Source organism: Sinorhizobium terangae (assembly GCF_009601505.1).
Lineage (GTDB): Bacteria > Pseudomonadota > Alphaproteobacteria > Rhizobiales > Rhizobiaceae > Sinorhizobium > Sinorhizobium terangae.
Genome location: NZ_WITC01000115.1, coordinates 57,672 through 114,537, shown reverse-complemented (window position 1 = coordinate 114,537; position 56,866 = coordinate 57,672). Strand labels below are relative to the sequence as shown.

Genomic DNA, 56,866 nt, shown 5'->3' with positions numbered 1-56,866 from the left:
GATTGCGCGGCGCCTTGCCAAAGCGGCGATTGAAGTCGGCCATGAACTCCGGCGCATAGGCATTGGCCGCCGCGATCGAGTCGATGCCGCGCAGCCGCAGTTCCTTGACCAGCCGATCCTGCAGCGTCTGGTTGGCGCGCTCGACGCGCCCCTTGGCCTGCGGGGTATTGGCGCAGATGATGTCGATGTTGAGCTCATAAAGGGCCCGGCCGAACTGCGTCAGGCCACTGGTTCTGTCCTTCTTGGAAGCATGGGTGGTGCGGAAGATGCCATGCTTGTCGCTGTAGAAGGCGATCGGCTTGCCCCATTGCTGCAGATAGGCCTTCGTCGCGTGCAGATAGTCGAAGGTGTTCTCCGATCCGGCGAAGCGCAGATGCAAGAGCTTGCCGGTGGCATCGTCGATATAGACGAGCAGGGCGCATTTGGGTCCGCGGTTCTCGAACCACCAATGAAGCGAGCCGTCGATCTGAACGAGTTCGCCGAAACAATCGCGCCGGCCGCGCGGCTGGAAAACCCGCTTCTTGCGCTCGCGTCGCGACACCCAGATGCCGGCTTCCATCATCCACTGACGCAGCGTCTCCTTGCTGACGGCAATCCGGTGGCGTTCGAGCAGCTTCTCGGCGGCCAACGTCGGTCCAAAATCCAGGTAATGCTCACGCACCAGGTCGAGCACCAGGTTGCGGAAGTCCTCGCTGTAACGCCGGTTGCTCGGACGGCCGCGCTTCTTCGAGACGAGACCGTCGGCGCCGGCCTGGTCATAGGCCTGCAACAGCCGGTGGACCTGACTGCGGCTAAGACGAAGCAACGCGGCCGCCTCGACGACGGTCAGGCTGCGCCCGCGAATCCGCTGGATCAGTTCAAGACGATGCAATTCCTTCTGCGACATGGTGATCAAACAAGACATGACGACTCCGAACGCTCATGGTCTCAACCACGCTTCACCTCGCCAGTCTTCCTTCCAAACGTTGACGTTTGACCAGCATCCCAAGAGGCGACGACTGTCGCATCTCTAACTGGCTCATATGTCGCATCTCTAAACTGCCGCTACATCAACTGTGGCGGCGAGGTTGAAATGTCCGCTGTTGCGCAAAGTAGAAATGTCACTTTGGGCGCGTCTTCAGCCAGTTAGAAATGCGACACTCGACATGTCCACCTGCACTGAGGCAAGCCCCCGACCGGACCGGCTGGGCCGGGTTGCAAGGGAAGGGAGGGGGCGGGTGAGACGCACCATCCGGCTTTAGCTTTGACAGTTGGAGCAGCCGATCATTCCGCCGCATCGAGGTCAGAGAGCGCTTGTCGCCGTCGGGCAATGACGGTGGGGTCGTTCATAAAATCCGCCTTCCGACCCGGCTTGCCGCCCCGCGGCGTGTAGCCGATCTTCTCGCTGTTGGTCTTGACCTTCGGCGTTAGTCGCTGATCCTGACGCTCCTTGATATAGGCCAGCACATCGGAAAGCCGCTTGTTCTCGGTGATCGCCGCATGCGTCACCCGCTGGTCCTTGTCGAACGTCCTGTAGGGCAGGGAATGCCCCTTCCAGCGCACGTCCAGCCGGCCATCGGCGAAGGCATAGGTCTCGACATAACGGCCCACCAACCCACGCGTCACCTCGTTCTCTTCCAGCATGATCCGCTGGCGCTCGAACGAAAACGTCAACTGGGCACCGACATAACGCTGCTCACGTTTGCACAGGACGTCGCGCAGCCGATCCGGGGCAAGGTTCAGCGGCCGATGCAGATCATCGGCCCGGGCAGGGGTAATGGCAAACTGCCGGTTATAGCGCTCCATGAACCTTGGCAGGAAAGCGTTGCCGTCGTCCATGCCGCAGATACCCTCCAGGCGCAGATCCTTGATCAACCGATCCTGGAGCGTCCGGTTCATCCGCTCGACTCGGCCCTTGGCTTGGCTCGAGTTTGCGCAAAGAATCTCGATGTTTAGCTCACAAAGCGCACGCCCGAACTGGGTCATGCCCTGGCCGCCCTTGGCGTCCTTCTTCGCCACCCGGAACACCGAATGCTTGTCGGAATAAAAGGCGACCGGCGCACCATGCGCCTTCAGATAGAGCTCCAGCGCCTCGAAATAGCTGAAGGCGCTTTCCGAGCGTACGAACCGCAACTGCATCAGCTTGCCGGTCGCATCGTCGATGAACACCAGCAATGAACATGGGTCACCGCGATCCTCGAACCAGCGATGCTCGGATCCATCGATCTGCACCAGCTCGCCATAGGCCTCGCGCCGCAATCGCGGCTGATGAAAAGTCCGCCGCTGCTCGCGCGACAGCCACAGGCCGGCCTCCGACATCCATTGGCGCAACGTCTCGCGCGAGACACGCAATCCATCGCGCTCGGCGAGCTTCTCGGCCGCCAGCGTCGGCCCGAAATCCGTATAGCGCTCGCGAACGAGTGCCACTGCATAATCCCGAACACCGTCGCTGATCCGGTTGTTCGATGGCCGGCCGATCGCCTTGTGCCGGATCGACGCCGCACCGCTCGTCTCAATCCGATCCATCAGACGACGTACCTGGCGGGTACTCAGATCAAGCACATGTGCCGCCGACACAAGCGTCATGCGCCCGGCGATCACCTTCGACAAAACTTCTATCCGCTGCAGATCGCGCTCGCTCATCGCAATCAATCCCATCCGCAATCTCCCAGGTCATCGAAAACCCGGGGAGAGTGACATTCTTACTTTGCAGGATCAGGACACTTTAACTTTGCGGCTACATTACATCGTGGCATAATATACATTATGGAACTGGACGGTCATTTGGGACGTGTTGCTTTTTCGTCGGTCAACCACTCTCGATTTTCCCGATGGATCAAACCGTTGTGATGGGTTGTGACCGTTCAGAAAGCAACAAACAGCCCGTTGTTGGAGGCGCAACGGGCTGCTTGGCGATGACATCAACCAAGCACCTGTTTTCTAGAGCCATTCTTTCACTCACTCACCCAGCTACAGTGCCGAAACTGCACTCTTTGGAACTGAGTGGTTAACGTGTCTGTCGGTTATTATTTGTCAGTTAGGAAATGCTAGCTTGATTGACAAAGAATACATGCAACTGAAACTTGACTAACCGAATATATTTCCAGATCAACTTTGTTGGTGGCTAATGTTGATTATTCCCGGGGGGTATAGCGCGGAAAAATACGCAGGCTGCGGGGGTGTAGACAACCAGACAAAACAGCGAGCCGCCTGCCGATACCCGAAACGAAAGGTTCCAGGGCATCGCGCCAGCAAGGTCGGCAATGGACCGGCTATAAGTTACTATCCTGCGACGCGGTCGGCGTTCCAGCGTCCGGCATTAGCGAGAACAAGGTCGGAATCGACGAAGCGTTCGCGCAGAAACTTCTCGTAAAGTGCGCCTTCCTGCACACGGTCGATTTGAACGGTCTTGCCGGTGAGCGTTTGCAAAGTCACTGTCCCCGATCCTTTATCGAACCGCGCCATTTTCCGCCAGACCAGGCTCTCAGGCAGCAGGTCCGCACAGGCTTTCCGGAGCAACCACTTCTCGGTGATCGCGCCGGTCGATTCATGATCTCGCACGATCAGAGGGAGCAGCAAGTGGCCCGAGAAAAGCGAGGATGAGCCCCCCAAAAGCCGGGCCTATGCTTCGAATGATGTTGTAACCGACTGACATCAACGTGACGGCCGCCGGAATGTCTCGTTTCTCCAAGATGTCACCGACCGACGCATGCCAGGCTGGATCGTTGAGGGCAAATCCGCAGCCCGCCAAAAATCCCAATCGGAAGTATGAGCCATTGGTTGAGAAAGCCCATGGCCACCGTAGTCGCCAGCGTCGCGGAAGCTAAAGCAATCAAGCAGTGGCCGGCGAGCATCACACCTCGTCGACTAAAGCTGTCGGCAATGGCTCCAGCGAGGATAGAGAGAAAAAATGCCGGTCGCGTGGAAGAAGATTGCACCAGTGCGACCATCAGATCGGAGGCTGAAATCGTCGCCATGAGCCAGCTGATGGCGGTCGTCTGCACCAGCCAGCCAAGGCTTGAAATTTGCGTAGCGACCAAATCGCGCGAAACGCCCGGTTCTGAAGAGGGGCCAGTGTCGTCGAGATGCCCGAATACGAATCATCACGCTGCATGATGTATGCCTATCACACCTAGGTCGTCATCTTGCTAAAGTCTATTACGATGAAGGAGTGGCGATCCACATCGACTCGGAAACGTACCGAGGATTGGGCGGCGGGGCAGGTTTCAGGTTTGCGACGAGCCGCCCCGCGCCGAAGCTTCGAGTTCCTCCTCGATAATATCGTCGAAAGAGGCATAGTTGAGGTTGTAGAGCTTGGAGTAAAGTCCCCCCGCGTCCATCAGCTGGCTATGGTTTCCAGTTTCGATCATCTGCCCCGACTGAAGCACGACGATGCGATCCGCTCCGCGGATCGTGGCCAGCCGATGGGCGATGACGAGGCCGGTGCGCCCTTCGAGCAGCCTGATCAGCGCCTTCTGGATCAGCATCTCGGTGTAGCTGTCGATGTTGGCGGTAGCCTCATCGAGGACGAGGATCTTGGCGTCGGCGACAAGGGCGCGAGCGAAGCTGATCAGCTGCCGCTGGCCGAGAGAAAGGTTGCTCCCGCGCTCGTCGAGTTGGGCTTCATAGCCGCCGGGCAGCCTCATGATGAAGTCATGGGCGCCGACAGCCTTGGCGGCTTCGGTCACTTCTTCGCGTGAGGCTTCGGTCTTGTGGTAGCGGATGTTCTCGAAGACTGTTCCGGTGAAGAGGAAAGGCTCCTGCAACACCATGGCGACCTGGCGGCCGAGCGATTCCTGGGTCAAGTCCCGCACGTCGTGGCCGCCGACCAGCACCTGGCCTTCCTGCACGTCATAAAAGCGGTGAACGAGCGCCATGGCGGACGACTTGCCCGAACCCGTCGGGCCGACGAGCGCAATTGTCTCGCCGGGATTGACCCGGAAAGTGACGTTCTTTAGCACCGGATGCTTTGGATTGTAGCCGAAGGTGACGTTCCTGAATTCGACCGAGCCGTCCATGTCGGGCGACAGCGCTATGGCATCCAGCTTGTCCTCGACATCGATCTTGACGTCAAGGACGTCGGTGAGCCGCTTGCCCGAAGCCATGGCGCGCTGCATGACCGAATACTGCAAGGTCAGCGAGCGGATCGGGTCGAAGAAGCGCTGGATATAGAACAGGAAGGCGACCATCACGCCGACGTCGATCCGCGCGTTCATGACCATTGAGCCGCCGACGACGATGACGACGGCCATGGCGACGCCCGTCAGGCTGTCGACGATCGGCACCATCACCTGAGCGTATTTGGCAGCTGTCAGATGCGTCTTCAGGTTCGCGTGCGCCTTGTCGTCGTAAAGCGCGAAGTTGACCCGCTGGCGGTCCATGGACTGGACCGCTCGCACGCCGTGGATGGCCTCGGCCAGCGCGCCATTGGCAACCGAATTGGTTTCGTGGGCGGCCATGAAGGCGTCGCGGGCGCGCGGCAGCCAAAAGATGCGCACTATGAAGAGCACCGGAAGCACCGCAAGCGTCAGGAGACCCAGACGGAAATCGAGCCAGAGCATGACGAAGACGATGCCGAGGAGCAGCGCGATGTCGCCGATCGAAAGCACGCAGGTCTCGAGGAATTCCTGCATGGAATTGACGTCGCCCTGGAGGCGCGACATCAGCCGGCCCACTTCGGTCTTGTCCATGAAGGACAGGGAAACCTTCTGCAGGTGGCCGAACATGGCGCGGCGTATGTCGGAGAGCACGTCCTCGGCTATCTGGCCGACCACGGTCTCCTGGGTATAGCTCGCCACATAGTTGACGAGGATCGCCGCCGCAAACGCCGCGGCCGCCCACGCTAACGCCGAGCTGTCCACGTGGCCCGGGCGCATGCCGTGGTCGATCGCGTAGCGGATAATCAGCGGGATCGCCAGCTGGGTGCCAGTGAAGATCAGCACCGCGGCGACCGAGGCCACCACCTTCTGACGGTAAGGCCGAATGAACGCCCAGATACGCTTGAGGATGTTCTTGTCGAAAGCGCGGCCGAACATCTCCTCTTCGATGCGGTGCGAGCCGACGACGGCGCGGGGCGGACGGCGCCCATCGTCGCGCACGTCGTTGCGTTCCGCCTCGATCTCGCCTGCCTGCCCCTGGACCATCAGCCCGCGTCCTTTAGCATCTTGTCGCCCGGGCGAACCTGAAGATCATAAAGCGCCTTGTAACGGCCGTCCCTGGCGAGCAGTTCGTCATGCGTGCCCCGTTCGACGATCTCGCCGTTCTCCACGAACAGAATCTGGTCCGCATGCATCAGCGAGCTCAGCCGATGGGCGATCACGATCGTGACGCGATCCTGTGCGAAGCGCCGTATGGCCGAGCGGATGCGCTGCTCGGTGGCGGCGTCGATCGCGGCGGTGGAATCGTCGAAGACGATCACCGAGGGCCCGAGCATTATGGTGCGCGCGATGGCAAGCCGCTGGCGCTGGCCGCCAGAAAGCGACACGCCGCGCTCGCCAACCACGGTCTTGTAGCCGGTGGGCAGGCCGAGCACGTAATTATGGAGCTGTGCCGACTCGCTTGCCCGCTCGATCCGCTGCTCCTTGGCCCAGGGGTCGCCATAGGCGATGTTGTTCTCGATCGTGGTGGTGAACAGGAAAGCATCCTGCTGCACCACCGCCACGTGACTGCGCAGGGACGTGAGCGTGGCCTTGCGGATGTCCTGGCCATCGAGGGTGATTCGCCCGCACGTGACATCGTAGAAGCGCGGGATGAGATGCGCGACGGTCGATTTGCCCGAGCCGGGTGGGCCGACGATGCCGATGGTTTCGCCCTTGCGTGCCTCGAAGCTCACATCGTTCAGGATCGGCCGGCTCCCGGCTGCCGGGTAGGCGAAAGAGACGTTCTCAAAGCGGAGCGTGCCATCCGTGATCGTCAGAGGCTGGGCGTCCGGCGCGTCCTTGATTGCGATGTCGAGATCGAGCAGGCCGAAGAGACGCGAGCCGCAGGTGGAGGCGCGCGCGAACGCGTTGACCATCAGGCCGATCTGGCGGACCGGCATCTGCAGGATGGTCATGAACGTCAAAAAGGTGGTCAGCTGGCCGACACTCATCTCGCCGGCGCCGACCTTGGCTCCGCCCACGAGCAGCACCAGCCCCATGGCGACGAAGAAGGAGAAGGTCATGGCCGAGGTGTTGCGCACCCGGATGCCCACGCGCTCGTGCGCGAGCTCCAGCGCGTTCTTGGAGGCGCGGTCGAACTTTAGCATCTCGTAAGCCTGGCTGGCAAAGGCGCGCACGACGCGGATGCCGCCGAGATTTTCCTCCATCACACGTGAGAGCACCGAAAGCCGCTCCTGCAGCTCCAGCCAAGTGGCGCGCAGCCGGAGCTGGGTGACTGACGAGCGCCAGCCGACGAAAGGCACGAAGCTCAGCGCCAGAAGGCCGAGCATGACATCAGTCGAAACCAGCATATAGGCGCCGATGCCGATCAGCATAGTGAGCAGCACGGCACGCACCAGCGCTGTCGAGAAGTACATCCGCACGCCCTCGAGGTCGAGCATGCCGATGGTGATCAGGTCGCCCGAATGCATCTGGTCGTGGAAGGAGAAGCTGAGGCGCTGGATTTTTTCGTAGCATGCGAGGCGCAGCTCGTATGCGACGTGATGTCCGACCGCCTCGGCGAAATAATTCTGCATCATCGTGAAGAGGCCGCGCAGCACGCTAACGGCAAGTAGAAGCAGAGCCGAGATCCAGAGGGCTTGTCCCGCGACAGCGCCTGCAGCACCGCCGCCCATGGCGGTTTGAGATTGATCTACCGCGCTGCCGAGCAGTCGAGGGATGACCAGCTGCAGCGTTGCTGCAACGATGGTTGAGCCGATGGCCAGGGAGACCTGCCATGGATGCCGCAAATTCATGCAGGTGACGCGCACCAGTATGTTGAGCCCTCGGCCCCAACCGGCTGCCGTTACATGCGCAAACGAATTCTCAAGCTTCGTTGCGCCCTTTATGGCATCGCTGCTCAAGGGTATGTTCCAGACTTGATTCTTTGAGCCTTCGGCGCGGGAGCCAGGCGACTCACGATCAAATGCGCCTGCCGAACTATTAGCGCCATGGTTACAATGGATTCAAGTGCTTTGAGAAGCATATTCCTTCAGGGCTGGCGATTTTCTCGATGCCCCTGCGAATGAAATTTTGTCGACTAAACTACGCGTATGTTCATCCTGCTCAATGGTTCGCTCGGGATCGGCAAGACCACGGTGGCAAGCCTTCTATTGAATGGGTGCCCGGCGCGCAGCATTGTGTTTCCCATTTCCGACCGTTCGGAAAAGATCGACACTTTTTTATTACGATGCCGCTGTGCTTACTCCCTCCCCTTGGTACCGACTGCCGATTCAACCAGGCAAACGTTATGATTTGAGTTGAGTAGGCTTTTTCGCCCATCCCACTCTTCGCGCTAGGGTTCGAACCCGGTGAGCAAGATAGACGGAGCCCAAGCCGATCAAAGCGCCATAGTCCAATGGTAGCTGGCCGAAGTGAAGGCGAAATGCAGTATATACGCCCCAAGTGAGCAGAATCGCGAAGGCTGCCCATGCGAGCGTCAATATCCAAAACTGGGTTTGAGCCAATTGAATGTCCCCCATCACATCATCTGCATGTGCGGACAGTCTTTGAAGACATGTCGCTGCCGTCAACGTTGGATGGCCGGATTGCTTTTCGAAGGCGGTGCTATCACCGGTCGGCGAGCGGGGTGCGGACATTTTCGGCATCAATGTGCGCGGCTCTGTCTCAATCCGCAGATCCCTCGCGAGCCGCCGCGAGTTGCGCGCCACCCGGACGTTGAACCTGACGCACATGAACCGGGGGCGGAACGCCCACCACGCGAGCCATTGCTACAGCGTGGCGGACTACATGCAGGCAGATTGAGAGCGCGCCATCCCGGCAGCCGTTTGCAACGGAGCCGGGATGCGTTCGTGATCTGCTACACGACCAGGAAATCGGAATTGGTCAGCGCAAGCCCTGCATCGAGCACAGCGAACCCGGTGAACCCGCCTGCAGCGTCGCCGTTTGCATCGTAGGTAAGACTGCCGGTGGTTGGATCATAGATGACGCGATCGTTGGTGTCGTGCGCTGCCGTCCCGATGTAGAAGGCGTCGTCGTCGAGCGCACCGGGCGTGGCGAGCTCGGTGAACACGGCGTTGTCCAGCCAGATCGTATCGTCGGAAACCAAGAAGTCGTTGATCTTGTCGACATTGCTGGCAGCGTTGAGGGCCGTGTTGAACAGGAAGCTGTCGTTGCCATCCCCTCCAACGAGCGTGTCATTGCCGAAGCCACCGGCAAGCGTGTCGTCGCCGGCGCGGCCATCGAGCCTGTTGGCCCCGGTGTTGCCGGTTACGACGTTAGCAAGATCATTGCCGCTGCCGTTCAGATTGCCGCTGCCGATCAACGTCAGGCTCTCGATGTCGCCCTTGAAGATCGTCTCATTCGACAGTGAAATGGAATAGCTCGACCTCACTGTGTCGATGCCGTCCGGAGCGGTCCCACCATAATCGGCTTCGTCAACCCGGTCGTCTGTGCTGTCGATGAAGTAGGTATCGTTGCCGGTGCCGCCCCACATCTTGTCGCCGCCCGCGCCGCCGTCGAGAAAATCGTCGCCATCGTGGCCCTCGAGCCTGTCGCGCCCGGTGCCGCCGTCGAGCGTGTCATTGCCGCCTTCACCACTGAGGAAATCGTTGCCGCCGCCGCCGCGCAGGACGTTGGCCTCTTCGCTTCCGATGAACGAGTCGTCAAAAGCTGACCCGTCGATGTTTTCGATGCCCGAATAGGTATCGAAAGTCCTGGGGGGGTAGTACGGCTCGTCGCCACCACCACGCCCCAGATTGAGATCGGCCCATGCGCGGCCCGGGGCGTCGGCATAACTTACCGTGTCGATACCGGCGCCGCCGTCCAGATGGTCGCCGCCGATACCCGCATGAAGCGTATCGTCCCCGGCTCCGCCATAAAGCTCATCTCGTCCGGCATCGCCCCACAGGCCGTCGTTTCCTTCGCCACCCTCGAGCCGATCATCGCCGGCGCCTCCCTGGATGACGTCGTCGCCGCCGAAGCCGAAGAGACGGTCGTTGCCGCCAAAGCCGAGGATCTGATCGCGGCCATCGGAGCCGTTCAGCGTGTCGTCGTTTTCAGTGCCGGGAATGTAAGCCATGGTGGTCTGTTCTCTCCTTGATAAGCCCCATAGCCCCGGGGAGTATGAAGGCGGCGCATGCTTTGCCACCGGACACGGAGTCAGCGATGAGTTGCCATCACATTAACCGCGAGCGCCTTCAGTGTCGCTGGTGATAGTGGCATACGGACTTGACCCTTTTATGAACCACCATCGGCTTGCCCGCCCCAACGCCTGTTTCTCCGATGGCCAAGGCCGAAGGGGAAAAATCCATGGGTATTTCAAAGCCGGCTATCCGTTTGTGTTATCCGATATAGCGGCGCTATTTCCTTTGCCAACGTCAGCTTTCCTGGAAAGAATCATGTTGGTCTGGTTCAGGCGGCTGTTGCCGCGCGGAGGCCCTTTCTGCGATCTTTTCGAACAGCATTCCCAAACCATCGTTGGCGGTACGGAAGCCTTCGGCAACGATGTCGAGCGCTGATGCAAGGAGATTGTCGACCTCGAGAACTAGGCGGACGCGATCACCACCGAAGTCCTGTTGGCGGTGCGCCGCTCCTTCTGGCAACATAACCATCGCGTTCGGCGACTATGGTGATGCGTGCACCGTCCTCTTCCGACAGGAACTTCGCGGCATGGTAGCCGACATTGCCGAAGCCCTGGACGATGACCGATGCGCTCTTGAGATCGCGCCGGCCATCCAAACCTTTCGTGCGGGTATCGCGGAGATAGCTCTGAATGGCGAACTGCACCCCCCTGCACGAAGCTTCCGTCCGCCCGGCGATCCCGCCCTTCGACAAGGGCTTGCCCGTCACGCAGGCCCGCGCATTGACGACGCCGGTCGGATTGGCGCGACGGAACTCGTCGACCATCCAGGCCATCTCGCGTTCGCCGGTGCCAATATCGGGAGCGGGAACGTTGACGCCCGGACCCTCAGGCCACGTTTGTTCAGTTCCTGGGTAAAGCGGCGGGTGATGCGCTCCAGTTCCTGCGGTGTCCACTCGCGCGGATCGATCTTCAGCGCGCCCTTCGAGCCACCGAACGGCACACCGGCGAGCGAGCACTTCAAGGTCATCAGCGCCGCCAGAGCCTCGACCTCCTCGGCGTAGGCATTCGAGGCATAGCGAATGCCGCCCTTCACTGGTTCGCAATGCTCGCTGTGGACTAAGCGCCAGCCGATGAACCTGTACATGCGGCCACGCAGGCGCACGCCGAAGCGAACCGCATAGGTCGAGTTGCACTGGATGATCCGCTCCCCAGCCCTTCCGGCAGATCGAGGAAGGACATGGCATGGCGGAAGTTATTATCGACGCTTTCAAGGAAGTTGGCGGAATTCATCGCACAATGCTCGTTCGGGTCTACTGTTGTTGTGAACGACTGCCGGGTTGCCGGCCCATGCGCGCAATGTCGGCGCGCCGTCCGGCCGGAGAAATCGTAATAGTTCACAGCTTCAGCATTGAGGCCCAGCTGCTCGGCCAGATACAAAATGCCTTCGGCCGGGATCGCTGCTGGATCTCGCACGAAGAAGCGGTGCGCTGCGAAGAACTTAAGTTGGACCGCAAACCCTAGCTGCGCCAATTCCGGTATGCTGTTCACAAAAGCAATGTCAGAAAAGCTCAGGCTCCAGCGCTCGACCAAATCCCCACTCGAAAAACCAATACTCATAGCGCCACTCCGTTTACCAGAGCAGACCGTCATTCCTTGTCAGCTTGGCCGTCAACCACCACCCCAATGTTCCCAGAACGTTCTTTACTTGGCCAAAATCTGAGCTTCGGGCCGATAGGGCCATGACTGCATCAAATTGCATATGAAAGCCGTTTACAGCTTGCGGTGAAATCAGCATATTGCCAACCGGCAACGACAATCGAGAGTTGGTCGTGGCAAGTCGTTAGCCCTTCTTGTCATGCACCACGGGGCCGTCCTGGTCTACGAGCCAGGGCGGCCCTTTTCGTATCTGAAATGGCGGCCGCCAGGCGGCCGGCTTTGCCTTCCTGAAGGAGGGAAAGAGGGCGCTGCCCTCTCTCCCTCACAAGGGAAAAAACGGTCTCCCCGTCCTTCCTCCCCTCGCCTCCGGCTCGCTCCGTGCAGGATCGACGAAACCGCATGCGCGGATTTTGCGTCGCCCCTTCGGCTTGGCCTCGGGCGGGGCGTAATCATTCCCGTCGTTCGGTCGAAGCTGCTGGATCGCACCATGCTCTACACCGCTATAACTCGCGGTATCGAGACCGTCAGTCTCGTCGGCGATATCGATCTCGCAAACGAGATGGTCATGGCGGCCCCAGCAAGCCTCGCGAGAAATACAGCTCTTCAGTTTGGATTGTGAAAGAGCAACAGGATCCTTTGTGAAGCCTGCAACACGACGCCTGCATGTTGCGATTCATCGTGTGACGAAAAGCAACAAACGCCCCTCAATGGCGTGTGCAACACCGGAGTTTGACGTGGCCAACCGGAAACGGCTGCAAGCGAAGGGACTCGACCCACTCACTCACCAAGCTTCAGTGCCGAAACTGCATTATTTGGAACTCCGCGCCTGCCGCGAAGATCCGGGAGTTAGCCTATCAAGCTTCTGATCGTCGCAGTCGGGAGAAACATGCGCAGCGGCATCGATGGCAAAGGCTGGAAGCCGTATCCGGCGTAACGCGCTGCCCGACGGTTGGTCTTTTCTTCGTCACCACAATCGAGAATATCCAGGAGCACGACAGCGATCCCGACCTGCTCGGCAATTCCGGCCAGCTTTTTCAGGCAATCGGCAAGCAGATCGCCGCCGTAACCGCCACCCCTGTAGCGCTGATCGCGGCCGATCATGGAAATGTAGGCGGCCGGGATCGCGCCGTATCCTGGGCGGTTGCGAGCAAAGCGCTCCGGCAAATCCGCGTAGCTGATTGAGTGGGTGTTGATGGCGTAGAAACCGATAACAGTTTTGCCATCACTCTCGGTCATGACGTAGACACGAAGATTATCTGCTTTCGATAGCTTGCTCGCTGTCTTCTTGAAGAAGTTGTCGACCTGGATGACACCACAAGAAAAAGCCGCCCGATCATGCCTGCTGGGGTCGAGCGGCCCGATTATAGGTTTTGAGACTGCGGCATCCGCCATTATTTCGAAACTATAGTCTCGCCATGGCGGTTGAACGCATCTTTCAACTGATCAGTTGGGGCAGGCGGATTATCCAAGGCGTCGAAAAACGCCTGATAGTCTGTTGTCTGCAACAGCGTCGCTTCATGCGCCGCGATCGTGGCAATGGCGGACTGGTAGGCAGCGTTGATCGTGAACGCAGAATCGTCGAGACCGGAAAGTGCCGCGGCACGTTGAATCGTCCTTTTCACACGCTCCTTCGTTCGGAAGTTCATTCGCGCGCTGTTCGGCTCGTCGATGTCAATCGTGACGTCCTTGATTGCTCGCATCATCGCCTCCTGCCACGTTCTTAAACCCGATTACATTGGACCCATGTACGTTATTCAAACGTACATTTCAAGAGCAAAGGAATTCGTTCGCGTACTTTCCACGGAGGACGGTCAATGGGCTGATTAAGTCCGGCGCTTTCGGGCTCCGTGACGCGGACGTTTCGCCGGCAGGGGCAAAGCGGATGATCTCGTTCTTGTCATTGAGCTGAGCGGCGGCTTAGCGAACGATGTCGTGATCAGGTCGGTATCCGCGTTCACTCGTGCCCTTGATGTGGTGGGCTCGAGGCGACCGGTCACTGTCGTCCTGACCTCAGGCCAAGCAGACAAGGAACTGGTCAACGCAATTAATAGGGTTTGCCCCGAGAGTTGAAAAACATTTGGACGAGCATGTTTTGCCTCGACCGGTGGCGTGTCCGAACGACACCCGCTTGGCGGAGCTTGTAAGTTGCTCGGAGAGCTTCCAGTCGATCCGCTTCGTCCTGGTACGCTGGACCCGGCGCGGTGGCGCAAGCGCCCGCGTGTTTTTGGATTTCGCTATGCAGCAGAAGCATCAGACGATTGGAGCAAATAACCCTACAGGCTATAGCCGACGACCCGCCGCATTGCTACTACATAGGCGCTTGCATGATTACCGTCCTATCGATTTGGCATTTATCAATCGGAGGAAGACATGTCTGACGCCGCAACAGACCTTCACCTCGCGTTTGCCTCAGAAATTATACGGGACGCCCTGGCGGACCCGCCCAAGCGACCTGTGGTGCAGTCGTTTTTTGACACTGCGACCTTCACCGTTAGTCACGTCGTGTGGGATCGCTTTTCATCCGCAGGCGCGATTATTGACAGTGTGCTTGACTTTGATCCAGCCTCCGGGCGCACGATGGGCGAATCCGCTCGATCGCTGATTGATTACGTAAAATACGAAAATATTGACGTTCAATGGCTGCTGGAAACGCATGCTCACGCGGATCATCTGTCGGCTGCTTCTCTTCTCCAGGCAGAACTTGGTGGGCAGCTCGCCATCGGCCAAGAAATTATCAGGGTCCAAGAGGTCTTCGGTAAGATCTTCAACGCTGAAACCGAATTCCAAAGGGATGGCAGCCAATTCGATCGCCTCTTCCAGGACGGTGACCGCTTCAAGATAGGCTCTCTCGATGCGACCGTCCTGCACGTACCTGGCCATACGCCGGCCTGCATTGCATACGTGGTCGGTGACGCCGTTTTCCTAGGCGACACACTTTTCATGCCCGACTATGGCACGGCACGCTGCGATTTCCCTGGCGGCGACGCTCGCTCTCTATACCGCTCGATCAAGCGTCTGACGAAACTTCCAGGCGAAGCCCGCATGTTCATGTGCCACGACTACAAGGCGCCTGGGCGGGATCAATTTGCCTGGGAAACAACAGTCGAGGCTCAACGAATGGGAAATATCCACGTTTGTAACGATGTTTCTGAGGACGACTTTGTAAGGATTCGGGATGAGCGTGACGCGACCCTTGCTGTGCCCAAGCTCATCCTCCCGTCGGTCCAAGTCAACATGCGAGCCGGCAAGTTGCCTCCAGCGGAGGACAATGGCGTCCAGTATCTTAAGATACCCGTCAATTTGCTCTGACTTACGGCGGATGCGATGCCTCTCGATCACGCACTCGCTCGAGATCACCGCAATGGTTGTTCCGGCGCTCGCGCCGGCTTCCTCAGGATGGCGGGTAAGCATCGTTCCGGCAGTAGGAGGAAAAACTGCGTGGATATCCGCGAGCTAAGGGGCACAAATTTACTAGGCACTTCGACGATACCGTTACGAGATGCTCTGGCGGCGCCAAGCTCTAACGGCGTTGGCTGTACCGGATGTCGGCTCGGTCTCCACCAGCGATCCCAGAACGCCACCGTGTGGCTGTCGGGCTTCTTGGACGGCTCGGAGATCCGGATGCGTGTAGGCAGCAGGCTGGCGTCGCCGACTACGAGCGACTCGCCCACGTCGAGGTCCGGCAGCAGGTCCCAAAGCTCCTAAGGGAAGTCGGGGAGCAATTGCTTGATCACGCTCTGGTCGTCACCGTTCGTAAGACGCATGGCGATGACGTTGTTGCATTGACTGAGCACCGTCCGGTTGACCTCTGAGGGTCTCTGGTTGATGACCACTAGCCCGATCCCGTACTTCCCTCCTTGGCTATGCGCTCGAAGATCTCCACCGCAACCGCATCTCCGCTGTCCGCCTGCGTCCGTTCGGGAATGTAGAGATGCGCCTCGTCGCAGAGGATGGCGATCGGATGACGCATCTCAGACTCCGTCCACAAGCTTGTTGCGAAGACGACCTGGGCCAGTAGGCTGACCATCAGTGGCAACACGTCAGACGGCACTTCGGAGAAGTCGATGATCTTGACGCCGCCTTTGGCTCGCTGTGCACCCCTGCCGGCGACCAGACGGTGCACCATCGTCGGCAGCCAGTCCATCTGCATGCATTCGGTCGGAGGCTGAAATAAGAACGCAAGGCGCCGGTCGCTACGCTTCGCCTTGAGGCGGGCGATCAGGCGGCTGAGCTTGCCGTGGAAGTCACCCTGTTTCAAAGGGATTTTCTCTGAAATTGGACGGTTCCAAATGACGGCCAATCAGTGGTTTTTGGAACGCCCTTTTTTGCTCCTCGCAGCGGAAGGCGTTCACCCAGCGCGCGATTCGTCAAGCTGTCGCGAAAATCCTAAAAGCTTGCTACGTCACAGGCATCCATTAAGCGCAAATGGATGTGTTGCAGCATGTCGGTCCGCATGTAGCTGTTCAAAAGCATGAGCGAGTGAGTCGGCGTATTCGAAACCGCGAGGCCCAACTTGTCTTCCGGTGGCAGGCCCGACAAACCATGTCGGCTGAAATCTTCCGGCATCGGCTTAGCCTTCAAAGAGTATGGCAGCATAGTCCATTGAACTATGCAGGACATGGACAATGACCACTTGTTCGGCTTCCGCACGGTAGAAAATCAGATAGTTCCCATGTATTCGGCGGCGAATGCCGTACCCTTCATATCGAGGTGCCAAAGGGAAAGCCTCCGGGGAAGTTACGAGGGACAAGCATTTTTGTTCCAGCTCCTCAATGAATGACAAAGCTCGGGATGGGTTTTCCCTCGCAATGTAGTCACCGATCTGCTGTAAATCCGCCTTTGCTTCAGTCGTGAAGCGGACCTTCATTCGGCCGAATCCGGCAGCATGGCTTGGTACCGCTTGCGCAGTTCGCTGAAAACCTCTTCGGAGGCATGTGTACGGCCAGCGTCAGCATCGGCAACCCCGCGCATGATGGAAGCATCGAGAGCAGCAAGGCGCGTCTCGCGGTCTTGAACCAGTCGCACACCCTCGCGCAATACCTCACTTTTCGAGCCGTACCTGCCCGAATCAACGAGATTCTGGATGTAGTTTTCAAGCTGCTTGCCAAGATCAGCACTGATCATGTGAATTTCTCCAACGGTCGTGGTACTTCCAAGATAATTCTTTTATCAACTATTATCAATGGAAGGCCCGCCACAGCTTCGGGCCGACGGGGCCAATTTCGCTCTGGAGATCACTAAAGTTCATCCCTGATCGGAAACATGTCCTCGCCGTAGTGGTGAAGCTTGGTGTGATGTCGGCGGCATAACCACCGCACTTTCAAAGGCTCGTCGTATTGATCGTGATGGGCATCGACCGCTTCGATCCCGCAGACCTCGCACGTTTGCTTTTCCAGCTCGCCTGCCTTCACTGCTCGCTGCACAGCGAGATGAGCATCATACTTATTTGGATTGGCACGGCGCCAATTCGCTTGGCGGGTATTGGTTTTCAGCATCGCTGCTCCTGCCTTTGTACTCTCGTTTCAGAGATCCCCCGTAAGTGGGCTACTCGTATGGTGTCGTTATCCTCCACAGAGGAGCCTCAAGACGCTGTTTGATCGTGCGTCGGTTTTTTTCTGCTTGGCCACAAGAGCTGGCTGATCGTACTCTGAGAGACACCGAATTCCTCGGCAAGGGCAGCGAGCGTCGCCCCATCCCGCTTTTTCCGTTCAATCGCAACGCTCCGGCTCGCTTTCGATGCTGTCATTCCCACATCACCCCATGAAACGAATTGTCGTGAACAGGCATACCACGATGTAAATCGTTCTTCATTTGTTTTCCCATGGATGTCTCCTGATTCCACAGGCACATCCTTCGGACCAGGCTCTATTCCGCCGCGGTGATTACGCCGGCTCCACGGAACCCAAGGGGTTCCGCACATTCGCGTGACGATCGTTTGTACGATCGACGATATCTCGCCGGAATAGTTGCGCCACCTGGCGCGGAATCCGTTTGCCATAGAGGCGGCCGAGGGCTTTGCCCTTCTCTCACCCAAACAGCCTTCCGCCCACCTTCCTCTACTGCGCTCTCGCTCCGTTCTGTGCAGGCGGTTCCCCGCGAAGGCTATTTTCCCCTTCCAGCCCACCGCTCACGCGGCCCCGGAAGCAGGACGCGGCCCTGCTTCGCGGTCCAAAGGGAAAGGAAGGAAACCATGTGCGAACCCACTTTTGAAGAATGGTTCGAGAGCTTCGCGGGCGGGCTGGCACGGCTCGACGGCCAGCCGCTCGATTTCAATCAAGCCTATGATCGCTACCTGCCCGCCTTCGAGAACGGCATTTGCGGCGGCTCATGCGCTCGCCATGCCGCCGGCGCCGGGGGTCGAGGAATGGGAGGACGCCGAATGATGCGTTTCGCTCCCCTCACCCGCGATTTCTACATTCCGAAAGGCTTCGTGAAGGTCACCGACAAGGCGAGCGACGCCATTGTCTGCGTCTGCACGAGCGCCAAGGATCGGCCCGCCGCGATGGCGTTTCATGGCAAGGCGCAGAAACCGGACTGGCACCACACCTTTGCCGGCGAAGCCGCCCGCGACTTGAAAATCCACGAACATTTCGAAGGTCGCCGCCGTTGGGCCGAATGGAAAGCAGGAACGCCGCGACGAGCGCAAGAAACCCCACGGTTTCGAAGTCGGGCATATTCTCTATGCCTCATGGGGCTACGAGCAGACCAATATCGACTTCTATCAGGTGACGAAAGTCATCGCCCGCCACATGGTCGAGGTCCGCGAGGTCAGCCAGATTGCCGCCGATACCAGCAATGAGCCGTGGATGACGGGAAAGGTTGTCCCGAAACTCGACGCCTTCGCCGGAGAGCCGATGCGCCGCCGCGTCAATGGCCGCTCCATCGGTCCGCATCGACACGGTGCGAACCGCATTTCTCTGGGACGGACGCCCGGTCAACTGGACCGGCTACGCCTGACCCTCCCCGCCGCTGACGTTTCCGATCAACGCTAGCATGAGGACCGGGCAAGGCTTGGCTCGCTGCTCCGCTATGCTCCCCCAATAAATGACGAGAGCGGCGAGGATTCCACTCCAGTGGCGATGGCCGCAGAAACTCCTTTGAGGAATCAGCACCCGGCGCGGGAAGGCGCCGGGTTTTGCATGCCGGCGTAAGAGTGTCATTTCGCCCTTTTCTGTAATGGCGGATAGCTGCTTCCGGCCCGGGGTCGGCCCGCCCGCAAATCAGACGAGAGGCGCCCTCGCCCCGCCTCTCGTGCTCTCCCGCCGCCCTTCGATGACATTTTTCCGCTGTGCGATGGCCCTGAATGCTGCTAGAAGCCATGCGACTCAGTCGTTTTTCTCTAAAATGTGCCGTCTGGGTAGGCGATGCAGGTACCCCACGGTGGGGGATGATTTCCACCCAGGTGGGGGCCGAAACGTCACCACTAAGTAGCCTAATCGTCCAGCCCTATACGCCAGTAAGGCGAAACACGGATAGGCAGGTACGGTAGAATTCTAGCCGACCAGCTTAGCGGGGGCCTATTGAAGCTGCGGGCATTCTCGCTCACATTCTCGCTAACTTCAATTTAGCGAGACCCAAATGACCACAGCAGAAAACACCGTCGTCGCCTTTCCGACGAAGCCTGAAGACCCGGCTCCCAACAGTTTCGAAAAGATCCGGAGCAAGAAGGTGAGAAGCCATGGCTACGCGGCCATCCCGACGATCCTCATCCGTTCCCAGCATAGGCTCGGCATCAACAGCACGCAGTTCTGTCTTCTGATGCACCTGCTTGATCTGTTCTGGTCGCCAGATCGCCCGCCCTTCCCTACCAAGCAGCAGCTCGCCGATCGCATCGGCATCAAGCCCTCCAGCATCAAGCCCAACATGAAGGCCCTGGAGCAGGCAGGTCTCATTCAGCGGGTGCAGCACAAGACCGCGGCGGGTGACTGGGGAGCCAACACCTACCACCTCGACGGGCTCATCCAGAGGATCAAGGACCTCGAGCCGGACTTTGCGCTGGAAAAGAAGAAGCGGCAGGCAGAGAGGAAGCGTGTAGAGACACCCAAGGGGAAGAGGCCCAAGGAATGACAAGGGTACTCCAGAAATGAATTACCCCGGCCGCATGCCTAGGGCAGAGACGGTACCGGGGTTTACAGACACAGATATATACAGGGGTGGGGGAGAAATCAACCCCATAGGTACCATGGCGATAGACGACGATAGACCCTTCCCGGGCATAGAGGACACGCTGTCAGCCGACAGGTTTGGTACCTATCTGGGATGGGAAGGGGGTGACCGCAACAAGGCTATCGTCCTCTATACCCTCAATACCCTGCTGAGTGAGAGCCTGTACACGCCCCTCCATATGCTGGAGGTGGCGCTACGTAACCGCATCCATCAGGTGATGACCAAGGCCCATGGCGACACCTGGTTCGACATGCCGGAACATCAGGCCAACCCCATACAGGCCGACATGATCGCCAAGGCTCGCAAGGAACTCGCCGAACAGGGCAAGGACGACACGCCAGCGCGTATCGTGGCGGCCCTCACGTTCGGTTTCTGGACTGCGATGCTCGGCAAGGAATACGAGAACCTGTGGCAGACGACCCTGAAAGACATTGCGAAGCGCGAGGATGGCAAGGGCCTGCGGCGCAAGGATTTCACGAAATCTCTTGGAGCGATCCGCACCCTTCGCAACCGCCTGGCCCATCATGAAACGGTGCTGCATTGGGATTTGCGAAAACACTACGCAAATATCCTGCAGTTAACCGGCTGGCTCTCACCCGTTGCCGCCGAGTGGTGCAAGGCATGTAGCCGTTTCGAAAGCCTCTATCCAGAGGAAGGGCTGGTGCTGATATTCAATGTTGTGCAACAGGAGCAGGCGGATTGATGTGGACCGCTACTGTCGTGTCATGACGACCAACCGAATAGCGGCACAGAGCGCTCCTAGTCACCGCCCGTCGTGCAGTTTTCCATGTCTATCGACTGCTGGCGGGCGCCCGTCACCCGCAAGTCCAAGGTTCCGGCCCTCGCTATGCCGCCCGCCGGTCCCAGGTCGCGAATGGATCGGGAAGGTTGCGCCAGAGCTCGGGCGCAAAGACCCGGCTGTCGATGAGGCAGGCATCGAGTTCCGCGCGGATCTTCCCCTCGTCCATCGGATCGGCGCCGATGAAGACGATCTTCTGCCGCCGGTCGCCCCAGATCGGATTGAGATAGGGCTTCAGCATCTGCACGACGCCGGGCCATGGCTTGTCGATGAAGGCGTCATTAATCGAGGAGCGAAGCAAGCCGTGGAACCCGAACATGGTTTGCGACCCCGTGCAGGAAAAACCCCTGGAGATCATCGAGGACAAGCGGAAGCCGCCAAGAAGGTCCCGAAGGTCAAGGGTACTGGCGAAGAGCCGACCTACACCGGCAACGTGATCGACCTCATGTCGGCGCTGAAGCAGAGCCTCGAGAAGGACAAGCCGGGCCGGAAGAAGAAGTCTTAAACTAAAGATGGAGCCGTTATCCCTGCCGGCGCACTTCGATGAGCATCCCGCAACAGGCTCGCGTGGGGGGAAAACGCGAGTGCAACGGGCCTTGTCATCAACCGTTCCTGCCCTGGCGCTTTTTGAGTTTCTTTGATCAGTTTGGACGAAGGCGGACGAGAATGCCTTTCTGTGCTTTGCCGGATCGGTCCAGCTCGAACTTTGCCGTCGCTTCGACGAGATCGCTCAGCCGAGCAAACCCATAGTTCCGGGAGTCGAAATCTGGCGATTGTTTTGCCACGTGACTGCCGACGGCACCGAGATTGGCCCAGCCGGTCTCATCGGACACGGCAACTACGGCGTTTCGGAGCATGGAGAGCAGCGAATTATCCCTGGCGTTTTTCGTAGCCTTTGCCTTCGCCTCGTCCTGCGCGGCAGCGGTTGCCAGGACTTCTTCTCCCGGCGCTTTCAGCACGTCGAAGTAGACGAACTTGTCGCAGGCCGTGATGAACGGGCGAGGCGTCTTCCGCTCGCCAAACCCGTATACCGTAACGCCCTGTTCGCGGATCCTTGCTGCGAGCCTTGCGAAATCGCTGTCGCTTGAGACAACGCAAAAACCGGAGAAGCGGCCCGTATAGAGCAGGTCCATCGCATCGATGATCATTGCACCATCGGTAGCATTCTTGCCGGATGTATAGGAGAACTGCTGGACCGGCTGGAGAGAATGCTCAATCAGGCATTCCTTCCACCCATTGAGATTGGGTTTGGTCCAATCGCCATAGACACGCTTGACGCTGGCAGTGCCGTAGTTGGCGATTTCAGCGAGCAGGCCGGCAATGATCTTCGGCGAGGCGTTGTCACCGTCGATCAGGAGCGCGAGCGTCGAAGGGATGTCGTTTGCCATGGCTGTTTTTCGCTTTCGTTCGCGAAAGTTGCACGTCTAGTATACTGATCAAGCGTCATCTATTCGGCCGCGACGATCTCGAGCCTGGTCGCTCCGACCTTATCAAGATCGTGGAGCCGGACTCCGGGGCAGACCTTCCGCGCGATGTCTGTGAGGTGCCGGTGATGCGTCAGGTAAATGACCTGGCCATGCTGCGCCATCTCCGCAAATAGCTTGAAGGCTTCCTCCGCGCGAAAGTCGTCGAACGTTTCCATGATATCGTCGGCGATAAACGGCACCGACACCCGGTTGCCGACGAATTCGTGATATCCGGCCACCCGGAGGGCCAAGTACAACTGAAAGCGAGCGCCCTTGGAAAGCTCGTCTGCAGCCTTCGAACCGCCAGCCGCCGTTACCGCGATCAGAACGTCTCCATCCTTGCCTGGCTGGGCGGCGACGCCTTGATAGGCTCCGCGGCTTATCGTCCTGAAGGCCGCCGACGCCCGAGCCATCATGCCGCTGCGATGACGATCCCTGTACAGCCTGAGACCGTGCTCCGCGGCTGCAATCCCCGCGCGCAGTTCCATGTATCGGCGAGCGCCGTCCTCTATTTCCAGAAGCGTCGTTCGCCGCCGTTCCTCGATCTCCGCGACCATCGAATCGCCCCCGATGGCATCAATGGCGTCCTGCGCCTTAGAACGGTCTCTGAACACTTCGCTGCACCTGAGGTCCTGATCCTCCAGGACTGGCGTAAGGCGGGCAAGCTCTTCATCAAGGTCCACCTTGTCTGCGACTCCGACCAGTGTCTCGACGCCTGCGATGTCGCTCGCACCGCTGCTTTCGACAAGTTCCTGCTCCAGCTCAAAGATCGATCGCGACAGTTCCCGACGCCTGCCTGCCAGGTCGCAATAAGCCTCGACCTCGTCCAGCGTATCTACTCCGAAGAACTCGATCATCTTGCGCGCCCGTGCTTCCAAAAGCTGCTGCTCCAGCCTCAGGCCGTGCTCCTCCTTCCGGACTGCATCGAGATCGCGCACCAGTTTTTCTAGGCGCTCCTGGTTAAGGCCCGCCCCTCGGACCTTCTCGACCACCGCTTGGGCGAGCTCGCTCGGTGATCCGTCCGACGGGATCGAGAGCATGCTGCAGAGCTCAAGCACCCTCGCCTGAAACTGGGCCTTGTCCTTCTCCATCTTTTGAATGCGGTCGATCAATGTGTCCTTGGTCTCTATGGCTGATGCAAGCTTTTCGAGCGTCGATAGGATCTCCGTGACCGCATCGACGCTGGGAAGGCCATTCAGCTCGCCAAGCCAGCATACTTCGCAGGTCGCTTTCCAGACCAGAGTCCATTCTTCCGTCGCGCGCTCCGCTAAGTGGAGCGTGTTTCGGCGCTCCACGACGTCCTTCCTGAGACGCTGCATCTGCCTCGCACGAGAAAGCGCTTCGTTATACGCTTCCAGCGCTTCGTCCGCAGCGGATGCCAGTCCTGCTAGATCGGCGTCCGGATGGAAGCCCACTTCGGCAGCATTCAACGCCTGCGTTAGCAAACGTCTCGCTTGAGCTAGGCGATCCCGGACGTCGGCCATATCCTGCTCGACGGCGGCAAGATCATCCCGCGCCTTGAGAGCTGCATCTCGATTACAAAGCCATTCTTCCAGTTCCTGCGGATCGGCCGCGAGTCGAAGGTCGGGAGAGATCGTGCTCATCTTCTCAGCGACCTCTGATCTGAGTTTCTCGAGCTCGCCCTCGGCCCGCCTATGGGACTCAAGAACCGTTTGGATGTCCGATCGCACTGTTGCGCGGCGCTGCAGAAGCTGGTTGAGCTTACCTACCTCCGCATAATGCAGCAGGCGTTGTGAGAGAACACGATCGTCGGCCCTCATCGCTGCCTCGAACAAGTCCGCCGACGCGGCGTCCATCGTCTGACGATGTTCCGCCCACGCCCTGTCACGGGACATGCGACTTGCCGTGGCGGTAGCCTCATCGATATCGCCGGCCTGACTACGCAACGCTTCTATCTCGGCCTCTAGCCGCCGAGCCTCGGGCTCGAGCCGCTCCAGCTCCGAGCGCGCGGACCTTAAGGCTTCTTCGTTGCTCTTGAACAGCTTCTTCCAGCTTTCAAGTGTCGCGGCCGAAGGGCACACCATCGTACCGAGTTCGCCAACGGCGCCGCGCCAAGGTAGAAGGCGGCTGATAGCTTCTGATAGCGCGCCGGACGCGGCGTCGCGCCGACGTGAAAGCGACCGAAGCACGAGCTCATCTTCGGACCGGGGCTGCGCCTTCAAAGTCGCGGCAAGCAGTTCGAAGGCCTTCGTCCTTTCCGCCGAATGGAGCGCATCGGCCTCCCGAAACCCGATGCCTTCCTCCGCCAGGGCGTGCTCCGCCTTCGCGAGTTCGTCCGCGGCGCCGGCTTTGCGAGCATCTACGCCGGACTTCGAGGCGATCAGCGCTCTCAGTGTTCCCACCGTCGCAGCGTCGAGAACAAGCCGACTCGGCGACGGTTCACCCGGTCGCCCTAGAAGAAGGAGGATGCTTTCGATCGAAAGCTCGGCCGCACGCGCTGAAAGCTTTGGTATGTCCTTCTCTGCCGTGAGATATCTGGCCTTGAGCTCAGAAAATTCCTCCATACTAGCGGCAAGCTTGAGCGCGACGGGATCGGCTTGGAGGCCCGCAACCTCCTCGTCCAGAGAGGCCGACGAACGGGAAAGGTCCTCCAGCTTGACGCGGTGCTCGATCTCCTTGCTCTTTAGCTGAGGCAATTCCTGCCGCCACGATTCCGGCGGCTCCGGAACCACCTCCAGGTCGGCAAGCTTCTGCCGAAGTCCCGATAGCCGCCCCATGTGAGGCGTTGTCTGCAGGATGCGCCGAATTTCGTCGATCCGTTTCTGCGTTTGCGTCCTTTCCGCGATGGCACTGTCGTAAAGCCGGCTCAATCGATCCCTCTCGGCGACAAGCCGCTGGAAGTCGCTCGCTTGCAGATCGATTGCCTCGCGTTGCTGCTTTAGATCCTGTAGCCTCGCCTTCAGGTCGCCCAGGCCGCCGCTGCGCGCACGGTACCTGTAGAAGGCGTCGGTCTCGCCGCGGATCTCGATGAGTTGGCGGCTAAGGTCAGACAGCCCTGCGCTTGCGGAGAAAAGCAGCTCCCCGAGGTCGCCTTTGCTTGCAAGAATGTTTTGTCCGCCTCTCTCAAGCGTCTCGTCGTCAAGAGAGAACATCGTCGTGAAGGCGTTCCGGTCGATGCCACCAAGATCGGCCCTTATCATAGGGTCGGACAGAATCCGCTCCTCGCCGTCAAGGAGGCTGTTCTGCGGACGCTTGATTCGGACGAATTCTCGATCTTGTCCGGCGACGCGGATGTTCGCGCCTATCCGCATCGACGCATATGGATGCAGGAAGCCGTATTTGCTCGTGGTGCCGATGCCGAAGATCAGGTCTAGGATGGCGTCGGACGTAGTCGACTTTCCGGCTTCGTTCGGCCCATAGATAATATGAAGATCGGGCGAGCCAACGGGACAAGGACCGAAATCGATGACGCCATCGGTGAATTTGCCGTAACGCGTCAGGTCAAGTCGGTTGATACGCATCAGTCGACCTTCTCACGACGAAGACGCGCCAAGACTTCGGCGGATCCGTCCCTGGCAATGTTGGCGAGAGTCTCCTCGAACGATACCTCGTCGGAACCGAACATCTCGCGAAGCTCGGCGGGAAGCTGCGCACGCAGTTCCTCGGCGATGGCTCTGAGCTCCTGCTGATAGCCTTCCGACCGAGTCACTTCGTCTTCCATGATGGTAGCCAGCTCGCCTGCCGCTCCCAACCGACTGTTGACGCTGCCAGGAGGCAGGCAGACGGTTTGCACCTTGTCGATCCAGAGGCTTCCGATGTGCGCCCCGCGGGTCTCCAGCTCGGTGCGGACGAGGTCGAGATCGCGTCGCAAGCGCCAAGCCAGGTCGCTGCATCCGGTTATCTGGACGCGTGCCACAAGGTGTTGCGCGGTGACGGACGCACGGAGCTTGTGGAGGCCAGACGAGACTTCGCCGATCATGCCCTTCCAGTCGGTCGCCCCCGACGCGTCGACGGCGAGGCGCTCAAATTGCACTACCGCCGTCGACCGCTCCTCGACCACGATCGACCGGTCGTCCCTGATCGTGACCAGCGACACCGACTTGGGCCCGTCTTCATTGATGTCCCTCCCCTGAGGCATGCCAGGCATTACGATGACCGAGGCGGGGTCTTCGATCACCGACCGCTTGTGGATGTGACCCAGAGCCCAGTAGCGGAAGCCGCTCTGCTGTAGGTCCGCGACACTGCACGGAGCATAGAGGTCATGCTTCTCCGATCCGCCGAGACTGGTATGCATAATCCCGATGTTGACCGCGTCCGGGACAGGAAGCGCGTAGTGTCGAAGCAGGCTTTGCGGGGCGTGCGGCTTCGCGAAGCTGAGGCCATGAATCGCAATGGGAGAATGGCCGGCGCCGTCTATCACCACCGCTTCGGCGCTCGCCCCGAATACCTTCACCGTCTCCGGCATCACAAGCTCCGTCGTAATTTTAGACAGGGCGTCGTGATTGCCTCGGATGATGAACGTTCGAACGCCCGCCTCATGAAGACGCCGAAGCTGCTCGGCGATAAAGCGGGCCGTTTTCATCGAGGTCTGATCGCCATCGTAGAGATCGCCGGCAAGAACAAGCGCGTCCACCTGCTCTTCCAGGCAAAGATCGACCACGCGAATGAAGGCCCGCCTCGTTGCCAGACCGAGCAGTTCGGAGAGTTCCGGATTGCGCAGAGCGAGCGTCTTCAGAGGCGAGTCGAGATGAACGTCGGCGGTATGCAGGAAGCGATAGGCCAATTGGATCCCTCAAGCATTGACCTGCATTCATATGGCATCGATTGAGTCGATGCGACAACGAATTCGCGTTCTGTTCTGATCTCCACACGTTTGTCCGATTTCGATAAGAATGCTCCGCCTACCCCTCGGCACGCCTGCCCGTCTGAGCAGCAAACAGCTGCTCGAACTTGTCCGCGGGCCTGGGTTCGTCGCCGCAGTCGAAGATCAGCTTCCGCGCGGTGAAGGCGGCTCAGCGGTACTCGTCCTCGAAGCTGAACTCCTTGCCCTGCGGGGACCGGCCTGCGACTGCGTGAAGCCTCTGGTGAAGCCAAGCTTCAGGTTCTTTGTCTCGAAGGCGCCATTGTCACATGGACATCGAGGCTCAGAGTGCGATCGAACTCCTTCAGCCGATGATCGTCGCCGAAGTAGCGCGGTGGGGTCGTGGAGGTATACATGAGCCATATTCCGGGTCGAGCCCCTGGGTGGTCGACTCCGGGCACGTCTTCTCTGTTGATGGAACTTGACCTGTCAAGGGACAAGAGTGGAGATGTTGCTCGCTTTCGAGCTGATAAGCCACATCTAGACCTGCAAGAGAATAACGTTGAACAGGAAATCACCGGTCTATCTGAATGCGCTGCGAGCCTTCGAAGCGAGCGCGCGTCACGGAAGCTTTTCAGGCGCGGCCGAGGAGCTCAATGTTACCGCTGCTGCGGTCGGACAGATGGTGCGTGGTCTTGAAGAATGGCTGGGCATGCCGCTGTTTAATCGCAGCACGACCGGCAAAGCCCGGCTCACCCTGACCCAAAACGCAGAGCGCGCCTTACCGGACATCCGGGTGGGCCTCGACCGTCTGGGCATGGGACTGAATCGGCTTCGCGAGTCCGCGACTGGGGGTATTCTCAACGTTACCGTCAGCCCCGCCTTTGCCGCCAAATGGCTGCTGCCACGCATCGATCGTTTCCAGATGAGATGCCCGGACACCGACATTCGGCTCGAGACGAGTTTGAAGCTCATCGACTACAAAGCTCATGGTATAGATGTCGGCGTGCGATATGGCGACGGAACCTGGCCGGGCCTTGTTTCGGAAAAACTGATGGAAGAGGAAATCTTCCCGGTCTGCTCTCCAAGTTTCGCCGATGCGAGCAGTCTTGCCGAACCTGCCGATCTCACACGGACCACACTCATCCACGACCTTTCCGTCGATCCAGCAATTGGTTTCGTCACTTGGGACATGTGGCTGCGCTCCGCCGGTGTGCGCGAGGGCCAAGCACAAAGAGGCATGAGGATCGACAATTCGGCGGCGGTGCTCCAAGCCGCGATCGAAGGGCGCGGCGTGGCGCTGGCGCGCAGCATTCTGGCGCGCGACGATGTGGCTGCGGGTCGGCTGCGGCGGCTCTTTCCCGAAGTTCAAGTGACTTCGAAGCTGGCCTACTATGTGGTTTACCGTGCGGAATACTCGTCGCTTGCCAAGCTTCGCACGTTCCGGGATTGGCTCATCGAGGAAGCGACCGCCTCCCAAGCTTAGGGTTAGTCTCAGGCTATTCGACTCGCATTGAATTGGTGACATGCGCCATATCGGCAAAGATTTTCTTTGCAGCGGCCAAGAAACTCTCATTTGTCAAATCGCCCCTCAAGCGGCATTCAATCGCGTTGATGGGCGCTGCGATAATCACCCGGATGCGCTCGTCAGGGATGATCGGCCGGCAATCCGGCGCATCAAACGGGAAAAGGATGATTATGGCCTATCTGGAAATCACGTTGCAGATTACTCCCGAAGACCGCCGTGCTGCCGCAGGCGTCTATCGGAAGTACAAAGAGCCCTTCCTCTCGCAGATCGCCGGCCCTCAGTCTTTACGATGAGCTCATCCGTGTCACCAAGCATTCTGATCGTTGGCGGTGGGCTTGCCGGCCTGACCGCAGCCCGTCTCCTCTATCAAGCCGGTATCGACTTCAAGCTCCTTGAGGCCCGCGATCGCCTGGGCGGCCGAATTCTGTCTGTCGACGCCACTGGTAAACTATCGGGCGACGGCTTCGATCTGGGCCCGTCGTGGTTCTGGCCGGGCATGCAGCCGGCCATGGGCGACCTCGTCCATCTTCTCGGGCTTCACTACTTCGAGCAGAACAGCGATGGCGATGTGATCTTCCAGCGGATGTCCCGCGAAGCCCCTCAGCGCTATCGCGGAATGCAGGACCCGCAGTCCATGCGGCTCGTCGGCGGCACGGGTGCGATCATATCGGTGCTTGGCGAAAGCCTGCCCGCACAAAGCGTTCAGCTCGGTGCGCGGGTGACGCATGTCTCGCTCGAGGGCCAAGAGGTCGTTGTGCAGTACGTCGCTGCAAGCGGATCGTCCCATAAACAGCGGGCGTCGCATGTGCTGTTCGCACTGCCGCCGCGTCTGCTTGAGGCAAAGGTTCTGTTTTCGCCCGCTCTCGACGTCACGACATCGGAACGATGGCGACGTACCCCGACCTGGATGGCGCCGCGTGCAAAGTTCTTCGCGCTCTACGACCGCCCATTCTGGCGCGACGCCGGCCTCTCCGGCACGGCGCAAAGTATGGTGGGCCCGCTCGTAGAGATTCACGATGCGACAACCGCTTCGGGCCGGGCTGCTCTGTTCGGCTTCGTCGGCGTTCCCGCCGAGCAACGCGCAGCCGTCGGACGAGATGCGATCGTCGCGGCTTCGGTCCAGCAGCTTGCTCAGATGTTCGGCCCGCAGGCCGCCAGTCCCCGCGCGACATTGTACAAGGACTGGACGGACGACCCGTTGACCGCGACGGCCGACGACAGGCAGGCGGGCGGCCATCCGATCCCCGACCGACGGCCATGGGTCAATGGCAAATGGCGGGATTACATCTCGCTGGCTGGCAGCGAGACCAGCCTGAGCGAACCCGGTTACCTCGCCGGCGCGGTTGAAGCAGCCACACGAACCGCGAACGAGATCGTCAGCAGGCTGAACAGGTCCGAGAGACCCGCGTGCGCTGCTCCGTCCCAAGCATCCCGAGCATAGGGATTGAGAACCATGAAGACCACATATCGCGCCATGCAGGTGACAACACCCGGCACTCTCGAGCTGGTGGAACGTGAGGCGCCTGAACCAGAGCGGTGCGAGGTGCTGATTGCCGTCGAAGCCTGCGGCGTCTGCGGCGCGGATGCGAGCGACATCGACAAGGCCGATCCGACACTGAAGCCACCGCGCGTTCCCGGTCACGAGGTGGTCGGCCGCATCGTTGCCGTTGGCGCAAACACGCCGTCGATCTGGAAGATCGGACAGCGCGTCGGCGTCGGTCGTCTCGGCGGCCATTGCAACGAATGCAGCGAATGCCGCCGCGGCCGGTTCAATCTGTGCCGCAATCAGCCGATTGTAGGATCCTCCTGCGACGGCGGTTACGCCGAGATGATGATTGCGCGCGCGACCGGGCTCGTCTCCATCCCCGACGAACTGTCGTCCGACGAGGCCGCGCCCATCCTCTGCGCGGGCATTGCCACCTTCAACGCGCTGAAGAAATCGGGCGCCGAGGCAGGTGATACTGTTACCATTCTCGGGATTGGCGGCCTCGGTCATATGGCGCTGCAATACGCCCGCAAGATGGGATTCCGGGTGGTGGCGGTGGGCCGCGGAAAGGACATCGCCACGGACGCGATGAAGCTCGGAGCGCATCGCTATATCGATACGAACAGGGAAAATCCTGCCGACGTAATCAATGCGATGGGCGGCACGAAAGCCATCTTCACCACGACCGGCAATCCGACGGCCGTTGCCACATTGATGCCCGCACTTGCACCGGAAGGTCGTCTGATCGTGCTTGGCGTTGGTAAGGATCCGCTGCCGGTGTCGACGGGTTACCTGGTGGGAGCCGAACGCGGCGTGACCGGCTCGATCACCGGCTCCCCGTTCGAGAACGAGAAGACGTTGGATTTCAGCGTACTGACCGGCGTGCGGCCGATGATCGAGCCCATGCCGCTGGAGCGAGCCCAGGACGCTGTTCAAAAGCTGAGGTCCGGTGACGCGAAGTTCCGGATCGTGCTGACGAGATGAGACCAGACCAATGCTCATCAATGAAGACCTGACAAAACCCGTGATCGTCCATTCGGCCAAGCTCGACTGGGTCCCCAGTCCCTCCGCAGGCGTCGATCGCCGCATGCTTTACCGCATCGGCGGCGAAGTCGCGCGTGCGACCTCGATCGTACGCTACGCGCCGGGAAGCGCCTTTCCCCGCCATGTCCATTCGGGCGGCGAGGAAATTCTCGTCCTCGAGGGCACGTTTCAGGACGAGCATGGCGACTATCCGGCAGGATGCTACTTCCGCAACCCGCCCGGCACCTCGCATGTGCCGGCGGCGAAAGACGGCTGCACCATCTTCGTGCGCCTCTGGCAGTATCGCAAGGGCGACGACATGCAGATCGTTCGCCAGCCCGGCGAGGGCGAGGCAGCGCCGTTGCGCGAGGGAGCCGACGCCGCGCGTGTCCTGTTCGACGACGGCGAGGAACGCGTATCGATCGAGCGCTGGCGGCCGGGTTCGACGGTAATAGTTGAAAATCCCCGAGGTCTCGAGTTCCTCGTGCTCACCGGCAGCCTCACGGTTGAAAGTGAGCAGCTGGGACCGCAGAGTTGGGGCCGGTTGCCTCAAGGGGAGCGGTTCGAGGCACTAACAGGGCCGGCGGGTGCCGAGATCTGGGTCAAGGATGCCCTGCTCCAGCACCCCGACGTGTTGCAGATGCCGGCCTGATCACACTGCTATTTCCAGGAACCTGAAAGGACGCTCGAATGGGGATTGTCGATCCGAGGCTTCGCAACAGGGCAGTTGTCCCGGAACAGCATGAAATCGCCTCGAGGAATGTCCGGGTGTTGACAGCGGCCCAGCCTCTCGGCGAAGCAAACTCGCCGATCATCGTCTCGCTCGTCGGCCTCGTCGGCCAGCACCTGGCGTCCGAGCCTGCAGGCGCCACCTTGCCGGTCAGCCTGGCGGTGATGCGCCGCTTCGGCCGTAGAACCGGCTATGTCGCGGGCGCCACGCTTGGCGTTGTCGCCGGGCTCCTCGCGACGATAGGAATAGTCCAGACGAGCTTTCTCGTCTTCTAGCCCGTCCTTCTGGTTCGGCGACGAGGCGATTTTTGCCCTTGAGGCCAGCTTCGCTGAACGTCAGCGGCAACTCGACGCGACCGTGCTCCTCTTGCCGGTGGCCTGGAAACGCCGCGCTGCGACCCGGCCCGAAAGGGGAACACTCGTGACATGCTTGGGGGCATGCATGAGTTCGAGGAGCGGCTTCGCTCACGCGGTTATGGCGATCTTCGGATTTCCTCCGAGGTCATGGCGGGAAAGGACCATCAGTTCCGTGAGACCTGACTTTGCCTGGGGCATCAAGGCAGCTCTTGGCCATTAGTAATGTCATCAGGAGCGGGTGAGCGCCCCATCTCGCCTGCAAGCTTCAGGAAGCCATCGATATAGGAAGTCTTTTCCTCGCCGCGGCGCACGCCCAGATTGATACTTTTCCCAATCCCGGCCTCGCCGAGCCGCAGTGCCCGGATCGGCATGCCGGCAGCATCCTCATTGAGGAGCCAGTCCGGAAGCACCGTCACACCCCTGCCCGCGCAAACGAGTTGCAGCATGAGGTCGATGGTTTCGGCGGTGCGATGCTGACGTGGCCGGCAATGTGCCGGAACGAGGAACTTCGTGTAGATGTCCAGGCGTTCCAGGGTCACCGGCACGGTGATCAGTTCCTCGTCGATGAGATCGTGAGGCTGCACGCTCGATCGGCTGGCGAGCGGATGCGTCTCATGTACCATCAGGACAAGCTCGTAGTCGAAGACAGGCGTGAAGATAAGGTCCGGCGCTTCGACTGGATCCGGAGTGATGAGCAGGTCGATTTCATAGCCCAGGAGCGCTTCGACGCCGTCGAAACGGAAAGCGGTCCGGACATCGAAGTCGACGTCGGGCCATCGGATCAGATAGGGCGTGGCAACGCGCGTCAGCCAGCGTTGGCAGGGATGGCACTCCATGCCTACGCGGAGTGCGCCGCGCCGTCCGAGCGCGAAGTCGGTCAAGACCCGCTCCGCATGCTCCATCTGCGGCAGGACTCGCTCGGCGACGCTAAGCAGGTACTCACCGGTCTGGGTCAGCCGCAAACCCCGGCCAGTTTTCATCCAGATCTTGATTCCGTGCCGCTCTTCGAACTTGGCGACCGTGTGGCTGAGCGCCGATTGCGTGACGTTCAGTTTCTCGGCGGCCGCAGTGACACTGCCGCGACGGCTGACTTCCCTCAAGATTGCCAAGTGTTGTCTATCGATCATTATGATGCTTGATCATGGCTGGATGAAAACAAACCATTTCCGCTCATAATGCACAGGAGCTATCCATTTCGTCAACAGGCAGGCTGGAGCCAGCCCAGACGGACGAAAGGATATCGCAGTGACGAAGCTCGCAATCGCCCACCATCGGCAAGCGGACGACGCCCCGGCATCGTCGATCTTCGACGAGGTCATCGACCGCAAGAACAGCAACTCGATGAAGTGGGCCTATGCCGAAAAGCTGCTTTCGCGCGACGAAGCAGCCGCCGATCCCTTGCCGATGTGGGTTGCCGACACGGACTTCAAGGCGCCGCAGCCCGTTATCGATGCGCTTCATGAGGCCGTTGACCATGGTGTCTTCGGTTATCCGGGAGGCGCAACATCATCCTACCTCGATGCTGTCGTCGGCTGGCAGCAGCGGCGTTTCGGCTGGGACGTTGCCAAGGAGTGGATCCTGCAGACCTCCGGCATCATCACGACGCTGAAGACTGCGGTGCAGGCGTTATCGGCGCCGGGCGACACGGTGCTGATCCAGCCGCCGGTCTATGCGCATTTCCACAACGACGTCCTGCTGAACGGCCGACACCTCGCCTATGCGCCTCTGGAATTCACAGGCGACGGTTACCGGTTCAACGCGAAGACTTTTGAAGCGGCCATTCGCGCCAACACGAAGATCTTTATCCTGAGCCACCCGCACAATCCGACCGGCAATGTCTGGTCGGAGGACGAACTCAAGACCATGGGGGAAATCTGCGCCCGAAACGGCGTCCTCGTCATCTCCGACGAGATCCATGAGGATTTAATCCTCAAACCGCAAAAGAAGCACGTCCCCTTCGCCTCTCTCGGCGAAGCGTTCGCCCAAAACAGCATTACCTGCACCGCGCCCAGCAAGACCTTCAATCTGCCTGGCCTGCAGAGCGCCAATGTCTTCGTCCCGAACAAGCGGCTTCGGGAAGAACTGCACCGCCACTACGAGCGCAATGTTTTCGAACTGGTGAACGTGCTGGGGATGGTTGCCGCCGAGGCTGCCTATGCCCATGGTGAGCCGTGGCTTGAAGAGATGCTCGACTATCTCAGGGCCAATCACGCGCATTTCGCTGAGACGATCAACCGTGCCGATCCGCGTCTCAAGGTGTTGCCGACCGACTCTCTCTATCTCGCCTGGATGGATTGCCGCGGCCTCGGCATGGACGCGGAAGGGCTCAACAAGTTCATGCTGACCAAGGCCCGCGTCTGGCTCGACAAGGGACAGAAATTCGGGATCGAAGGCCATGGCTTCATGCGCGTCAATCTCGGTTGCCCGCGCGCGACCGTCGACGAAGCAATCCGTCGTATCGCCTCTGCCGTTGCGGAAATCTGAATGGAGCGATCAATGTCACAGACAATCCGGCAACGTCTGGCCGAGCTTCACGTCGAGCTGCCTGCAGCGGCCAGGTCCGCGGCCAATTATCTTCCGATCATGGCCAGTGGAAACCTCGTCTTGACCTCCGGCCAGTTGCCGCTCGCCGATGGCAAACTGATCGCGGCGGGCCTGCTTGGGCGGGATCTCGATGTCGTAGCAGGCGCGCTTGCGGCCAGGCAATGCGCCTTGAACATCCTGGCGCAGGCGGAAGCTAATCTTGGCAGCCTCGAGAGGATTGCAAGGATCGTCAAGATCACGGTTTTCGTGGCATCCGCTCAGGATTTCACGGAACAGCATCTCGTTGCCAACGGCGCCTCAGACCTGCTGGTCGCCGTTCTCGGCGACAATGGCAAGCATGCCCGCTCTGCCGTTGGCGTCGCAGCACTTCCGATGAACGCCCCGGTCGAAATCGAAGCAATCATCGAAATCGCGAACGAAGCGTAGGCATCGGCGGCCTCGGCCGCCGATGATTTTTATTTGGGAACTCAACCGATCCAGTTGGCGGAAAAAGCAGCAAAAGCCACCGCGGCGGATCACAAACCGGGGGAATGACATGAAAACTTTAATTGTATCTGCGGCGATTGCGGCGGCAACGCTGACGGCAGGCACCGCTTCGGCCGGAACGATGGCCGACATACAGGCGCGCGGCAAACTCAACTGCGGCGTGACCGGCGGTCAGGCCGGTTTTTCGGCGCCCGACGCTTCCGGCACCTGGCACGGCATGGATGTCGACTACTGCCGGGCGATTGCGGCAGCGGTGTTGAAGGATCCGAACGCCGTCAACTTCATCCCAACGACGGGACAAACGCGTTTCACGGCGCTTGCCTCCGGTGAAATCGACATTCTCTCGCGCACCACCACATGGACCTTCTCCCGGGACGTCGACCTCAAATTCACCTTCGCCGGCGTAAATTACTATGACGGTCAGGCGTTCATGGTCCCGAAGTCGCTTGGCATCAAAAGCGCCAAGGATCTCGATGGCGCCACGGTCTGCATTCAGACCGGCACGACCACCGAGCTCAATCTCTCGGAGTATTTCCGCAAGAACAACATGAAGTACGAACCGGTTCCGGTCGAAAACAATGCCGACGTGCAGCAGAAATATCTCGCTGGCGGCTGTGACGTCTATACCTCCGACGGCTCCGACCTTGCCTCCACGCGTTCGAGCTTCAAGAACCCTGAGGATCACATCATCCTTCCAGAGGTGATTTCGAAGGAACCGCTAGGGCCGCTGGTGCGCCAGGGCGACGATCAGTGGGCTGACGTCGCTCGCTGGACTTTGAACGCGCTGATTTCCGCCGAAGAACTCGGCATCACCGCTGAGAACGTCGACAAGCTTTCCGCCGGCTCCGACAATCCGGACATCAATCGCCTGCTCGGTAAGGAAGACAAGCTTGGCGAGATGCTGGGCCTTGATGCCGAGTGGGCAAAGCGCGCAATCGCAGCCGAGGGAAATTACGGGGAGATGTTTGCGAGAAACCTCGGCGACAAGACGCCGATCGCACTTCCCCGCGGCCTCAATGCGGTCTGGTCTGACGGCGGCCTGATGTACGGCCTGCCGCTTCGCTGAGGTGACCGTCGGGCGCGGGCCGATCCCGCGCCCTTTCGCGCGCCCTTTCCTTTTCGCCCCGTTTGCCCCTTACCGCACTCGATTTCGTGCCGGAGGTCGCCGAGCGAACCTTCAGGGAGATTACGCATGGCCACGAACAGCGGCGCTCCGCGCGAACCGTTTCACCTCAACATGCTCTTTAACGATGCCCGCTACAGAGCCCGGACAGTCCAGGTCATAGCATTCTGCATCCTCATCCTTTCCGCCGCCTGGCTGGTCGACAACACGATCCGCAATCTCGCGGCTCTCGGAAAAGACTTCTCGTTCGGCTTCCTGTGGAGCAAGGCTGGCTACGATATCGCACCGCATGCCATCGACTATTCGAGTACAAGCACCCATGCCCGCGCAGCCCTGGTGGGTCTTATCAACACGCTGATCGTTGCGGTGATGGCTTGCATGACGGCCACATTTCTCGGCGTGCTCGCCGGTGTTCTCAGGCTTTCGGAAAACTGGATCGTTGCCCGGCTGATGACGGCTTACGTCGAGACCTTCCGCAACATCCCGGCGCTCCTCTGGATCATCGTCGTCGCGGCAGTCATGTCGGAGGCCATGCCGGCGCCGAACGCGTTTCGCGGCGAAAACCCGACTGCCTCTATGCTGCTCTGGGACAGCATTGCGGTCACCAACCGCGGCATCTATCTGCCCGTGCCCGATTTCTCGCGAAGCCTCGGTCACGCCCCTGGTGCCCTTGGATCCTTCGATCTCAACTACGCAGCAATCCTGCTTGTGCTGATACTTTCGCTCCTTGCTCATCGGAAATTGGTGAAGCACGCGCAACACGTCCAGAGCGATACCGGCGAGCGCCCCGCAACTTGGTGGAAGAGCTTGTGTGTCTTGATCGTACCGGTCGTGGCGCTGCTTTATGCGATCGGCTTCCACCTCGACTATCCCGCCCTGAAAGGCCTGAATTTCACAGGTGGTCTGCAGTTGCGCAATTCCTTCATTGCGCTCTGGATCGGCCTCAGCGTCTATACCGGCGCCTTCATTGCCGAAAATGTTCGCTCCGGCATTCTGGCGATTTCCCGCGGCCAGTCCGAAGCCGCGTACGCTCTGGGGCTCTCCTCCGGCCGCACCATGCGTCTGGTGATCCTGCCGCAGGCACTCAGGATCATCGTTCCGCCGCTGATCTCGCAATATCTCAACATCACCAAGAACACCTCGCTGGGGCTCGCCGTCGGCTACATGGACCTGCGCTCGACGCTCGGCGGCATCACCATCAACCAGACCGGCCGAGAGCTCGAAGGCATGCTGCTGATGATGCTGATCTATGTCGCGATCAGCCTCACGATCTCAGGCGCAATGAACGTCTACAACGGCCGCGTCAGGCTGAAGGAGCGCTAGGAATGAACATGCATAACGCCTCCTGGGTACGCCAGAACATGGTGTCTCCATCGGCGCGACCCGCAAGTCAAAACGGTTCATTTGAATGGGCCAGAAAGAACCTCTTCAACGGTTGGCTCAGCGCATTCCTGACCGTTGCGTCCGTGGTTTCACTTGCGTGGCTGGCAATGGTCATTGCGCCGTGGCTGGGCAACTCCGTCTGGCGGGCCAATTCCCTTGCCGAATGTCGCCAAGTCCTCGACGGCGCGCCCGGCGCCTGCTGGGGCGTCATCCGGGACCGCTGGCCGCAGCTTCTCTTCGGCTTTTACCCGTCGCATCTGTATTGGCGCCCGGCTTTGGCCTTCGTGCTATTGTTTGCAGCGCTGGCGCCGGTCCTGTTCCGCTCGGTGCCGCCACGCGCCCTCTGGTTCAGCGCCGTCTATCCCGGCCTTGCCTATTGGCTGATCTGGGGCGGAAGCCTGTGGTTTCCCGTCGCGGCCTACTGCGGCCTCGTCGTCGCCGCCGCGATGTTCCGGCTCATGGGGCGCGCCAGCCGAGGTCTTGCTTTCGCGACTGCCATTCTCGGCGTGGCTCTTTGGTGGATCTATGCCGTCCAGCCATCTTCGGTCCTCGCAAACGATATCCTGCCGATCGCACTCGATCCCGTGGCATCGCGCGAGGTCGGAGGGTTTCTTCTCTCGATCATCATCGGCGTGACGGGCATTGCCTTGTCGTTGCCGCTGGGGATTTTGCTCGCACTCGGCCGTCGTTCCAGCCTGCCGCTCATTCATCTCCTGAGCGTCACCTTCATTGAGTTTATTCGCGGCGTACCCTTGATCACACTGCTGTTCACCGCCTCACTGCTGCTCAACTATTTCCTGCCGCCCGGCACGAACTTCGACCTCATCCTGCGGGTGGTCATCATGGTGACGCTCTTTGCCAGCGCCTACATGGCCGAGGTCATCCGCGGTGGTCTGGCAGCCCTGCCACGCGGCCAGTATGAGGCAGCGGAAGCCCTGGGGCTCGACTACTGGAAGGCGCACCGGCTGGTGATCCTGCCGCAGGCGCTGAAGATCTCGATCCCCGGCATCGTGAATTCCTTTATTGGGCTCTTCAAGGACACGACGCTGGTCATGTTCATCGGACTACTCGATCCGATCGCCCTTGCCGCGGCCATCCGCGCCAACACCAACTGGCAGGGGATTTATTGGGAACTCTTCATCTTTATCGGCGGCGTGTTCTTTGTCTTCTGTTTCGGCATGTCGCGCTACTCGATCTATCTCGAGCGCCGGCTGAAGACAGACCATCGCTAGGAGGAATTCGCATGACCAAGACACTGATGAGCCGGGCATCCTCGCAGAACGACCTTCTCCTGCTTCAAGACCTCGCCGTCGAGATGACGGCGATGAACAAGTGGTATGGCGAATTCCACGTGCTGCGCGATATCAATCTCAAGGTGCGGCGCGGCGAACGGATCGTTATCTGCGGTCCCTCCGGTTCGGGCAAGTCGACGATGATCCGTTGTATCAACAGGCTTGAAGAACACCAGTCCGGCAAGATCGTCGTTGACGGCATCGAACTCACCAACGACCTCAGGAAGATCGAGGAAGTGCGCCGGGAAGTCGGCATGGTGTTCCAGCACTTCAACCTCTTCCCGCACCTCACCATTCTCGAGAACTGCATGCTCGCCCCTGTCTGGGTTCGCAAGGTGCCGGAGAAGCAGGCCAGGGAACTGGCCATGCATTTCCTCGAGAAGGTCAAGATACCAGATCAGGCGCATAAATATCCGGGTCAGCTCTCGGGCGGGCAGCAGCAGCGCGTTGCGATCGCGCGCTCGCTGTGCATGAAACCGAAGATCATGCTTTTCGACGAGCCGACCTCGGCGCTCGATCCGGAGATGATCAAGGAGGTGCTCGACACGATGATCGCACTGGCCGAGGACGGCATGACCATGCTCTGTGTGACGCATGAGATGGGGTTTGCCCAGGCCGTAGCGGACCGCGTGATCTTCATGGATCATGGTCAGGTCGTTGAGCAAAACGGACCGAAGGCCTTCTTCAGTGCTCCGCAGTCGGAACGCACCCGCACATTCCTCGGACAGGTCCTCGGCCATTGATCACAGCGTCGCGGCGCGTCGGTGGGTCGCAAAGCTGTGTCCTTCTCGCCAGCTCTTTCAGAGATTTCTGTTGATCTCCTCCAGGTCTCCGACTTTCCAGCAGATCGCTGCAGTCTCGCTCGATGGGGCGCATGTCTTGCTTCCAAGTTTATCTCTTGAGGCTGACCTCCTGCGACCTGCGGGCGATCGTGCGACCGGGGCGGAATCTGCGCCGGTCACGGTGATAGAATATTCGTCGCCCACCTGCCCCCATTGCCTGAACTATCGACGCCATGTTGCTCCGAAGATCGACGTGGAGTTCGTCAGCACCGGAAAGGTGAAAATCCTCTTCGGGCCGCTGGCGCGCAACAACATCGATTTGGCATGCTTGCGGAACGGTAGAGTGTACCGAAGGCACGTCAAGTCACCGACATCTATTTTGAACATCACGACGAGATCGCGAACTCGACTAATGTGAAGCAGACGCTGCGCGACATCGCGCGCACCTCGTTAGCGACCGGGAGACGTTCGACCTGCCACGGCACTTGATAATTTGAACCGATTGAACGAGCAGGCGATCGAAGACTTCCATGTTGAAGCGACGCCCACCATCCTTATCAACGGCAAGCGGTTCACCGGCGCTCCGAACCTGGAGGAGATACGGCGCACAATCGCTGCTGCAATCGCCAGGACCCGCGACGAATAGACCAGGGTGGCGCCTGCATTGAGCGCGATCGCAGTTGGACGGCGCGGTCATCGACTACAGCATCGAAGCACGACATCCGGACTGACACCGCTCCATCAGCATCCGCTGGTCAATGATCTCAACGACCCAAAGTGACCTGTTCGATCCACCATTATGAAGGCAGGTCATGAGTCGATGAAATAAACCTGCCTACAGTGATGAATAGAATCGTGGCATCCTTCGCGCGAAGGGGTTTGACCCACGCATGAACGCCGCTTAGCGCAAATTGCAGGCCCCATAATCAAGAGCATCATTCAGACTGCCCGCGCCAGGGCAGCATTTCTGGATGTTGGCAAAGGACGGTCGATAGACGTTCAATAGTAGGAAGGATACCCATGGCAGCTCGATCGCCCTCGCAAAGGGAAAAGGTAATCCTCGCGTCGGTAGTGGCCGCGAACGCAAATCCCGGCTGGCTGACGAGCGACCGCGTGGAGGCGCTCACCGGCGGGCACGGCATGCTCAATATTCCGGTCGTCGCTGTCTGCAATATCATCGCGATCGAACTGCGGCGCGGCGTGAGCCCGGAGGTGAAATTCGCTGACGCCGTCCACCAACCCATCGATGATCTCTTGACCAAAACGATCGCGATTGCAAAGGCGGGCGGCGCCGACGGCGCTAACGCCGCGCTGATTGCGGCAACCCTTCTTTATCTCTGCGGCGCAAATGCGCAGGTTGGCATTCCGGCGGGTAATCGCAAGCTTGGGTCGTCGGCGCGCATGATTGCCGGCGTCAGCCGCTCCGGTCTCGCCGCCGTGCCAACCGCCAAGATGAACAACAAGATCTCGGGCTTTGCGGCCATTGCAGCCGTCTACGAAGCGATGATAAAGGGCGAACTCTCGCCGATCCAGGGCCGTGACATACCGGAAGGTGTCGGCGGCGGCGTCATGGTCGGCCATGGCGCTCTTGGGGAAGACTACATTTTCCCGGGCATGGCGGAACGGGGGGCGGCGATCGGCACCAAGGCGATGATGGATGCCATGTCCGGTGCCGGCATGCCAAGCCAGAAGTTCCTCTCCGCCCTGTTTGGCGCTGCCGCGATCCTCGAAATAATTCACCCGGATGCCGATGTGGCGGAGGAATATGGACCCTATGGCAAGGTGACGAGCGCTTTCGTCGCCGGCCGCGCAGCCGTGCGAACGGCAGGTCTGCCGGAGAAGCTCCATGTCCGCATTACCGGCAAGGAAATCGAGACCGCCAAGCTGATTGGCGACCTGGGCCTGATCCTCAAGGATATTGGCGGGCCGACGGTCATCGGCATCATGGCGCTCGACGAGATCATTTCCGTTTTCGAGGAAGGAATTTGCGGTGCTGGCGCCGGGCCAGTCAACCCGCCGCTCGGTCATGTCTGCGGCGACGCCGTCATCGCCCTGATGTGCCTGCTGCAAGACGGATCGACCGAACAGAGCGTTGCGCGCTCCCTTCGCGAGCGGCGGCTCGGCTTCAGCTTCGATCCGGAGACGGCCATGGTGGCGATGAATATCGTCGCCCGCAAGGCAACACAGATCTGCAATGGACCCGTCACCGAGGCGATGATCATGTCATCGACGCCGATGGTCACCAAGGCGCTCTATGCCCGCGCCGCCCGCAGCTATGACGATCTCGAAGCCGGAAAGACTGTTGGCGAGATCGTACGCGCCATGGACGAGGAGCGGCAGTTGCTCGTCGAAAAGCGTGGCTCTGAATTCCTGACCAAATCCAAGGGCAAAACGATCAAGGTGCATTTCACCAGGATCAGCAAAGGAGCCCGCCGGTCGAGCAAGATGGCGGCGCGGTGGCTTGCTTTCGACCCGGCGCTAGACGCCGAGGTGACCGTCGGCGACGAAACGATCCACATGGAAGGCATCATCAACGCGGTCATACCCGAGGTGGCACAGGGCATGGGCAGGGAGCGGGCACCCTTCCTGACAGCGCTGGCGCCGATTGCCAGCGAATTGCTGCTCGCTGGCAATGTCATCATGAATGTTACCGTGCCCGCTGTTGTTGCGGCCGCGATGGGCAGGATGAACGCCTCGGACGCCGCGAGCGAGGCGCAGGCAGCCGGCCTGATCTCGGCCGGCATTCCCGGAACAAAGGCCAAAGCTGAGGCCGCCGCCCTTGTCGCCGTCGAATCCATGACGCTCTGATGTCAGGCGGCGTCATCCTCATCATGGCCCAGATCGATGATGCGCCCGGCGAACTGCTGGGGCACGTCATCGAGAAGATGACCGATCTGGGTGCCAAGAACGTGCAGTTGCTTCCCAGCCTAGGCAAGAAGGGCCGCCCGGCTTATGTGCTCCTCGTGGACATCAAGGCAGAAGACGAACCCGATTTTGCCGCTCTCCTCGTCAGCGATCTCGGCATCTGGGGGTACCGGGTCCTTCAGTCCCAACACAAGCACTTTGACATTCGCCGCTACCGAACCACCCTGCAACTGAAATGGTCGGGAGGCATGTGCAGCTTTCCTCTCGGGGTCAAACGTATCCTGAACGAAGGCGTGTTCATGCGGGCGAAGGCGGAGCACGACGATCTCGCCGCCATTTCGGAAGAGATGCAGCGGGAATTTCCGGTTTCCGTGGCCGTGCTGAAGGCCGCGATAGAAACGGCTCTCGGGGCAGAAGAACCTCGCGAAACGCTCCGCGTCGATTTTACCGATTGGCCTCGAAAGCAATGATGAAGGGAGGCTGCCATGCATATCCATGTGGATGCGGTCGGCGGAATCGCGGGCGACATGTTCGTGGCCGCCATGCTCGATGCCTGGCCTGACTTCGCTGGGTTGGTGCAGGAAAATCTGCGTCTTGCCGGTCTTGAGAGTTGCGTCCGCGCCGAAGTGCTGGCGCATGACGACGGCGTGCTGACCGGGCGCCGATTTGATGTGACAAAAGGAGGCTCAAAACCTTCCGGCGACTCCGGAGATCGTCATCCAGATCACCACCATCGCCACGATCACGACCATCACCCTCATGTCCATAGCCATGACCTTTCGCATCAAGACGGAAATGACGACCACGATCACCACCACACCCATTGGCGCGAGCTCCGCGCCATGCTTGAGGCAAGTCGGCTTCCTGAGAACGTAAAGCGCCTTGCCATCGGCATCTTTCAGGAACTGGCCGAGGCCGAGGCTGCGGTTCATGGAAAAAAAGCCGAGAACGTGGCGTTTCATGAGGTCGGCAATTGGGACTCCATCGCCGACATCGTTGCGGCGGCAACGCTGATCGAGGCGGTCCATGCGCAGAGCTGGTCGGTCGGTTCGCTTCCCATCGGGCGCGGCTTCGTGGATACCGACCACGGCCGGCTGCCCGTGCCAGCACCAGCCACCACGCTCCTCCTGCGAGGCTTTGCCTTTCACGATGATGGCCGGCACGGCGAGCGTATCACCCCGACCGGGGCCGCAATCCTGCGATACCTTAATCCAGCAACCAGCATCGGGCACAAGCCGCGGGTGCTTGATCGCACCGGTATCGGTTTCGGCGCACGCCGGCTTCCTGGAATGAGCAACATGGTGCGCGTGCTTGCCTTTACCCATAAAGCTGTCGTGCAGGATCAGGTGGGGATCCTCCAATTCGAGATTGACGATCAGAGCGCTGAGGAACTGGCTGTCGCACTCGAGCAGCTTCGCGCAACTGAAGGCGTGATTGACGTGACGCAAACACCGACCTTCGGAAAGAAGGGTCGGATGATGGCGGCTATTCAAGTGCTGACGCGCCCGGAGGCCATCGATGCGGTAAGCTCTCAATGCTTCCGTCAGACGACCACGCTCGGATTGCGCAGCCGAACGGAGGCGCGTCTCGTCCTCCCTCGGCAGGCGGTGAAAACGGAAGATGGCGTCCGGGTCAAGATCGCCGAACGCCCCGGCGGGGCGACCGCAAAGGCTGAGATGGACGATGCCCGATCCGTTGATGACAGTCACAAGGCCCGCATCGAAATGCGCCGAAACGCTGAAGAGCAGGCATTGGAGGCGAAGCAGTGATCGCAAGTGAAGCGTTCATAAACCGCCTAAACGCCGTGTTCGACAGCACCCGGCTTGCAGCCGTGGCACTCTCCGGGGGTGTCGACAGTATGACGCTCGCCTATGTCGCCCATCGGCGGATGGGACAGGCCGTTACCATGTTCCACGCCGCATCGGCCGCGGTCCCGGTGAGCGCCACCGAACGCGTGAACAGCTATGCAGAGCGCCATGGCTGGAAGCTTCGCATCGTCGATGCCGGAGAATTTGCCGATGAGCGCTATCTCGCAAATCCCGCGAACCGCTGCTTCTTCTGCAAGTCCAATCTCTATGAAACCTTGTCATCGCTGACGAGGGCAAATCTCTTCTCCGGCACGAATACCGATGATCTCGGTGACTGGAGGCCGGGGCTAAAAGCCGCCGAGGCGAACGGTGTCCGACATCCTTTTGTCGAGGCGGGGATGGCCAAGGCTGATGTGCGCGCGCTGGCGGCCTCCTATGGTCTTACCGATCTTGCCGAACTGCCCTCGGCACCCTGTCTTTCGAGCCGCGTGGAAACGGCGTTGCGGATTGAACCGCACCTGTTACGCGCGATTGACAGTGTTGAAACTCATCTCAGGACCGAACTGTCGCCAGAAACCGTGCGCTGCCGCGTCCGTCAGGCGGGCGTGGTGGTGGAGCTGGACAGCGAAGCCTTGGCCCGTCTTTCCAACAGCCAGCGTATACAACTGACAGATCAGATCCGGTCTGCATTCGGAGAACGTCCCGTCCATTTCGAAACCTATAAGCGCGGAAGCGCCTTTCTGCGGGAAGAGACGCCATGAGCGACGAGATCCGGCTGGATTTCCAGCGTCCTGAGCGCATCGGCTTCGATGAGGCCATCCTCTGCGCCCGCAAATCCGATGCCCAGCTCGCCGTCATCATGGAACGGGTCCTCGAACGCGACGGACGAAGCCTGCTGACACGACTGGAGCCGGAGGTTTTTGCCCGGATTGCGCCCAATTATCTGGAGAAGCTCGACTATGATCCGGTTTCACGGACCGCCTACCTGAACTGGGCGCCACCCCTCGATACTGGCTCTGCGCAAATTGCCGTCGTGTCCGCCGGCAGCTCCGACATGCCACAGGCCGCGGAAGCCATTCGCACGCTGGCCTATCTCGGCGCGCCGGCAAAGCAGTTCATCGATATCGGTGTGGCGGGTCTCTGGCGACTGCTCGAGCGGGTGGAGGAATTGAATACCTTCCCGGTGATCATCGCCGTGGCGGGCATGGACGGCGCGCTTCCGAGCGTTCTCGGCGGACTGGTCCCGGGCGTCATCATCTGCCTGCCGACATCGACGGGCTATGGCGTATCGAACGGCGGCGAAACCGCCCTTCATGCGGCGCTTGCATCCTGCGCGCCGGGTCTCGCGGTGGTCAACATCGACAACGGCTATGGCGCCGCCTGCGCCGCCTTCAGAGCCCTCAACATGATCCGCAGGGCTCGAACTGCACGTGACTGAGCAAGGCCGGGTCCAGTGCTTTCAAGCAGTTTTGTGCAGGAGACCACGAAATGCATCGCATTTTCGATGACCGAACCAATGATGTAAAATCCAAGATCGCGATCGTTTTTGGTCTCCTGATCGTCGCCAATATCGCGGCCTGGACCTGGGCCTGGACGGCTTTCGCCGACAAGCCTGCCCTGCTCGGCATAGCATTCGTCGCCTATATGCTCGGCATTCGTCACGCTTTCGATGCGGATCATATCGCTGCAATCGACAATGTCGTCCGCAAGCTTATGCAGGAAGGAAAGCAGCCGTTTTCCGCGGGTCTGTTCTTCTCGCTCGGCCATTCCTCGGTGGTTGTGCTGACGTGCCTCGCCGTCGCTGCCACGGCCACTGCCATGCAGGGTGAGCTTGATGAATTCGGGAATGTGGGAGGCGTGATCGGAACTTCCATAGGCGCGCTGTTCCTGCTGGCGCTCGGTCTTGCAAATCTGATCATCCTGAAGAACATCTGGGCGGCATTCTCCCGCGCACGGCGCGGGGAACGGGTTGTCGACGAGGCCCTCGATGCCCTGCTTGCAGGGCGAGGCCTGTTGGTGCGCTTCTTTCGCCGCACCTTCAGGATCGTTTCGCGCTCCTGGCACATGTATCCGGTCGGCTTTCTCTTCGGCCTCGGCTTCGATACGGCAACCGAGATCGGCCTGCTCGGCATTTCGGCGGCGCAGGCATCTCAGGGAGCGGCCTTCTCGACGACCCTGATCTTCCCCGCATTGTTCACTGCGGGAATGTCGCTGATGGATACCGCGGACAGTGCGTTGATGAGTGGCGCCTATGGCTGGGCCCTGATCAACCCGGTTCGCAAGCTCTGGTACAATCTGACGATAACGGCCGCCTCTGTGATCGTTGCCATCTTCATGGGCGGTCTCGAAGGCCTCGCGCTGGTCTCGGAGAAGCTGAACCTTCAGCGTGAGGCGTGGCAGGCCATCGCCACTTTCAACGATAGTCTCGGAAATCTCGGCTTTGCGGTCGTGTGCATATTCATCGCGAGTTGGATCGTCTCGACAGTGATCTATCGAGCGAAGGGATATGACCTAATTGCGCTGAACCCCTCATAAGTGAGACAGCAGACACCGTCCGACGTCATGCTGCTTGCAATCCGAGAGGAACGCGACAACAGTCGACGGCCTTTCTTGCCCATCTCTCCTTAATCGTTGCTGGACAAAGCCACGGGTTCGGAATGGGTCACCTTTGGCGCGCCATCGAAATAGGGGCTGACGAGGCGCCGCCACTCCTGAAAGTCCTCGGAGTTGCGGAAGCCGACCATGTGATCCTCGACGGTTTCCCAATCGACGAGCAAGCGATAGACCGCAGGTGTCTCCACCACGCGATGCAGCGCCACGCCGTGGCAGCCTTTCGCCCTCAAAAACAGCCGCGCGGCGTGGGAGACGCCCGCTTCGAATTGCGCCTCGCAGCCGGACTTGATCGTAATTTCCGCGACTTCAACGATCATGATTGCGCTCCCTGCTGATGATGTTCCGCATCGATGGGGCGCTCCTCTCCGGTCGCGATCATGGTCCGCGTCGCATCGATCGAGGCATAGATCCAGAAGATGCGCATCGGCTCGGTCTGAGACGCGTTGATGAAGCGATGCGGCACGTTTGCCGGGATCCAGGTCGTGTCGTTGGGTCCGAGCGGGTAGCGGACGCCGTCGATCTCGGCGATCGCCTGACCGTCGAGGATCATCACGCTCTCTTCGCAATTGTGCTTATGGAGGCCGATCGAAGCCCCCGGGTCAAAGGCGGTAATCCCGTTGATCATGCTCGTCGAGCCGCATTTCCGCGTCACGAGCGGCGTCGTGCGCGCGCCGTTGCCGCGGTCATTGCTCTTGAGCTCCTTGGGGCGGAGGATTGCGGGCTGGGTCATGTGATGGTCCTCACTCGGGCGCTTTGGCGACAGGCTGGGCTGCTTTAACCGGGCCAATCCAGACGGTCTTGATATTGACGAACTCGCGGATGCCGTAGACGCCGAGTTCGCGGCCGTAGCCCGACCGCTTGATCCCGCCGAAGGGATAGCGGGGGTCGGAGGCGACCATGCCGTTGATGAAGACGGCGCCCGCGTCGATGTCGCGCGCAAGCCGGCGCGCACGCTCGACGTCCCCGGTCCAGATCGCGGACCCGAGGCCGTATTCGGTCTGGTTGGCCAGCCGAACCGCTTCCTCGGCATCCTTGACGCGGATGATGGCAGCGAGCGGCCCGAAAGTCTCCTCACAGAATGCAGCCATCTCCGGACGTACATGGTCGAGCACGGTCGGAGGATAGAAATATCCGGGCCGGTCGAGCGGCGCACCGCCGAGCTTGAGTTCAGCACCCGCGGCTAACGTTTTTTCGACCTGCGCATGCAGGCCGGTCATCAGGTTTTCCCGCGCCATCGGCCCGATATTGGTATCGCGCTCCGCGGGATCTCCAACTTTCAGCTTCGCGACTTTGTCGCAGAAAAGCGCGACGAAACGGTCGGCGATCGCTTCTTCCACAATGAACCGCTTGGCATTGACGCATGATTGCCCGACATTGATGTAGCGTGCCTTGACCGCGACGCTCGTCGCCTCTTCGAGATCGGCATCGGCGAGCACGATGAAGGGGTCGGAGCCGCCGAGTTCCAGCACCTGCTTTTTCAGAGCCTTGCCGGCCTGCGACGCGACGATGGCGCCCACTCCCGTGGACCCGGTCAAGGTGACGGCTGCGATCCTATCGTCCGCAATGATGCCGGCAACCTTGGCCGGCTCGATCAACAGGGTGGCAAAGAGGCCCTCGGGGCAGCCTGCCTCGCGCATGATCTCCTCGATGGCGAGCGCACATTCCGGCACGTTGTTGGCGTGCTTCAGGACGGCGCCGTTGCCGGCGGCAAAAGCCGGCGCTGCGAAACGGAAGAACTGCCAGAACGGATAGTTCCACGGCATGATGGCGAGCCCGACGCCCAGCGGATCGAAGACGACCGCGCTCTCCGATGCGTTCGAGGCGACTGGCTCATCGGCGAGGTATTGCACGGCGTGCTCGGCATAGAAATCGCAATTATAGGCGCATTTTTCGATCTCCGCCTCGGACTCGACGATCGGCTTGCCCATCTCGCGGGTGATCATCTCGGCATAGCGCGACTTGCCGGCACGCAGCACTCTGGCCATCGCGCCAAGCAGTCGAACCCGCTCCTCGACAGGCCGCTTGCGCCACGCCCTTTGCGCCGTCACGGCAGCTGAAAGCGCTCGATCGACATAGGTATCGTCATGGAGCTCGTATCGGGCAAGTTCCTTGCCGGTCGTTGGATTGGTCGTGACGATCATCGCCATTCTCCTACATTCGTCTTGCTTGAGAGAGGCCTCGCACCTAGCCCTGCGCATGGCCATTTCAACCCAGATCGCGGCTGCTCGTTAGGACGCCGTCGGCATCGACATAGGCGTAGGCGCCTGGGGCAAAGGTCACCCCGCCGAACTGGACAGGGACGCCAGCCTTGCCGGCTCCGTCCTTCACGGACTTCTTTGGGGTCACGGAAAGGCAAAAGACGCCAACATCCATGTCGTTGATCTCGGCACTGTCGCGGACGGAACCGTTGATGATGATACCGGCCCAGCCGTTGTCGCGAAGGATCATTGCGATCTGGTCGCCGAGGAGCGCAACGCGGCTCGACGCACCGCCGTCGACGACCATCACCCTTTCCTCGCCCGGCCTTTGCACCTCGGATTTCAGGAGCGCGTTGTCCTCAAAGCATTTCACTGTCGCGATCGGACCGGAAAAGGATTTCTTCTTCCCGAGCTTCAGAAATGGCAGGTTGCAGAATTGAACATCGTCGCCATGGGCATCGACCAGATCCGCGGTCTTCATCCAAATGTCTCCTTCAATATGCGCCGAACACGGCTTTGAGTTCGTGAACGTTTTCGTCTGATAGCATTCGCTTCGGCGCGTCCTTCAGCAGGATGAGGAGCTTCGCCGTCTCTTCGAGCTCCTCGGCAGCGTAGACCGCCGAGGCGATGTCCCTGCCGGTGACGACCGGGCCGTGATTGGCGAGCAGCACGGCGGCGTAGCGGCCGGCGAGCTCGCGGATCATGTCGCCCATCTTCTCATCGCCCGGCTTGACGTAAGGCAGAAGCTTCACCTCGCCGACGCGCATGACCACGTATGGCGTCAGCGGCGGAATGCAGTCATCGGGATCGATGTCGGCCAAGCAGGAGAGTGCCGTGGCGAAGGTGGAGTGCAGATGTACCACGGCACCCGTCTGCGGCCGCGTCTCATACAAGGCCCGGTGCAGGAACACTTCCTTCGAAGGCTTGTCGCCTGAGATGTGATTGCCATTGCGGTCGAGTTTCGAAAGCCGCGCCGGATCCAGAAATCCAAGGCAGGAGTTCGTCGGCGTCATGAGAATGCCGTCGTCGACTGCGGCACTGATATTGCCGGCCGACCCCATCGAAAATCCCCGGTCGAACAGCGACTTCGACAAGCGAACGATTTCCTCGCGTAGCTTGCTTTCAGCACTCATCGTCCCGCAAGCCTCTCCAAAGCCTTCGTGAAGAAATCCGGGGCACCGAAGTTCCCGGATTTGAGCGCCAGCGCGAGGGGATCGCTTCCCTCCGACAGAAGCACTGGGACGCCCGGGTCGATTTCAGGCCCGATCGCCAGCGCCCCAAGATTGAGCGCCGAGACCACGGCACCGGATGTTTCGCCGCCGGCGACGACAAGGCGCCTGACGCCGGCACTGACCAGTTCCCGGGCGGTTTCGGCAAAGAGGCTGTCGAGGGTCGCCGCCACCTTCTCTCGGCCGAAGCGCGCTTGGATCGCCTGAACCTCGTCAGGCGTGCTGGAGGAATAGGCGAGCGGCGCCCTCCCCTGATTGGCGAGCAGGAACGAGGTTAAGTCGGACGTCGCGACCCTGCCCTCCATCACACCGGTCACGTCGATTGCGAGCGTCGGGTGGTTGCGGCGGTGGATCTCCACCTGTTCGCGGGTGGCGCCGGAGCAGCTTCCGGCCAGAATGGCCTCCGGTCCATCAACGGGAAGCGTACCGGCGACGGTGCCATGCGCGAGGCCTCGCTCGATGAAGTTTGCGGCAAGGCCCAGTGCGATGCCCGAGCCGCCGGTGACGAGGCGATGCAAGGCCGCGGCACGGCCGATTGCGACGAGGTCGTCATCCGTGATCGCATCGACAATGACGAGGACACGGTTTGCCTCGCCATTCCTGCGCAAGGCCGCCTCAATCGCCGCGGCTCCATCGTGGACGGTGGTGATGTCGACATGGCCGACATCCGAAACCGTCTGCAACTGCAGCCAGCGGCGGATATCGGCATCGGTCATCGGGTTGAGCGGGTGGTTTTGCAGACCGGACTCGTTGAGAAGCCGGTCCTTCACGAAGAGATGCCCCTGATAGACGGTGCGTCCGGCCCCTGGAAATGCCGGGCAGGCGACGACACCCTTCACCCCGAGCGCTTCGGCAAGCGCCTCTGCGACCGGACCGATATTCCCGGTCGGCGTGGAATCGAAGGTCGAGCAATATTTGAAGACGATCTGCTCGCAGCCTTGATCGAGCAGCCATCTCAGCGCCTCGAGCGATTGCCTGACCGCCAGACCCGCGTCGATCGACCGGCTCTTCAGCGCGATGATACCAGCCTCGACCGCCGGGTCGGCGGCGCCACTTGGAATGCCAAGATATTGCACGGTGCGAAGGCCGCCCTGCCCTGGCAATCCCTTGGCAATCGTATTGGCGATGTCGCTCGCCCCGGTAAAATCGTCGGCAATGACCCCGAGAAGCATTCTTCACCCTCTTTCCGTTCGTCGGTCCCCGCTCAAAAGCCGTAGAGGCCTGCGGCATTCTCGACAAAAATCTTGCTTCGGGTCGCATCATCCCCCGCCCACTCGGCGCAAAGGTCCATCAGCAGCGCATCGTCCGGTTTGCCGGACTTGCCAGGCGAAGGATGCGGCCAATCGGTGGCCCAAAGCACGCGCTCTGGTGCCAAAGCGAGATAAGGTTTCGCAAGCGCACCCATGTCCTCGTAGGTTGGCGGCCCGACCAGCGTGTCCTGATAGATGCTGGAGAGCTTGGTGTAAGCCTTGCCCTTTTCGAGCAGGTCGGCCACGACCTTGAATGCCGGATGCTCTTTGCCGGCTGGTTGCGGAATTCGGCCGAGATGGTCGAAGACCGTGATGACCGGAAGGTTCTGGAACAGCCCGGCATGTTCTGCGATGCTGTCGCCCTTGATATGAACTTGGATATGCCAGCCGAGATCCGCAACGCGTGTCGCAAGCGGCTCGATCATGTCCACGGTCGTGGCGCCGGCTCTCGCGAGATTGAAGCGAATGCCACGGACGCCGGCGGCGTCGAGCCGCTTGAGTTCACCGTCGGTTACGGACGTGTCGACCACGGCAATGCCTCTCGCAGCGTCGCCGAACTCGGCCAATGCTTCGAGCAGGCAGGAATTATCCGTTCCATAGGTGGAGGGCTGAACGATGACGCTGCGCTCGAAGCCAAGCCGCTCCTTGAGACGGCGGTAATCGCTCACTCTCGCGTCCGGAGGAACGAGGCTCGCATTGGCGGCCGCGGGAAACTTGCTGTTGTAGATGTGGAAATGCGCGTCGCAGGTCTTCGGCGGCGCCTTGAACTTCGGATGGGCACTCCCCGCCGAGAAGGGAATTTCCTGCGCAAAAGCATTGGCCGGTGAAAGGACCGCAGCAGCCGCCACCGCCGTCCCTTGCAACATTTGCCTGCGTGTCAGATCTGCACTGCTCATTCAAGTCTCCTCCAGTTTGAACTGCTCGTCTGAAGATGCCTGGTTTCCGCCTAGGTCAGCAGGCGGCGAAGCTTGGCAACCGCCGCATCCGGGCTGGTCAGAACCGGGATAGGTGTGGCCGCCTGCACGGCCTCAAGCGCCCGCGCTGTCGAGAAATGCGCCAGCGTGATCGCGTCGAAGCCCTCAATCGTGGCTGCCGTCTCGGCTACCAAACGGTTGTGGGTCGCCTCGTCGCCAGCGCGGACCGCGTCAATGGCTCCGTCGACGAGAAAGCTTTCGATTTCGGCTGAGGGGCTCACTCGCGAAGCCTCTTCACGGAACTCGGCTTCCATCCCCTCCCGCGCCGGCGGGAAGGTGTAGAGCATGGCCGTACGGCCACCCTTGCGGATCGCGGCTTCGAACATTGCTTCGTTGGGCTTGAGAACGGGAATATCCAGTGTGCTCGCCGCCCGCTCGATGGCCGTGCCGAAGGACGAACAGGTGAAGAGGACCGCGTCGGAGCCGATCATGCGGGCGTACCTGGCCAGCGCCACGATACGATCGGACATTTGGTCGGTGATAGCGCCGTCTCTTGCTCTGTCCGGAGAAAGGCTATCTTCGAGGATGTTCACCCGCTCGGCCTCAGGCCAGCCGGCCTCGAAGGCGCTCCTGATCGGATCAATTGCGATCGGTGTCGCGTGGACAAGCGCGATCCTTTTTCGTGACGTCATCTTGGCTATCCTGGTTAGGAGGTGGCGGCCGCCCGGGAGGAAGGACGGCCGCCGCTTGAGACCTTGCTACTGCTGGCCCGCCGAAAACACCCAGACGCTTTCAGGTGGAATGCGCGCCCAGACGGTTCCCGATTGCAGTTGCTTGGCCCCGTGCGCCTTGGCGACAAAATCCCCACGGCGCAGACGATATTCCCACCTGTCCCCGAGATAGATGCTGTCGTCGAGATTCATCTCGAGCCCGCCTGATTGCGGCTGGTCGCTGACGCTGATCTGCTCCACGCGGATGACCGCCCGCGCATGCTGCGAGGCGGCCAGGCCGGACGCCTCGCGTATGGTGCCATCGAGGCTCCAATTGTCGCCGCCGATAACGGCGCTCTTGCCGTCGACCGTCTTCACCTTCGCCTTGACGATATTGTTGGCGCCGAGGAAGTCGGCCGAATAGAAGCTGTTCGGGTTGGAATAGATCTCCTGCGGTCCGCCTTGCTGGACGATGCGCCCGTCCTGCAGCAGGAGAATGTTGTCGGCCGCGGCTAGCGCCTCACTCTGGTCGTGTGTCACGAGGATCGCGCAGATCTCCAGGTCGAGGATGAGCTTGCGGATCCAGTAGCGCGCCTCCTCGCGCAGCTTGGCATCGAGGTTGGAAAGCGGCTCGTCGAGCAGCAGCACGCGTGGCTCGTAGACGAGCGCCCGGCAGATCGCGACGCGCTGCTGCTGACCGCCAGAGAGCTGCGACGGAAAACGGTCGGCCAGATGACCGAGGCCCATGCGATCGAGGATCGCCTGCACCCGCTTTTCAATGTCGGCCGGCGCCACATTGCGCAGTTTCAGGCCGTAACCGACATTCTCCTTGACGGTCCGATGCGGCCAGAGTGCGTAGGACTGGAAGACGAGGCCGATATTGCGCTGCTCCGGCGGAAGCGCCAGTTTCTTCTCGCCGTCGAGAACGGTCTTGCCGCCGATGACAATCTGACCGACTTCCGGCTGTTCGAGCCCGGCGACACAGCGCAGAAGCGTGGTCTTGCCGCTGCCCGACGCCCCGAGCAGCGCGACGATCGAGCCGCGCTTCGCGGTAAACGAGGCGCCTTTGAGGATCTGCAGGCCGCCGAGCCATTTCTGGACATTGCTAACAACGAGTTCAGTCATGGATTTTTGCTCCCAAACGGAGGGCGAGTGCGAGGCCTGCGCCCGTCAATACGATGCTGATGAGGGCGAGCGCGGCGATGGTGTTCATCGCGCCGGTCTGCAGCAGCGAGACCATCAGCGAGCCGATCACTTCGGTGCCGGCGCCCATGAGATAGACGCCTGTCGCATATTCGCGAAGGAAGATAATCATGATGAGTGCCCAGGCGCCGGCGAGGCCGGGACGAACGATCGGGATCACCACGTCCTTCCAGGTGCGGCCGATCGTGGCGCCAGTCGTACGGGCGGACTCTTCGAGTTCCGGCGCCACCTGAATGAGCGTGCCCTGTAGCAGCCTGAGGCCATAGGAGAGGCCGACGACCAAGTAGGCCACGAACAGGCTGACCAGGGTCGGCCGCAGCGGCGTCAGGAACGGCACGAACAGGAAGACCCAGAAGAAGGCAAGGCCGACCACCAGGCCCGGCAGGGCGCGTGGCAGAAGCACGATATAGTCGAGAACCGTGTTCGACATGCCCCAATTGCGGTGGCCGGCAAGCCCGACTGCCAGATAGATCGCCACCGCGACTGCGCCACCGACCACCGACAGGATGACGGTGTTAACAATGCCGTTATAGAGGCTCGGAACCTCGAGCATGCGGCTGAAATTTGCGAGGGTCAGTTGGTCGAAGAGGCTCACGCCCTCACCCCAGGCATCGACGAAGGCACGCACAGTGATGCCGCCGATCGGCAGGGCGACGGAGACGAAGAGCCAAAGACCGATGATTGACAGCGCAATGATCTGGCCGCTCTTGCCGAGCTTGAGAGTGGAGACGCGCGCGCCCTTGCCGCCCATGGCTGCGTATTTGCGGGCATTGCGCAGCAGCTTGCGCTGCATCCAGACGAGCGGCAGCGTGATCAGGACCAGCATCACAGCCACCACCGCCATCAGCTGATAGGTCGGCGTGCCGAACAAGGTGGTGAGCTTGTAGATATAGGTGGTGAGCACCATGATGCCGTTGGGGTCGCCGAGCACCAGCGGAATGCCGAAGGTTTCGAAGCCGAGAAGGACGTTGAGTGCGGCGGCGAAGATCAGCGCCGGCAGCACCATGGGTAGCGTCACGTCACGCGAAACCTGCCAGATGGAGGCACCGGTCGTGCGCGCGGCCTCCTCGAGATCGGAGGGAAGATTGCGCATTGCCGAGGAGACATAGAGATAGACATGCGGCACATGGCTCAGGCCGGCGATCAGGATCATGCCGGGCAGGCTATAGATGTTCCAGGGAACGACGCCGATGAGATCACGGATGAAAAGCGAGACGAAACCGGTAGGGCCGACCGAAACGGTGTAGCCGAAGGCGAGCACGATGGAAGAAATGAACATCGGCACCAGCACGAGGATTTCGAGCAGGCGCTTGGCCTTAATATCGGTGCGGGTGATCAGGAAGGCGAGCAGGCCACCGAGCGGCACGGCAATCGCGACCATGCCGAAAGAGAAAATCGCCGTCGTGCCGAGCGCCTTATAGAAATTCTGGTCGAAGAAGACGTAGCGATAGGCGTCGAGACCGAACCTGGCACGTGGGCTGAAGAAGGCGGCGGTCAGGAAACTCTGGTATATGATCAGGCCGACGGGCGCGAGAACCGCGATTGCGAGCAGGCCGATGACAATGCGCCTGTAAGCGCTGGCGTTGCCGTGGCGCGGCATTCTCGCCGGATATTTCTTTTCGGCTGCGGCTTTTGAAAGCTCGACTGCGGCCGGTGCTTGAGCGTGGGTAGACATTCCTTGCCTCTCGCAAACAGGAGCGGAGCCGCGGCGCATGGATAGCGCCGCGGACGGCGAAGCATCAGCGGCCGAGGGCTGCCTTCCAGTCGTTGAGGAACTGGACGCGCTTCATCTGATCCATATATTCAAGCACGCCTTCATCGACGGCGATCGGTTTTAGACCGCCGCCGACGCGTTCATTGAGCGTCTTGATGTTGAGGCCGGCAGTGACGTCTTCGCGGACGGACGGCAGGCCGCCTTCGGCGAGGAGCGCCTGCCCCTCGGCCGACAGCATGTAATCGACGAAGAGCTTGGCGGCGTTCGAATGCGGAGCATCCTTGGTGATCAGCGCCAGGCGGGAAAAGGCGGGCGTATAGTCAGACGCGAAGTGGACACCGAGATTAGGGCTTTCCTTGACCCAGTCGAGCGCATAGGAGCCGATGATATTGATTGCGATGACGTTCTCACCGGAAACGACCGTTTCCTTCATGCCGCCCGAACTCGAATAGATCTTCGCGCCGTCCTCGCCCATGGCCTTGGCGAGATCCCAGAAGTCCTTGCGGTTGCGCGCGTCATTTGAGTGATGGAGGAAACCGGAGCCGCTCTTTTCCGGGTCAAAAGTCGCCACCTTGCCTTGCAGCATGGACTTGTTGTCCTTCAGGAAGGTAATCATGTC

At 60.3% G+C, this 56,866-nt stretch carries 54 protein-coding genes and 6 pseudogenes (2 of these 60 only partly in view); 29 read left to right on the top strand and 31 right to left on the bottom strand.

The features are described from left to right. The 6 genes and pseudogenes from GHK62_RS26315 to GHK62_RS26290 form a co-directional block, all read right to left on the bottom strand. On the bottom strand, positions 1 to 904 hold the 5' portion of the coding sequence (locus tag GHK62_RS26315) for an ISNCY family transposase (RefSeq protein WP_153437736.1). 524 nt of this gene lie to the left of the window's left edge; 904 of the gene's 1,428 nt are visible here — the first part of the coding sequence; it begins with the start codon at positions 902 to 904; the stop codon falls past the left edge of the window. 359 nt (positions 905 to 1,263) lie between these two features. Beyond that, positions 1,264 to 2,637 carry an ISNCY family transposase gene (locus GHK62_RS26310; RefSeq protein WP_153439248.1) on the bottom strand — a complete coding sequence of 458 codons (1,374 nt, stop codon included), beginning with the start codon at positions 2,635 to 2,637 and terminating at the stop codon, positions 1,264 to 1,266. A gap of 624 nt (positions 2,638 to 3,261) precedes the next feature. Beyond that, positions 3,262 to 3,540, bottom strand: coding sequence for an asparagine synthase-related protein (locus GHK62_RS26305; protein ID WP_327791095.1), 279 nt, complete (start codon positions 3,538 to 3,540; stop codon positions 3,262 to 3,264). A gap of 10 nt (positions 3,541 to 3,550) precedes the next feature. Further along, positions 3,551 to 4,093, bottom strand: a pseudogene (locus GHK62_RS26300) (MFS transporter); the annotation flags it as partial. A gap of 112 nt (positions 4,094 to 4,205) precedes the next feature. Continuing rightward, positions 4,206 to 6,122 carry an ABC transporter ATP-binding protein gene (locus tag GHK62_RS26295; RefSeq protein WP_153441946.1) on the bottom strand — a complete coding sequence of 639 codons (1,917 nt, stop codon included), beginning with the start codon at positions 6,120 to 6,122 and terminating at the stop codon, positions 4,206 to 4,208. Continuing rightward, positions 6,122 to 7,981, bottom strand: coding sequence for an ABC transporter ATP-binding protein (locus GHK62_RS26290; RefSeq protein WP_153441945.1), 1,860 nt, complete (start codon positions 7,979 to 7,981; stop codon positions 6,122 to 6,124). The genes GHK62_RS26295 and GHK62_RS26290 overlap by 1 nt, the downstream gene beginning before the upstream one ends. 721 nt (positions 7,982 to 8,702) lie before the next feature. Between GHK62_RS26290 and GHK62_RS34555 the strand changes: the two are divergent. Continuing rightward, positions 8,703 to 8,882, top strand: a pseudogene (locus tag GHK62_RS34555) (hypothetical protein); the annotation flags it as partial. A 55-nt stretch (positions 8,883 to 8,937) separates the two neighbouring features. On the opposite strand, the gene GHK62_RS26285 reads toward GHK62_RS34555, so the two are convergent. Next, on the bottom strand, positions 8,938 to 10,158 hold the full coding sequence (locus GHK62_RS26285) for a calcium-binding protein (protein ID WP_153441944.1): 1,221 nt from the start codon (positions 10,156 to 10,158) through the stop codon (positions 8,938 to 8,940). Positions 10,159 to 10,477: 319 nt separating this feature from the next. On the opposite strand from GHK62_RS26285, the pseudogene GHK62_RS34550 reads away from it, so the two are divergent. Beyond that, positions 10,478 to 10,624: pseudogene (locus tag GHK62_RS34550) on the top strand (nuclease PIN); the annotation flags it as partial. Between the two features lie 34 nt (positions 10,625 to 10,658). Here GHK62_RS34550 and GHK62_RS26275 read toward each other — a convergent pair. Next, a pseudogene (locus tag GHK62_RS26275) lies at positions 10,659 to 11,400 on the bottom strand (Glu/Leu/Phe/Val family dehydrogenase); the annotation flags it as partial. Positions 11,401 to 11,523: 123 nt separating this feature from the next. Next, a pseudogene (locus GHK62_RS26270) lies at positions 11,524 to 11,778 on the bottom strand (DUF4158 domain-containing protein); the annotation flags it as partial. Positions 11,779 to 12,304: 526 nt separating this feature from the next. Here GHK62_RS26270 and GHK62_RS34925 point away from each other — a divergent pair. Beyond that, positions 12,305 to 12,436: a hypothetical protein gene (locus GHK62_RS34925; protein WP_268833823.1), complete on the top strand. Its 132-nt coding sequence runs from the start codon at positions 12,305 to 12,307 to the stop codon at positions 12,434 to 12,436. 227 nt (positions 12,437 to 12,663) lie between these two features. On the opposite strand, the gene GHK62_RS26265 is transcribed toward GHK62_RS34925, so the two are convergent. Next, positions 12,664 to 13,209: a GNAT family N-acetyltransferase gene (locus GHK62_RS26265; RefSeq protein WP_153441942.1), complete on the bottom strand. Its 546-nt coding sequence runs from the start codon at positions 13,207 to 13,209 to the stop codon at positions 12,664 to 12,666. Then, positions 13,209 to 13,517, bottom strand: coding sequence for a type II toxin-antitoxin system TacA family antitoxin (locus tag GHK62_RS26260; protein WP_153441941.1), 309 nt, complete (start codon positions 13,515 to 13,517; stop codon positions 13,209 to 13,211). The genes GHK62_RS26265 and GHK62_RS26260 overlap by 1 nt, the downstream gene beginning before the upstream one ends. Before the next feature lie 670 nt (positions 13,518 to 14,187). Here GHK62_RS26260 and GHK62_RS26255 point away from each other — a divergent pair. After that, a complete protein-coding gene (locus GHK62_RS26255; RefSeq protein WP_153441940.1) occupies positions 14,188 to 15,126 on the top strand; it encodes an MBL fold metallo-hydrolase in 939 nt (312 codons plus the stop codon). A 523-nt stretch (positions 15,127 to 15,649) separates the two neighbouring features. Here the strand turns inward: GHK62_RS26255 and GHK62_RS26250 are convergent. From GHK62_RS26250 to GHK62_RS26235, 4 genes are all read right to left on the bottom strand, one after another. Then, positions 15,650 to 16,075 (bottom strand): ATP-binding protein, encoded by a 426-nt coding sequence (locus GHK62_RS26250; protein WP_153441939.1) that lies wholly within the window; start codon positions 16,073 to 16,075, stop codon positions 15,650 to 15,652. A 312-nt stretch (positions 16,076 to 16,387) separates the two neighbouring features. Next, complete coding sequence (locus GHK62_RS26245; RefSeq protein ID WP_153441938.1) at positions 16,388 to 16,684, bottom strand: type II toxin-antitoxin system RelE/ParE family toxin; 297 nt, start codon at positions 16,682 to 16,684, stop codon at positions 16,388 to 16,390. Continuing rightward, positions 16,681 to 16,941, bottom strand: a complete 261-nt coding sequence (locus GHK62_RS26240; protein WP_153441937.1) for a type II toxin-antitoxin system ParD family antitoxin — start codon at positions 16,939 to 16,941, stop codon at positions 16,681 to 16,683. Before GHK62_RS26240 ends, GHK62_RS26245 begins: the two co-directional genes overlap by 4 nt. A gap of 113 nt (positions 16,942 to 17,054) precedes the next feature. Then, positions 17,055 to 17,312 (bottom strand): hypothetical protein, encoded by a 258-nt coding sequence (locus GHK62_RS26235; RefSeq protein WP_153441936.1) that lies wholly within the window; start codon positions 17,310 to 17,312, stop codon positions 17,055 to 17,057. An 884-nt stretch (positions 17,313 to 18,196) separates the two neighbouring features. Between GHK62_RS26235 and GHK62_RS26230 the strand changes: the two genes are divergently transcribed. The 4 genes from GHK62_RS26230 (at position 18,197) to GHK62_RS26220 (ending at position 20,686) form a co-directional block, all read left to right on the top strand. Further along, complete coding sequence (locus GHK62_RS26230; protein WP_234887062.1) at positions 18,197 to 18,616, top strand: hypothetical protein; 420 nt, start codon at positions 18,197 to 18,199, stop codon at positions 18,614 to 18,616. Between the two features lie 7 nt (positions 18,617 to 18,623). Beyond that, complete coding sequence (locus GHK62_RS34545; RefSeq protein ID WP_234887061.1) at positions 18,624 to 18,809, top strand: hypothetical protein; 186 nt, start codon at positions 18,624 to 18,626, stop codon at positions 18,807 to 18,809. A 586-nt stretch (positions 18,810 to 19,395) separates the two neighbouring features. Next, positions 19,396 to 19,884, top strand: coding sequence for a helix-turn-helix domain-containing protein (locus GHK62_RS26225; protein WP_153441935.1), 489 nt, complete (start codon positions 19,396 to 19,398; stop codon positions 19,882 to 19,884). 115 nt (positions 19,885 to 19,999) lie between these two features. Further along, positions 20,000 to 20,686, top strand: a complete 687-nt coding sequence (locus tag GHK62_RS26220; protein ID WP_153441934.1) for an Abi family protein — start codon at positions 20,000 to 20,002, stop codon at positions 20,684 to 20,686. Positions 20,687 to 20,828: 142 nt separating this feature from the next. On the opposite strand, the pseudogene GHK62_RS34540 reads toward GHK62_RS26220, so the two are convergent. Beyond that, positions 20,829 to 21,017: pseudogene (locus tag GHK62_RS34540) on the bottom strand (GTP-binding protein); the annotation flags it as partial. A gap of 69 nt (positions 21,018 to 21,086) precedes the next feature. On the opposite strand from GHK62_RS34540, the gene GHK62_RS26210 reads away from it, so the two are divergent. Beyond that, the gene (locus GHK62_RS26210) at positions 21,087 to 21,287 is read left to right on the top strand and encodes a hypothetical protein (protein WP_234887060.1); all 201 of its coding nucleotides are present in this window, start codon (positions 21,087 to 21,089) and stop codon (positions 21,285 to 21,287) included. Positions 21,288 to 21,423: 136 nt separating this feature from the next. Here GHK62_RS26210 and GHK62_RS26205 read toward each other — a convergent pair whose 3' ends face one another. From GHK62_RS26205 to GHK62_RS26195, 3 genes are read right to left on the bottom strand one after another with little or no spacing between them, the layout of a single operon-like run. After that, a complete protein-coding gene (locus GHK62_RS26205) occupies positions 21,424 to 22,170 on the bottom strand; it encodes an NYN domain-containing protein (protein ID WP_153441932.1) in 747 nt (248 codons plus the stop codon). Positions 22,171 to 22,229: 59 nt separating this feature from the next. Then, positions 22,230 to 25,730 carry an AAA family ATPase gene (locus GHK62_RS26200; protein ID WP_153441931.1) on the bottom strand — a complete coding sequence of 1,167 codons (3,501 nt, stop codon included), beginning with the start codon at positions 25,728 to 25,730 and terminating at the stop codon, positions 22,230 to 22,232. Further along, on the bottom strand, positions 25,730 to 26,992 hold the full coding sequence (locus tag GHK62_RS26195) for a metallophosphoesterase family protein (RefSeq protein WP_153441930.1): 1,263 nt from the start codon (positions 26,990 to 26,992) through the stop codon (positions 25,730 to 25,732). Before GHK62_RS26195 ends, GHK62_RS26200 begins: the two co-directional genes overlap by 1 nt. A gap of 580 nt (positions 26,993 to 27,572) precedes the next feature. Here GHK62_RS26195 and gcvA point away from each other — a divergent pair. Genes gcvA through GHK62_RS26165 form a run of 6 tightly spaced genes read left to right on the top strand, consistent with a single transcriptional unit; the run spans position 27,573 to position 32,052 of the window. After that, on the top strand, positions 27,573 to 28,496 hold the full coding sequence (gcvA, locus tag GHK62_RS26190; protein WP_153441929.1) for a transcriptional regulator GcvA: 924 nt from the start codon (positions 27,573 to 27,575) through the stop codon (positions 28,494 to 28,496). A gap of 35 nt (positions 28,497 to 28,531) precedes the next feature. Further along, positions 28,532 to 28,831 carry a hypothetical protein gene (locus GHK62_RS34015; RefSeq protein ID WP_153441928.1) on the top strand — a complete coding sequence of 100 codons (300 nt, stop codon included), beginning with the start codon at positions 28,532 to 28,534 and terminating at the stop codon, positions 28,829 to 28,831. After that, on the top strand, positions 28,828 to 29,979 hold the full coding sequence (locus GHK62_RS26180; RefSeq protein WP_153441927.1) for a flavin monoamine oxidase family protein: 1,152 nt from the start codon (positions 28,828 to 28,830) through the stop codon (positions 29,977 to 29,979). Before GHK62_RS34015 ends, GHK62_RS26180 begins: the two co-directional genes overlap by 4 nt. A 12-nt stretch (positions 29,980 to 29,991) precedes the next feature. Beyond that, positions 29,992 to 31,008 (top strand): alcohol dehydrogenase, encoded by a 1,017-nt coding sequence (locus GHK62_RS26175; protein ID WP_153441926.1) that lies wholly within the window; start codon positions 29,992 to 29,994, stop codon positions 31,006 to 31,008. Positions 31,009 to 31,018: 10 nt separating this feature from the next. Further along, complete coding sequence (locus tag GHK62_RS26170; RefSeq protein WP_153441925.1) at positions 31,019 to 31,699, top strand: cupin domain-containing protein; 681 nt, start codon at positions 31,019 to 31,021, stop codon at positions 31,697 to 31,699. 38 nt (positions 31,700 to 31,737) lie between these two features. After that, positions 31,738 to 32,052, top strand: a complete 315-nt coding sequence (locus GHK62_RS26165; protein WP_184108871.1) for a hypothetical protein — start codon at positions 31,738 to 31,740, stop codon at positions 32,050 to 32,052. Between the two features lie 278 nt (positions 32,053 to 32,330). On the opposite strand, the gene GHK62_RS26160 is transcribed toward GHK62_RS26165, so the two are convergent. After that, positions 32,331 to 33,260, bottom strand: a complete 930-nt coding sequence (locus GHK62_RS26160; RefSeq protein WP_153441924.1) for a LysR family transcriptional regulator — start codon at positions 33,258 to 33,260, stop codon at positions 32,331 to 32,333. 118 nt (positions 33,261 to 33,378) lie between these two features. Here GHK62_RS26160 and GHK62_RS26155 point away from each other — a divergent pair, with 118 nt between their 5' ends. From GHK62_RS26155 to GHK62_RS26090, 14 genes are all read left to right on the top strand, one after another. After that, positions 33,379 to 34,617: a MalY/PatB family protein gene (locus tag GHK62_RS26155; protein ID WP_184108873.1), complete on the top strand. Its 1,239-nt coding sequence runs from the start codon at positions 33,379 to 33,381 to the stop codon at positions 34,615 to 34,617. Positions 34,618 to 34,629: 12 nt separating this feature from the next. Continuing rightward, a complete protein-coding gene (locus tag GHK62_RS26150; RefSeq protein ID WP_153441923.1) occupies positions 34,630 to 35,103 on the top strand; it encodes a RidA family protein in 474 nt (157 codons plus the stop codon). Positions 35,104 to 35,212: 109 nt separating this feature from the next. After that, entirely contained in the window at positions 35,213 to 36,229 is a 1,017-nt protein-coding gene (locus GHK62_RS26145) for an amino acid ABC transporter substrate-binding protein (protein ID WP_153441922.1), read from the top strand. A 126-nt stretch (positions 36,230 to 36,355) separates the two neighbouring features. After that, positions 36,356 to 37,609 (top strand): amino acid ABC transporter permease, encoded by a 1,254-nt coding sequence (locus GHK62_RS26140; RefSeq protein WP_153441921.1) that lies wholly within the window; start codon positions 36,356 to 36,358, stop codon positions 37,607 to 37,609. A 2-nt stretch (positions 37,610 to 37,611) separates the two neighbouring features. Beyond that, on the top strand, positions 37,612 to 38,901 hold the full coding sequence (locus GHK62_RS26135; protein WP_153441920.1) for an amino acid ABC transporter permease: 1,290 nt from the start codon (positions 37,612 to 37,614) through the stop codon (positions 38,899 to 38,901). Positions 38,902 to 38,927: 26 nt separating this feature from the next. Further along, complete coding sequence (locus tag GHK62_RS26130; RefSeq protein WP_184108893.1) at positions 38,928 to 39,704, top strand: amino acid ABC transporter ATP-binding protein; 777 nt, start codon at positions 38,928 to 38,930, stop codon at positions 39,702 to 39,704. After that, a complete protein-coding gene (locus GHK62_RS26125; RefSeq protein ID WP_153441918.1) occupies positions 39,607 to 40,161 on the top strand; it encodes a thioredoxin domain-containing protein in 555 nt (184 codons plus the stop codon). The genes GHK62_RS26130 and GHK62_RS26125 overlap by 98 nt, the downstream gene beginning before the upstream one ends. Positions 40,162 to 40,236: 75 nt before the next feature. Continuing rightward, positions 40,237 to 40,389: a DsbA family protein gene (locus GHK62_RS35295; RefSeq protein ID WP_153441917.1), complete on the top strand. Its 153-nt coding sequence runs from the start codon at positions 40,237 to 40,239 to the stop codon at positions 40,387 to 40,389. A gap of 374 nt (positions 40,390 to 40,763) precedes the next feature. Then, positions 40,764 to 42,551: a hypothetical protein gene (locus GHK62_RS26115; protein WP_153441916.1), complete on the top strand. Its 1,788-nt coding sequence runs from the start codon at positions 40,764 to 40,766 to the stop codon at positions 42,549 to 42,551. Continuing rightward, a complete protein-coding gene (larC2, locus tag GHK62_RS26110) occupies positions 42,551 to 43,078 on the top strand; it encodes a nickel pincer cofactor biosynthesis protein LarC2 (RefSeq protein ID WP_153441915.1) in 528 nt (175 codons plus the stop codon). The genes GHK62_RS26115 and larC2 overlap by 1 nt, the downstream gene beginning before the upstream one ends. A gap of 27 nt (positions 43,079 to 43,105) precedes the next feature. After that, on the top strand, positions 43,106 to 44,377 hold the full coding sequence (gene larC / locus GHK62_RS26105) for a nickel pincer cofactor biosynthesis protein LarC (RefSeq protein WP_327791096.1): 1,272 nt from the start codon (positions 43,106 to 43,108) through the stop codon (positions 44,375 to 44,377). Then, on the top strand, positions 44,374 to 45,177 hold the full coding sequence (larE, locus tag GHK62_RS26100) for an ATP-dependent sacrificial sulfur transferase LarE (RefSeq protein ID WP_234887059.1): 804 nt from the start codon (positions 44,374 to 44,376) through the stop codon (positions 45,175 to 45,177). Before larC ends, larE begins: the two co-directional genes overlap by 4 nt. Next, positions 45,174 to 45,854: a nickel pincer cofactor biosynthesis protein LarB gene (larB, locus tag GHK62_RS26095; RefSeq protein WP_153441913.1), complete on the top strand. Its 681-nt coding sequence runs from the start codon at positions 45,174 to 45,176 to the stop codon at positions 45,852 to 45,854. Before larE ends, larB begins: the two co-directional genes overlap by 4 nt. Before the next feature lie 50 nt (positions 45,855 to 45,904). Next, entirely contained in the window at positions 45,905 to 46,951 is a 1,047-nt protein-coding gene (locus tag GHK62_RS26090) for a HoxN/HupN/NixA family nickel/cobalt transporter (protein ID WP_153441912.1), read from the top strand. A gap of 89 nt (positions 46,952 to 47,040) precedes the next feature. On the opposite strand, the gene GHK62_RS26085 is transcribed toward GHK62_RS26090, so the two are convergent. The 11 genes from GHK62_RS26085 to GHK62_RS26035 all read right to left on the bottom strand — a co-directional run. After that, entirely contained in the window at positions 47,041 to 47,346 is a 306-nt protein-coding gene (locus GHK62_RS26085) for an antibiotic biosynthesis monooxygenase family protein (RefSeq protein ID WP_153441911.1), read from the bottom strand. Next, the gene (locus GHK62_RS26080; RefSeq protein WP_153441910.1) at positions 47,343 to 47,759 is read right to left on the bottom strand and encodes a cupin domain-containing protein; all 417 of its coding nucleotides are present in this window, start codon (positions 47,757 to 47,759) and stop codon (positions 47,343 to 47,345) included. The genes GHK62_RS26085 and GHK62_RS26080 overlap by 4 nt, the downstream gene beginning before the upstream one ends. Before the next feature lie 10 nt (positions 47,760 to 47,769). Further along, positions 47,770 to 49,170: an NAD-dependent succinate-semialdehyde dehydrogenase gene (locus tag GHK62_RS26075; protein WP_153441909.1), complete on the bottom strand. Its 1,401-nt coding sequence runs from the start codon at positions 49,168 to 49,170 to the stop codon at positions 47,770 to 47,772. A 64-nt stretch (positions 49,171 to 49,234) separates the two neighbouring features. Next, a complete protein-coding gene (gene rraA, locus GHK62_RS26070; RefSeq protein WP_153441908.1) occupies positions 49,235 to 49,708 on the bottom strand; it encodes a ribonuclease E activity regulator RraA in 474 nt (157 codons plus the stop codon). Between the two features lie 13 nt (positions 49,709 to 49,721). Continuing rightward, a complete protein-coding gene (gene otnC, locus GHK62_RS26065) occupies positions 49,722 to 50,360 on the bottom strand; it encodes a 3-oxo-tetronate 4-phosphate decarboxylase (RefSeq protein ID WP_153441907.1) in 639 nt (212 codons plus the stop codon). Continuing rightward, positions 50,357 to 51,628 carry a 3-oxo-tetronate kinase gene (otnK, locus tag GHK62_RS26060; RefSeq protein ID WP_153441906.1) on the bottom strand — a complete coding sequence of 424 codons (1,272 nt, stop codon included), beginning with the start codon at positions 51,626 to 51,628 and terminating at the stop codon, positions 50,357 to 50,359. Before otnK ends, otnC begins: the two co-directional genes overlap by 4 nt. Positions 51,629 to 51,660: 32 nt before the next feature. Beyond that, positions 51,661 to 52,602: an amidohydrolase family protein gene (locus tag GHK62_RS26055; protein WP_153441905.1), complete on the bottom strand. Its 942-nt coding sequence runs from the start codon at positions 52,600 to 52,602 to the stop codon at positions 51,661 to 51,663. Positions 52,603 to 52,652: 50 nt separating this feature from the next. After that, a complete protein-coding gene (locus GHK62_RS26050) occupies positions 52,653 to 53,312 on the bottom strand; it encodes an aspartate/glutamate racemase family protein (protein ID WP_153441904.1) in 660 nt (219 codons plus the stop codon). Positions 53,313 to 53,378: 66 nt separating this feature from the next. Continuing rightward, positions 53,379 to 54,455: an ABC transporter ATP-binding protein gene (locus tag GHK62_RS26045; protein ID WP_153441903.1), complete on the bottom strand. Its 1,077-nt coding sequence runs from the start codon at positions 54,453 to 54,455 to the stop codon at positions 53,379 to 53,381. Continuing rightward, a complete protein-coding gene (locus GHK62_RS26040; RefSeq protein WP_153441902.1) occupies positions 54,448 to 56,208 on the bottom strand; it encodes an ABC transporter permease in 1,761 nt (586 codons plus the stop codon). Before GHK62_RS26040 ends, GHK62_RS26045 begins: the two co-directional genes overlap by 8 nt. Positions 56,209 to 56,272: 64 nt before the next feature. Then, positions 56,273 to 56,866, bottom strand: partial view of an ABC transporter substrate-binding protein gene (locus GHK62_RS26035; protein ID WP_153441901.1) — the 3' portion only. It continues 513 nt past the right edge of the window; the window shows 594 of its 1,107 coding nt (coding positions 514–1,107); the start codon falls outside the window, past its right edge — the gene reads right to left on this strand; the stop codon is at positions 56,273 to 56,275.

Coding starts and splice junctions, on each gene's coding strand:
- GHK62_RS26125 (WP_153441918.1), top strand. CDS start 39,607: ATGGTCAGGTCGTTGAGCAAAACGGACCGAAGGCCTTCTTCAGTGCTC.
- GHK62_RS26255 (WP_153441940.1), top strand. CDS start 14,188: ATGTCTGACGCCGCAACAGACCTTCACCTCGCGTTTGCCTCAGAAATT.
- GHK62_RS26140 (WP_153441921.1), top strand. CDS start 36,356: ATGGCCACGAACAGCGGCGCTCCGCGCGAACCGTTTCACCTCAACATG.
- GHK62_RS26265 (WP_153441942.1), bottom strand. CDS start 13,209: ATGGCGGATGCCGCAGTCTCAAAACCTATAATCGGGCCGCTCGACCCC.
- GHK62_RS26170 (WP_153441925.1), top strand. CDS start 31,019: ATGCTCATCAATGAAGACCTGACAAAACCCGTGATCGTCCATTCGGCC.
- GHK62_RS26050 (WP_153441904.1), bottom strand. CDS start 53,312: ATGACGTCACGAAAAAGGATCGCGCTTGTCCACGCGACACCGATCGCA.
- GHK62_RS26075 (WP_153441909.1), bottom strand. CDS start 49,170: ATGATCGTCACGACCAATCCAACGACCGGCAAGGAACTTGCCCGATAC.
- GHK62_RS26200 (WP_153441931.1), bottom strand. CDS start 25,730: ATGCGTATCAACCGACTTGACCTGACGCGTTACGGCAAATTCACCGAT.
- GHK62_RS26090 (WP_153441912.1), top strand. CDS start 45,905: ATGCATCGCATTTTCGATGACCGAACCAATGATGTAAAATCCAAGATC.
- GHK62_RS26180 (WP_153441927.1), top strand. CDS start 28,828: ATGAGCTCATCCGTGTCACCAAGCATTCTGATCGTTGGCGGTGGGCTT.
- GHK62_RS26040 (WP_153441902.1), bottom strand. CDS start 56,208: ATGTCTACCCACGCTCAAGCACCGGCCGCAGTCGAGCTTTCAAAAGCC.
- GHK62_RS26240 (WP_153441937.1), bottom strand. CDS start 16,941: ATGATCAGTGCTGATCTTGGCAAGCAGCTTGAAAACTACATCCAGAAT.
- GHK62_RS26175 (WP_153441926.1), top strand. CDS start 29,992: ATGAAGACCACATATCGCGCCATGCAGGTGACAACACCCGGCACTCTC.
- GHK62_RS26310 (WP_153439248.1), bottom strand. CDS start 2,637: ATGGGATTGATTGCGATGAGCGAGCGCGATCTGCAGCGGATAGAAGTT.
- larC2 (WP_153441915.1), top strand. CDS start 42,551: ATGTCAGGCGGCGTCATCCTCATCATGGCCCAGATCGATGATGCGCCC.
- GHK62_RS26245 (WP_153441938.1), bottom strand. CDS start 16,684: ATGAAGGTCCGCTTCACGACTGAAGCAAAGGCGGATTTACAGCAGATC.
- GHK62_RS26160 (WP_153441924.1), bottom strand. CDS start 33,260: ATGATCGATAGACAACACTTGGCAATCTTGAGGGAAGTCAGCCGTCGC.
- GHK62_RS26230 (WP_234887062.1), top strand. CDS start 18,197: ATGATGCGTTTCGCTCCCCTCACCCGCGATTTCTACATTCCGAAAGGC.
- GHK62_RS26205 (WP_153441932.1), bottom strand. CDS start 22,170: ATGGCAAACGACATCCCTTCGACGCTCGCGCTCCTGATCGACGGTGAC.
- GHK62_RS26145 (WP_153441922.1), top strand. CDS start 35,213: ATGAAAACTTTAATTGTATCTGCGGCGATTGCGGCGGCAACGCTGACG.
- rraA (WP_153441908.1), bottom strand. CDS start 49,708: ATGAAGACCGCGGATCTGGTCGATGCCCATGGCGACGATGTTCAATTC.
- GHK62_RS26285 (WP_153441944.1), bottom strand. CDS start 10,158: ATGGCTTACATTCCCGGCACTGAAAACGACGACACGCTGAACGGCTCC.
- GHK62_RS26225 (WP_153441935.1), top strand. CDS start 19,396: ATGACCACAGCAGAAAACACCGTCGTCGCCTTTCCGACGAAGCCTGAA.
- GHK62_RS26235 (WP_153441936.1), bottom strand. CDS start 17,312: ATGCTGAAAACCAATACCCGCCAAGCGAATTGGCGCCGTGCCAATCCA.
- GHK62_RS26220 (WP_153441934.1), top strand. CDS start 20,000: ATGGCGATAGACGACGATAGACCCTTCCCGGGCATAGAGGACACGCTG.
- larB (WP_153441913.1), top strand. CDS start 45,174: ATGAGCGACGAGATCCGGCTGGATTTCCAGCGTCCTGAGCGCATCGGC.
- otnC (WP_153441907.1), bottom strand. CDS start 50,360: ATGAGTGCTGAAAGCAAGCTACGCGAGGAAATCGTTCGCTTGTCGAAG.
- GHK62_RS34545 (WP_234887061.1), top strand. CDS start 18,624: ATGACGGGAAAGGTTGTCCCGAAACTCGACGCCTTCGCCGGAGAGCCG.
- GHK62_RS26135 (WP_153441920.1), top strand. CDS start 37,612: ATGAACATGCATAACGCCTCCTGGGTACGCCAGAACATGGTGTCTCCA.
- GHK62_RS26055 (WP_153441905.1), bottom strand. CDS start 52,602: ATGAGCAGTGCAGATCTGACACGCAGGCAAATGTTGCAAGGGACGGCG.
- GHK62_RS26150 (WP_153441923.1), top strand. CDS start 34,630: ATGTCACAGACAATCCGGCAACGTCTGGCCGAGCTTCACGTCGAGCTG.
- GHK62_RS26045 (WP_153441903.1), bottom strand. CDS start 54,455: ATGACTGAACTCGTTGTTAGCAATGTCCAGAAATGGCTCGGCGGCCTG.
- GHK62_RS26115 (WP_153441916.1), top strand. CDS start 40,764: ATGGCAGCTCGATCGCCCTCGCAAAGGGAAAAGGTAATCCTCGCGTCG.
- GHK62_RS26130 (WP_184108893.1), top strand. CDS start 38,928: ATGAGCCGGGCATCCTCGCAGAACGACCTTCTCCTGCTTCAAGACCTC.
- otnK (WP_153441906.1), bottom strand. CDS start 51,628: ATGCTTCTCGGGGTCATTGCCGACGATTTTACCGGGGCGAGCGACATC.
- GHK62_RS26085 (WP_153441911.1), bottom strand. CDS start 47,346: ATGATCGTTGAAGTCGCGGAAATTACGATCAAGTCCGGCTGCGAGGCG.
- GHK62_RS26260 (WP_153441941.1), bottom strand. CDS start 13,517: ATGCGAGCAATCAAGGACGTCACGATTGACATCGACGAGCCGAACAGC.
- GHK62_RS34925 (WP_268833823.1), top strand. CDS start 12,305: ATGCTCTACACCGCTATAACTCGCGGTATCGAGACCGTCAGTCTCGTC.
- GHK62_RS26165 (WP_184108871.1), top strand. CDS start 31,738: ATGGGGATTGTCGATCCGAGGCTTCGCAACAGGGCAGTTGTCCCGGAA.
- GHK62_RS26295 (WP_153441946.1), bottom strand. CDS start 6,122: ATGGTCCAGGGGCAGGCAGGCGAGATCGAGGCGGAACGCAACGACGTG.
- GHK62_RS26080 (WP_153441910.1), bottom strand. CDS start 47,759: ATGACCCAGCCCGCAATCCTCCGCCCCAAGGAGCTCAAGAGCAATGAC.